The 54,694-nt window shown below is 69.1% G+C and carries 49 protein-coding genes; 26 read left to right on the top strand and 23 right to left on the bottom strand.

The window, feature by feature from the left end; translation table 11 throughout:
- From ACYVDG_RS27590 to ACYVDG_RS27605, 4 genes are all read left to right on the top strand, one after another.
- A partial coding sequence (locus ACYVDG_RS27590) for a zinc ribbon domain-containing protein (protein ID WP_460760481.1) occupies positions 1-158 on the top strand: 158 nt, incomplete at its 5' end.
- A gap of 267 nt (positions 159-425) precedes the next feature.
- A complete protein-coding gene (locus ACYVDG_RS27595) occupies positions 426-1,376 on the top strand; it encodes a ring-cleaving dioxygenase (protein ID WP_460760289.1) in 951 nt (316 codons plus the stop codon).
- Positions 1,373-2,005, top strand: a complete 633-nt coding sequence (locus ACYVDG_RS27600; RefSeq protein ID WP_460760293.1) for an alpha/beta hydrolase — start codon at positions 1,373-1,375, stop codon at positions 2,003-2,005. The genes ACYVDG_RS27595 and ACYVDG_RS27600 overlap by 4 nt, the downstream gene beginning before the upstream one ends.
- A 310-nt stretch (positions 2,006-2,315) precedes the next feature.
- The gene (locus ACYVDG_RS27605; protein WP_460760296.1) at positions 2,316-3,086 is read left to right on the top strand and encodes a TSUP family transporter; all 771 of its coding nucleotides are present in this window, start codon (positions 2,316-2,318) and stop codon (positions 3,084-3,086) included.
- 46 nt (positions 3,087-3,132) lie between these two features.
- Here ACYVDG_RS27605 and ACYVDG_RS27610 read toward each other — a convergent pair whose 3' ends face one another.
- Complete coding sequence (locus ACYVDG_RS27610) at positions 3,133-4,005, bottom strand: TetR/AcrR family transcriptional regulator (protein WP_460760299.1); 873 nt, start codon at positions 4,003-4,005, stop codon at positions 3,133-3,135.
- 191 nt (positions 4,006-4,196) lie between these two features.
- Between ACYVDG_RS27610 and ACYVDG_RS27615 the strand changes: the two genes are divergently transcribed.
- Positions 4,197-5,780, top strand: coding sequence for a right-handed parallel beta-helix repeat-containing protein (locus ACYVDG_RS27615; protein ID WP_460760304.1), 1,584 nt, complete (start codon positions 4,197-4,199; stop codon positions 5,778-5,780).
- Positions 5,781-5,823: 43 nt separating this feature from the next.
- Here the strand turns inward: ACYVDG_RS27615 and ACYVDG_RS27620 are convergent, their stop codons facing one another.
- Positions 5,824-6,633 carry a VOC family protein gene (locus ACYVDG_RS27620; protein ID WP_460760307.1) on the bottom strand — a complete coding sequence of 270 codons (810 nt, stop codon included), beginning with the start codon at positions 6,631-6,633 and terminating at the stop codon, positions 5,824-5,826.
- A 337-nt stretch (positions 6,634-6,970) separates the two neighbouring features.
- Here ACYVDG_RS27620 and ACYVDG_RS27625 point away from each other — a divergent pair, with 337 nt between their 5' ends.
- The 7 genes from ACYVDG_RS27625 (at position 6,971) to ACYVDG_RS27655 (ending at position 13,840) form a co-directional block, all read left to right on the top strand.
- Positions 6,971-8,236, top strand: coding sequence for an extracellular solute-binding protein (locus ACYVDG_RS27625; protein WP_460760310.1), 1,266 nt, complete (start codon positions 6,971-6,973; stop codon positions 8,234-8,236).
- Positions 8,237-8,241: 5 nt separating this feature from the next.
- Entirely contained in the window at positions 8,242-9,198 is a 957-nt protein-coding gene (locus tag ACYVDG_RS27630) for a carbohydrate ABC transporter permease (RefSeq protein WP_460760313.1), read from the top strand.
- A gap of 18 nt (positions 9,199-9,216) precedes the next feature.
- On the top strand, positions 9,217-10,164 hold the full coding sequence (locus ACYVDG_RS27635; protein ID WP_460760317.1) for a carbohydrate ABC transporter permease: 948 nt from the start codon (positions 9,217-9,219) through the stop codon (positions 10,162-10,164).
- Positions 10,165-10,266: 102 nt separating this feature from the next.
- Entirely contained in the window at positions 10,267-12,192 is a 1,926-nt protein-coding gene (locus ACYVDG_RS27640; RefSeq protein WP_460760321.1) for a GH39 family glycosyl hydrolase, read from the top strand.
- A gap of 176 nt (positions 12,193-12,368) precedes the next feature.
- Positions 12,369-12,710, top strand: coding sequence for an ArsR/SmtB family transcription factor (locus ACYVDG_RS27645; RefSeq protein WP_460760327.1), 342 nt, complete (start codon positions 12,369-12,371; stop codon positions 12,708-12,710).
- A gap of 3 nt (positions 12,711-12,713) precedes the next feature.
- Positions 12,714-13,220, top strand: coding sequence for an SRPBCC family protein (locus tag ACYVDG_RS27650; RefSeq protein ID WP_460760331.1), 507 nt, complete (start codon positions 12,714-12,716; stop codon positions 13,218-13,220).
- Positions 13,220-13,840, top strand: a complete 621-nt coding sequence (locus ACYVDG_RS27655) for a dihydrofolate reductase family protein (protein ID WP_460760337.1) — start codon at positions 13,220-13,222, stop codon at positions 13,838-13,840. The genes ACYVDG_RS27650 and ACYVDG_RS27655 overlap by 1 nt, the downstream gene beginning before the upstream one ends.
- Before the next feature lie 130 nt (positions 13,841-13,970).
- On the opposite strand, the gene ACYVDG_RS27660 is transcribed toward ACYVDG_RS27655, so the two are convergent.
- Positions 13,971-15,638 (bottom strand): glucoamylase family protein, encoded by a 1,668-nt coding sequence (locus ACYVDG_RS27660; RefSeq protein ID WP_460760340.1) that lies wholly within the window; start codon positions 15,636-15,638, stop codon positions 13,971-13,973.
- Between the two features lie 111 nt (positions 15,639-15,749).
- Entirely contained in the window at positions 15,750-16,784 is a 1,035-nt protein-coding gene (locus ACYVDG_RS27665; protein ID WP_460760343.1) for a LacI family DNA-binding transcriptional regulator, read from the bottom strand.
- Positions 16,785-17,097: 313 nt separating this feature from the next.
- Between ACYVDG_RS27665 and ACYVDG_RS27670 the strand changes: the two genes are divergently transcribed.
- Positions 17,098-19,395, top strand: coding sequence for a rhamnogalacturonan lyase (locus ACYVDG_RS27670; RefSeq protein WP_460760348.1), 2,298 nt, complete (start codon positions 17,098-17,100; stop codon positions 19,393-19,395).
- Positions 19,396-19,464: 69 nt separating this feature from the next.
- On the opposite strand, the gene ACYVDG_RS27675 is transcribed toward ACYVDG_RS27670, so the two are convergent.
- The gene (locus tag ACYVDG_RS27675) at positions 19,465-20,475 is read right to left on the bottom strand and encodes an ABC transporter substrate-binding protein (protein WP_460760352.1); all 1,011 of its coding nucleotides are present in this window, start codon (positions 20,473-20,475) and stop codon (positions 19,465-19,467) included.
- A 168-nt stretch (positions 20,476-20,643) separates the two neighbouring features.
- Here ACYVDG_RS27675 and ACYVDG_RS27680 point away from each other — a divergent pair, with 168 nt between their 5' ends.
- From ACYVDG_RS27680 to ACYVDG_RS27690, 3 genes are read left to right on the top strand one after another with little or no spacing between them, the layout of a single operon-like run.
- Positions 20,644-21,678, top strand: coding sequence for a FecCD family ABC transporter permease (locus ACYVDG_RS27680; protein WP_460760357.1), 1,035 nt, complete (start codon positions 20,644-20,646; stop codon positions 21,676-21,678).
- Positions 21,675-22,769 carry a FecCD family ABC transporter permease gene (locus ACYVDG_RS27685; protein ID WP_460760361.1) on the top strand — a complete coding sequence of 365 codons (1,095 nt, stop codon included), beginning with the start codon at positions 21,675-21,677 and terminating at the stop codon, positions 22,767-22,769. The genes ACYVDG_RS27680 and ACYVDG_RS27685 overlap by 4 nt, the downstream gene beginning before the upstream one ends.
- Positions 22,770-22,815: 46 nt before the next feature.
- The gene (locus ACYVDG_RS27690) at positions 22,816-23,634 is read left to right on the top strand and encodes an ABC transporter ATP-binding protein (protein WP_460760365.1); all 819 of its coding nucleotides are present in this window, start codon (positions 22,816-22,818) and stop codon (positions 23,632-23,634) included.
- Positions 23,635-23,686: 52 nt separating this feature from the next.
- On the opposite strand, the gene ACYVDG_RS27695 is transcribed toward ACYVDG_RS27690, so the two are convergent.
- Positions 23,687-24,565 carry an alpha/beta fold hydrolase gene (locus ACYVDG_RS27695; RefSeq protein WP_460760368.1) on the bottom strand — a complete coding sequence of 293 codons (879 nt, stop codon included), beginning with the start codon at positions 24,563-24,565 and terminating at the stop codon, positions 23,687-23,689.
- Between the two features lie 188 nt (positions 24,566-24,753).
- Here ACYVDG_RS27695 and ACYVDG_RS27700 point away from each other — a divergent pair, with 188 nt between their 5' ends.
- The gene (locus ACYVDG_RS27700; RefSeq protein ID WP_460760371.1) at positions 24,754-26,745 is read left to right on the top strand and encodes an AfsR/SARP family transcriptional regulator; all 1,992 of its coding nucleotides are present in this window, start codon (positions 24,754-24,756) and stop codon (positions 26,743-26,745) included.
- 117 nt (positions 26,746-26,862) lie between these two features.
- Here ACYVDG_RS27700 and ACYVDG_RS27705 read toward each other — a convergent pair whose 3' ends face one another.
- From ACYVDG_RS27705 to ACYVDG_RS27720, 4 genes are read right to left on the bottom strand one after another with little or no spacing between them, the layout of a single operon-like run.
- Complete coding sequence (locus ACYVDG_RS27705; RefSeq protein WP_460760484.1) at positions 26,863-27,450, bottom strand: GTP-binding protein; 588 nt, start codon at positions 27,448-27,450, stop codon at positions 26,863-26,865.
- Positions 27,451-27,460: 10 nt separating this feature from the next.
- Positions 27,461-27,829 carry a DUF742 domain-containing protein gene (locus ACYVDG_RS27710; RefSeq protein WP_460760376.1) on the bottom strand — a complete coding sequence of 123 codons (369 nt, stop codon included), beginning with the start codon at positions 27,827-27,829 and terminating at the stop codon, positions 27,461-27,463.
- Positions 27,826-28,287, bottom strand: coding sequence for a roadblock/LC7 domain-containing protein (locus tag ACYVDG_RS27715; RefSeq protein WP_460760381.1), 462 nt, complete (start codon positions 28,285-28,287; stop codon positions 27,826-27,828). Before ACYVDG_RS27715 ends, ACYVDG_RS27710 begins: the two co-directional genes overlap by 4 nt.
- Positions 28,287-30,620 (bottom strand): sensor histidine kinase, encoded by a 2,334-nt coding sequence (locus ACYVDG_RS27720; RefSeq protein ID WP_460760386.1) that lies wholly within the window; start codon positions 30,618-30,620, stop codon positions 28,287-28,289. The genes ACYVDG_RS27715 and ACYVDG_RS27720 overlap by 1 nt, the downstream gene beginning before the upstream one ends.
- A 378-nt stretch (positions 30,621-30,998) precedes the next feature.
- Here ACYVDG_RS27720 and ACYVDG_RS27725 point away from each other — a divergent pair, with 378 nt between their 5' ends.
- The gene (locus ACYVDG_RS27725; protein WP_460760389.1) at positions 30,999-31,307 is read left to right on the top strand and encodes a 4a-hydroxytetrahydrobiopterin dehydratase; all 309 of its coding nucleotides are present in this window, start codon (positions 30,999-31,001) and stop codon (positions 31,305-31,307) included.
- 323 nt (positions 31,308-31,630) lie between these two features.
- Here the strand turns inward: ACYVDG_RS27725 and ACYVDG_RS27730 are convergent, their stop codons facing one another.
- Positions 31,631-33,247: an AMP-binding protein gene (locus tag ACYVDG_RS27730; protein ID WP_460760392.1), complete on the bottom strand. Its 1,617-nt coding sequence runs from the start codon at positions 33,245-33,247 to the stop codon at positions 31,631-31,633.
- Positions 33,248-33,366: 119 nt separating this feature from the next.
- Between ACYVDG_RS27730 and ACYVDG_RS27735 the strand changes: the two genes are divergently transcribed.
- Complete coding sequence (locus tag ACYVDG_RS27735) at positions 33,367-34,392, top strand: acyltransferase domain-containing protein (protein WP_460760397.1); 1,026 nt, start codon at positions 33,367-33,369, stop codon at positions 34,390-34,392.
- Between the two features lie 63 nt (positions 34,393-34,455).
- Here the strand turns inward: ACYVDG_RS27735 and ACYVDG_RS27740 are convergent, their stop codons facing one another.
- The 5 genes from ACYVDG_RS27740 to urtA are packed head-to-tail and all read right to left on the bottom strand — an operon-like array spanning position 34,456 to position 39,189.
- Positions 34,456-35,160: an ABC transporter ATP-binding protein gene (locus ACYVDG_RS27740; RefSeq protein ID WP_460760402.1), complete on the bottom strand. Its 705-nt coding sequence runs from the start codon at positions 35,158-35,160 to the stop codon at positions 34,456-34,458.
- Positions 35,157-35,903, bottom strand: a complete 747-nt coding sequence (gene urtD / locus ACYVDG_RS27745) for an urea ABC transporter ATP-binding protein UrtD (RefSeq protein WP_460760408.1) — start codon at positions 35,901-35,903, stop codon at positions 35,157-35,159. Before urtD ends, ACYVDG_RS27740 begins: the two co-directional genes overlap by 4 nt.
- The gene (urtC, locus tag ACYVDG_RS27750) at positions 35,900-37,030 is read right to left on the bottom strand and encodes an urea ABC transporter permease subunit UrtC (RefSeq protein ID WP_460760413.1); all 1,131 of its coding nucleotides are present in this window, start codon (positions 37,028-37,030) and stop codon (positions 35,900-35,902) included. Before urtC ends, urtD begins: the two co-directional genes overlap by 4 nt.
- Positions 37,027-37,917: an urea ABC transporter permease subunit UrtB gene (urtB, locus tag ACYVDG_RS27755; RefSeq protein ID WP_460760418.1), complete on the bottom strand. Its 891-nt coding sequence runs from the start codon at positions 37,915-37,917 to the stop codon at positions 37,027-37,029. The genes urtC and urtB overlap by 4 nt, the downstream gene beginning before the upstream one ends.
- Before the next feature lie 48 nt (positions 37,918-37,965).
- On the bottom strand, positions 37,966-39,189 hold the full coding sequence (gene urtA / locus ACYVDG_RS27760) for an urea ABC transporter substrate-binding protein (protein ID WP_460760423.1): 1,224 nt from the start codon (positions 39,187-39,189) through the stop codon (positions 37,966-37,968).
- 408 nt (positions 39,190-39,597) lie between these two features.
- Here urtA and ACYVDG_RS27765 point away from each other — a divergent pair, with 408 nt between their 5' ends.
- The 3 genes from ACYVDG_RS27765 (at position 39,598) to ACYVDG_RS27775 (ending at position 43,355) form a co-directional block, all read left to right on the top strand.
- Positions 39,598-40,473 (top strand): DUF3626 domain-containing protein, encoded by an 876-nt coding sequence (locus ACYVDG_RS27765; protein ID WP_460760426.1) that lies wholly within the window; start codon positions 39,598-39,600, stop codon positions 40,471-40,473.
- A gap of 100 nt (positions 40,474-40,573) precedes the next feature.
- Positions 40,574-42,193, top strand: coding sequence for an FAD-binding oxidoreductase (locus ACYVDG_RS27770; RefSeq protein ID WP_460760431.1), 1,620 nt, complete (start codon positions 40,574-40,576; stop codon positions 42,191-42,193).
- Positions 42,194-42,425: 232 nt separating this feature from the next.
- The gene (locus tag ACYVDG_RS27775; RefSeq protein ID WP_460760436.1) at positions 42,426-43,355 is read left to right on the top strand and encodes a hypothetical protein; all 930 of its coding nucleotides are present in this window, start codon (positions 42,426-42,428) and stop codon (positions 43,353-43,355) included.
- Between the two features lie 525 nt (positions 43,356-43,880).
- Here ACYVDG_RS27775 and ACYVDG_RS27780 read toward each other — a convergent pair.
- On the bottom strand, positions 43,881-44,888 hold the full coding sequence (locus ACYVDG_RS27780) for an SDR family NAD(P)-dependent oxidoreductase (protein WP_460760441.1): 1,008 nt from the start codon (positions 44,886-44,888) through the stop codon (positions 43,881-43,883).
- Between the two features lie 73 nt (positions 44,889-44,961).
- Between ACYVDG_RS27780 and ACYVDG_RS27785 the strand changes: the two genes are divergently transcribed.
- On the top strand, positions 44,962-45,897 hold the full coding sequence (locus ACYVDG_RS27785; protein ID WP_460760444.1) for an AraC family transcriptional regulator: 936 nt from the start codon (positions 44,962-44,964) through the stop codon (positions 45,895-45,897).
- A gap of 565 nt (positions 45,898-46,462) precedes the next feature.
- Here the strand turns inward: ACYVDG_RS27785 and ACYVDG_RS27790 are convergent.
- Together ACYVDG_RS27790 and ACYVDG_RS27795 are read right to left on the bottom strand one after the other, a co-directional pair.
- The gene (locus ACYVDG_RS27790) at positions 46,463-47,425 is read right to left on the bottom strand and encodes an aminoglycoside phosphotransferase family protein (RefSeq protein WP_460760449.1); all 963 of its coding nucleotides are present in this window, start codon (positions 47,423-47,425) and stop codon (positions 46,463-46,465) included.
- Between the two features lie 181 nt (positions 47,426-47,606).
- Positions 47,607-48,830, bottom strand: coding sequence for an RNA-guided endonuclease InsQ/TnpB family protein (locus ACYVDG_RS27795; protein WP_460760452.1), 1,224 nt, complete (start codon positions 48,828-48,830; stop codon positions 47,607-47,609).
- Between the two features lie 98 nt (positions 48,831-48,928).
- On the opposite strand from ACYVDG_RS27795, the gene ACYVDG_RS27800 reads away from it, so the two are divergent.
- Genes ACYVDG_RS27800 through ACYVDG_RS27810 form a run of 3 tightly spaced genes read left to right on the top strand, consistent with a single transcriptional unit; the run spans position 48,929 to position 51,600 of the window.
- On the top strand, positions 48,929-49,915 hold the full coding sequence (locus ACYVDG_RS27800; RefSeq protein WP_460760456.1) for a tyrosine-type recombinase/integrase: 987 nt from the start codon (positions 48,929-48,931) through the stop codon (positions 49,913-49,915).
- A 46-nt stretch (positions 49,916-49,961) separates the two neighbouring features.
- Positions 49,962-50,783 (top strand): exodeoxyribonuclease III, encoded by an 822-nt coding sequence (locus ACYVDG_RS27805; RefSeq protein WP_460760460.1) that lies wholly within the window; start codon positions 49,962-49,964, stop codon positions 50,781-50,783.
- Positions 50,784-50,793: 10 nt separating this feature from the next.
- A complete protein-coding gene (locus tag ACYVDG_RS27810) occupies positions 50,794-51,600 on the top strand; it encodes an alpha/beta fold hydrolase (RefSeq protein ID WP_460760463.1) in 807 nt (268 codons plus the stop codon).
- 68 nt (positions 51,601-51,668) lie between these two features.
- Here ACYVDG_RS27810 and ACYVDG_RS27815 read toward each other — a convergent pair whose 3' ends face one another.
- The 4 genes from ACYVDG_RS27815 to ACYVDG_RS27830 form a co-directional block, all read right to left on the bottom strand.
- Positions 51,669-52,427 (bottom strand): class I SAM-dependent methyltransferase, encoded by a 759-nt coding sequence (locus ACYVDG_RS27815; RefSeq protein WP_460760467.1) that lies wholly within the window; start codon positions 52,425-52,427, stop codon positions 51,669-51,671.
- 94 nt (positions 52,428-52,521) lie between these two features.
- On the bottom strand, positions 52,522-53,175 hold the full coding sequence (locus ACYVDG_RS27820) for a response regulator (RefSeq protein WP_460760472.1): 654 nt from the start codon (positions 53,173-53,175) through the stop codon (positions 52,522-52,524).
- Complete coding sequence (locus ACYVDG_RS27825; protein ID WP_460760477.1) at positions 53,172-54,428, bottom strand: sensor histidine kinase; 1,257 nt, start codon at positions 54,426-54,428, stop codon at positions 53,172-53,174. Before ACYVDG_RS27825 ends, ACYVDG_RS27820 begins: the two co-directional genes overlap by 4 nt.
- A gap of 148 nt (positions 54,429-54,576) precedes the next feature.
- Positions 54,577-54,684, bottom strand: coding sequence for a hypothetical protein (locus tag ACYVDG_RS27830; RefSeq protein WP_460760489.1), 108 nt, complete (start codon positions 54,682-54,684; stop codon positions 54,577-54,579).
- Positions 54,685-54,694: the final 10 nt, after the last annotated feature.

Raw genomic sequence — 54,694 nt, forward strand, 5'->3', positions numbered from 1 at the left:
ACACGTCCCAGACCTGTTTTGAGTGCGACCATGTGGACCCGGCATCCCGTGAGAGCCAAGCGCGGTTCCGGTGTACTGCGTGTGCGCATACAGATCATGCGGATGTGAACGCGGCCAAGAACACCAAAAAGCGCGGATGGACTAACCCTTTAGGGTGAACCGTGTCAGCCTGCGGAGACCTCTGGGTTGCCATGTCTGCGAAGCAGGAACCTGCTGCCGCCGCGAGGCGCGTAGCGCCACCAGACCCTTCGGGTCTGGTCGGAATCCCTCTCGCTTCAGCAGAGGGAGGAAGTCAACCCGGCCAGACGACTTCTCGGGCACCGTGGGTGAGGAGACATCCGCATCGGAATTAGTTTAAGATTCAACTTGTTGCACCGGGTAACCCGCCAGCAGTCTGCCCCGCAGCTCGAGGAAAGGTGAAGGACATGGACGTGCGCCCCTCGGGGATCCACCACGTGACCGCGGTCGCGAGCGACCCCCAGGCCAACGCTGACTTCTACCTGAACGCTCTGGGCATGCGCCTGGTCAAGCGCACGGTCAACTTCGACTCCCCGGACACCTACCACCTCTACTACGGCGACCGCGCGGGCAACCCCGGCACGATCATGACCTTCTTCCCCTGGCCGGACGCGCCCCAGGGCCGCATCGGCGCCGGGCAGGCCACCACCACGACCTTCTCCGTCCCCGAAGGCTCCCTGGGCTGGTGGGCCGAGCACCTCTCCGCGCTGAACGTGCCCACTACCCGCCCGAGCGAGCGCGGCGAGGAGGACGTCCTCACCCTGCGCGACCCCGACGGCCTGGTCATCGAGCTGGCCGCCAGCAGCGACCACCACGACACCGATCCCTGGGACGGGGGAGTGGTCCCCACCGAGCACGCCATCCGCGGCATCCGCGCGGTCACCCTCACCGAGCAGGACGCGGACGGCACCGCACAGATGCTCGGCGACCAGCTGAACTTCCGCCTGGACAGCGAGCACGGCAACCGGATGCGCTTTCGCACCAACGACTCCGGTGACGGCGTAGGCACCATCGTCGACGTCCTGGCCGACCCCAAGGCCGAGCGCGGCATGGTCGCCGCCGGAACCGTCCACCACGTGGCCTACCGCGCCCCGGACACCCCCGTGCAGGACGCCTGGCGCCAGCGCCTGACCGAGGACGGGGTCGGGGTCACCGAGATCCGCGACCGCACCTACTTCACCTCGATCTACTTCCGCGAGCCCGGCGGCGTCCTGTTGGAGATCGCCACCGACGGCCCGGGTTTCGACTACGACGAACCGCTCCTCGAACTGGGCCGCGCGCTGCGCCTGCCGCCGTGGCTGCAGCCCGACCAGGAGCAGATCGCCGCCAGCCTGCCCCACCTGGAGGTGGGCCAGTGACCACCACCGAGGACTTCGTCCACGTCTTCGAACCGGCCACCCGGGCCGACGCCCCGACCCTGCTGCTGCTCCACGGGACCGGCGCCGACGAACACGACCTGCTTCCGCTGGGCCGTGCGCTGTCACCGGGGGCCGCCCTGCTCTCCCCGCGCGGCAAGGTCGACGAGCACGGCATGAACCGCTGGTTCCGCCGCGTGCGCGAGGGGGTCTTCGACGTCGAGGACCTGATCGTGCGCACCGCCGAGCTGGCCGACTTCGTCAAGGCCGCCACCGCCGCCTACGACCTGGACCCGGCGCGGATCGTGGTGAGCGGCTTCTCCAACGGCGCCAACACCGGCGCGGGGCTGCTGCTCCTGCACCCGGGCCTGGTCTCGGGTGCGGCGCTCTTCGCGGGCGGTGCCCCGCTCCAGGGGCGCGAGCCGGACCCGGTGGACCTCGCGGGCACGCGGGTGTTCCTGGGCAACGGTGTGGCCGACCCCATCACCACCGTCGACCAGGCGCGTCTGCTCGCCGCCCAGCTGGGGGAGCGGGGCGCGCGGGTGGAGGCGCGCGAGCACCCCGGGGGACACCAGCTCACCCAGGAGGTGTTGGTCCAGGCCAGGGACTGGTTCGACCGCTCCGGCTTCTGAGTCGACGCTGCGGGTTCGGTCCAGACTCCCCACCAGACGGCGGTGGCGCCCCGTGTACCCGGGCGTCACCGCTTCTTTTGCGCCAACTACGAATCTACTTCGTAAAGGTGCACCGCTTTAAGGGCACAAACCAACACCCCCACAACACAACGAACACGACCAATTCGTCCCGCACCGCGCCTGTCAAGGGGCCGGTGTCCCAGTCCCCGGCCAGAGCACACGAAACCGCTGGTTAGACTCGCCTTCGTTCCGTACCCCGTCCCTGAAGAGACCCCATGATCCCCTCAATCAGTGCAGGCGCCCGGTAGCCATGGACCCCGAAATCCTCGGCTTCCTCCTCGCCGTCGCCCTCGCCGCGGGCTGGATCGACGCCGTCGTGGGCGGGGGAGGGCTCCTGCTGCTCCCCGCCCTCATGGTCGCCGCACCCAACACACCCCTGGCCACTCTGCTGGGCACCAACAAGCTCGGCTCCGTGTTCGGAACCACCTCGGCGGCCATCGCCTACGCCCGCAAGGTCGAGATCGACCGACGCGTCGTCGTTCCCACCGCCGCGCTCGCCCTGCTGGGGTCCGGACTCGGCGCGGCCATGGCCACCGCCCTGACCTCCGACGTCCTCACCCCCGTCATCATGGTCGTTCTGGCCGGGGTCGCCCTCCTGGTGGTCTTCCGCCCCGCCATGGGCAGCACGAGCAACCCCGGGCTGCGCACCCGCAACCGGATCCTGGCGGTCTTGGCCCTGGCCGGGCTGGGCGTGAGCTTCTACGACGGCCTCATCGGCCCCGGCACCGGCGTCTTCCTCATCATCGCCTTCACCGCTGTCCTGGGCATGGACTTCGTCTCCGCCTCGGCCTCGGCCAAGATCGTCAACGTGTGCACCAACCTCGGCGCCCTGGCCGTCTTCGCCTTCGGCGGGCACGTGGACTGGCTCCTGGGGCTGGGTCTGGCGATGTGCACCATCATCGGCGCCCAGATCGGGGCCCGCATGGCCCTGCGGCGCGGCTCGGGCTTCGTGCGCGCGGTGCTCCTGGTCGTGGTCCTGGCGCTGCTGGCCCGCATGGGCTGGGACCTCTTCTTCGCCTGATGCCGTCCGTCCCGCTGCTCCGGGGGACCTCCTGAAGGGGCGGTCCTCACCCGCGCCTGCCGCGGTAGGCGCGTTGGCGGCAGGCCCGGGAGCAGTAGTCCTTGGGGCGCCCGGAACCCGTGTAGGCGACCGGGCGGCCGCATTCAGTGCACTCGGTGGCGTGTGCGAACCTCCTTATTTCGTCACGATTTACGTCACGAACACGGGTCTGGATCCCGTCCAGCACCCGCGCCAGGCCGTACTCGAACTGGTCTGGCGGGGACTCGTAGGCCCCTTGCGCATAGAGGCGGTTCAGCGTCGGATAGCGCTCGTCGAGCTCTTCGAACAAGGACTCGCGCCCACCCCACCACTCCTCGTGGCTGAGTCCGCTGGCCTGCTCGGCTCTCGCCCGTTCGTGCTCCTGTGCCGCGGCGCCCTCGACGTAGTCGCCGACCAGGGTCACGGCGGCCACGACCTCGGCCGGGGGGAGCCCGGTGCGGGCCATGGCGGTCAGCGCGTGCTCGAAACCCGCCACCGCGTTGGGGCCCGGCACCTGGCGGGCTCCGGATGCCTCGATTAGCCACGGGTGCCGCCGGTGCAGCTCCATTCCTCCGCGTGCCCAGGCTTCGACCGCGGCCCGCCACGGCAGGTCATCGTCTGCGGCCGTATTCGGCGGCCCGTCGACTTGGTCTTGCCCGCTCGGTGCCCACTCGCCGAGGACGTGCTCGCGCATCAGGCCGACCAGCTCGGCCTTTCCGGGCACGTGGCGGTACAGCGACATGGAAGTAAAGCCGAGCCGTTCGGCCACGCGGCGCATCGACACCGCGGCCAACCCCTTGGCGTCGGCCAGCGCGACCGCGTGGTCGACGATGCGTGCCAGGTTCAGGTCCCCTCTGCGGCCCGGGGCCCACAGCAGCTCGGTGCCGCGTTCGGGATCCATGCTCCTCCTTGGTCCACCTGTGTTGTATACCGGCATCTGTTAGTTTATGGCATATACAAGATCTGGGAGGATCACCCGTATACTTCGTCGACCCCGCCGGAGACGACTCCGGACCCGGAACGATCGACCACCCCTTCGCCACCCTTGAACGCGCCCGCGACGCCGCCCGGGCCGCGGCCACCCCCGGAACAGTGATCAGCCTCCGTGCGGGCACCCACCGTCTCACCCGCACCCTGCACCTGACCGGAGCCGACTCCGGGGTGGTCTACCAAGCCCACGGCTACGGCACCGCCGAGCAGGAGGAGGCCGTGATCAGCGGCGGCCGGGTCATCACCGGATGGACCGAGGCCGGGGCGGGCGTGCGCCGGGCCGAGGTCCCCGGCCTGGCCACCCGCCAGCTCTCTGTCGGTGGACGCCGGGTGCCACGGGCCAGCGTGCCCGTCGAGCACGAGCTCACCCGAACCGACTCCGGCTACCGCAGTACGCACCCTGACGCACTGGCCTGGAACGGTGAGGTCGAGCTGGTCTACCAGGCCGCCTACCCCTGGTCCGAGGCGCGCTGCCCGGTACAGCGGGTGGAACGGGACGGCGAAACCACAGTCCTGACCATGGTCCAGCCCGCCTTCGCGCGCGCCGGCCGGCTCTACCGCGCGGTCGTGCCCTGGCAGGAGGGCGAGGACGTGGCCGTGGACCGCCCCACCTACGTGGAGAACAGCCCCGACCTGCTCACCGACGGCACTTTCGCCCTTGACGACGGCGTTCTGTACCACCTCCCCGGACCCGAGGACCGCCTCGGCGAGGTTCCCGGCGGAGAGGCGGGCGAGGTGGTGGCCCCGGTCCTGGAACGCCTCGTGCACGCCACCGGCGCCAGGGGCCTGGTCTTTCGCGGCATCACCTTCGCCGACGCCACCTGGCTGCGCCCCAGTGCCCCTGAGGGATTTCTGCACTACCACGGCAACGGCCACCACGACGGCGGGGACGTGTTCACCGTGGAGTTCACCGAGGGCGGGCACGTCACCGTCCCCACCGACAGCGCCTCCATGCCGGGCAACGTGCTCTTCGACCACTGCTCGCGCACAGTCCTGGAAGAGTGCCGCCTGACCCGCATGGGAGCGGTCGCCCTGGAGTTCCAGGGCGGCACGGACAACGCGGTGCGCCGCAGCCGGGTCGATGACATCTCCGGCGGCGGCGTGGTCGTGACAGGGGAGACCCGGACCCGGATCGAGGACACCCACGTGCACGGCGTGGGCTGTGACTACCGGGGCTCGCCCGCGATCCTGCTCTCCGACACCCGCGAGGCCCTCGTGGCACACAACCGGGTCGGCCACGTGCCGCACGCGGGCATCGTGCTCTACAGCAGCAGGGGAGCCCGTCTGCTGAGCAACCTCGTCCACGACACGATGCTGGTCCTGGCCGACGGGGGCGGGATCTATGTCTCTGAGCCCCAGGGGGAGGGGGAGGAGGATGCCGCGGTGGTGGCCCGCAACGTGGTCCGCGACACCGTGACCTCCTATAATTTCGGCCTCTACACCGACTACGGGGCGGCGTGGCTGAGTGTGCGCGACAACGTGGTGCACCGGGCCGAGACCCCGGTGGTGCTCCAGGTGTGGCCGCCGCTGGAGCACGTGTCCTTTACCGGCAACCACTGGGACGCCGACCCCGGCCCTGCCCCCGAGGGCGTGACCCTGGAGGGCAACCGGGTGCTGGCGGAGGCGGACTTCGCCACCGACCCGCGGGTCGCCGCAGTCGTAGCCCAGGCCGGGCCGCGCACCTAGGCAACGTCGACAGCTTCGCGCTCACCTGGCCAGTCGGCCGCGGTCACGCCCGTGCGGTCACGCACCAGTGGAAGCCGTCGGGGTCGGTGAATCGTCCGGCGTACGCACCGTGCCCGCCCTCGCCCGCCGCGGCGGTGACGCGGCCGCCCGCCGACTCCACGGCGCCGAGCAGGGCGTCCACGTCGGCACGGGAAGCGGCGGTGCAGGTGAGCACGAGCGCGGAGAAGCCCTCACCGTGCTCGTCGACGCCGACGTCCTTGGCGAGGGATTTGCGCGGCAGGAGGCCCAGGCGACACTCGCCGTCGGCGATGGTGAAGTCGACGAACTTGTTGCCGTAGTCGTGGCGGGCGTTCATCCCCAGCGCCTCGTAGAAGGCCTTGGACACCTTCGGTGCGGCGACACCGAGGTAGACGGCGGTCTCGATCGGCTCCGGCGGCTCGGGCACGGGGCCGCTGTCCTTCTTGGTGTCGGCGGCCAGTTTCCAGACGGCCCCGTCCGGTGCCCGGTAGACGGCGGTGTACTCCCCGAAGAACTCCTTCTTCGCGGGCTTGACGACCGTCGCACCTTGGTCAGTGGCGGCCTCCAACAGGGCCCGGACCTCGGCGGGCTGCCGGACGATAACGGACAGGACGTGACCGCCGAAGCCCATGGTCACCGCTTCAGTACCGGTGTCCGCGGCCAGTTCCCCGAGGTTGCGCAGGTCGAGCCTTCCGGTACCGTGCAGGTCGAGGCTGGCGGTGTGACTGTAGCCACCGCCCTCGGCTGCCGTGGCCGCGAAGGCGCCCGTGTAGAAGGCGCGGGCCGCTTCCACCTTCGGCACGCCGACGGTGACGGTGTTCAGGGAGAGCGCCATCGGGTGACTCCTTCGCGCAGTTGCCAGCGGCTGGTTGGTGGTGGTGCGGCTCCGTCCAGCCAACCAGAGTCGCCGGGCGCGGGCTTCTCGATTCCTGACCGGTCCGCTCGCCCCGTTGTTGTAACAAGCACGATCCTTGCTCTTTACGAGCCTTGCCGCGGTGTGACACAGTGCACCATGAAACCGGTTTCAAGGTTTGTTGCACCACTCTGAGCAGCACACGAACACATCCGCGCACACCACCCGCACCTCCGTCGCCCCGCCGACGGGCGCCCAGAGCACACCCGAACCGTCCTCGCGTGACAACGACGGGCCACCCCCCCCGGGAGAAACAGCCATGACACGTCCGCCACACCTGCGCACCAGCGCCCTCCTCCTGGTCGGGGCCATGGCCCTGACCGCCTGCGGGCGCGCCGAACCCGAGGACGCGGCCAACGACGCCGAATCCTTCTCCGACGGGCCCGCCACCGGCACCATCACCGTCTGGGCCATGGGCGGCGAGGGTGAGAACCTGCCCGAACTCGCGGAGGGCTTCGAAGAGGCCAACCCCGACGCCGACGTCGAGGTCACCCCGGTGCCCTGGGACGCCGCGCACGACAAGATCTCCACCGCCATCGCCGGTGACTCCACCCCCGACGTGGCCATGGTCGGCACCACCTGGATGGCCGAGTTCGCCGCGACCGGTGCCCTGGAGGCCACACCCCCCGACTTCGACCCCGACGCCTACTTCCCCGCCCTGTGGGAGTCCACCGTCGTCGACGACACCTCCTACGCGGTGCCCTGGTACGGCGACACCCGCCTGATGTACTTCCGCTCCGACCTGGCTGAGGACGCGGGCGCCGAAGCGCCCACCACCTGGGAGGAGACCCGCGAGTTCGGCCAGGCCCTGCACGAGGAGGGCGCCGACCAGGGCGTCTCCGTCTTCCCCGGCGGTATCGGCTCCTGGCAGACGTTCCTGCCGTTCTACTGGCAGGCCGGGGGCGACATCCTCGACAGCGACGGTGAGTTCGACCTGGACAACGACGCCATGGTCGAGGCCCTGGAGTACTACCAGAGCCTCTTCGACGACGGCCTGTCCTCCGACACCCGTCAGGACGAGGTCCTCGAACCGCACTTCGTCGAGGGCCGCATCGGCTCCTTCTACTCCGGTGCCTTCCACGGCGGTCTGCTCAACGAGGTGGGCGGCGAGGACTTCGACGAGCAGTGGGACGTGGCCCTGATGCCCGAGGCCGCCACCACCGGTGCTTTCGCCGGCGGCGGCAACCTGGTCGTCTTCGACGGGGCCAGCGACCGCGACTCCGCCTGGAAGCTCGTCGACTACCTCAGCGACCCCGAGGTCCAGGCCGAGTGGTACGGCATCCAGTCCGCCCTGCCCTCGGTGCGCGAGGCCTGGGACCTGCCCGAGATGGCCGAGGACGAGCGTCTGGCGCTCTTCGGCGAGCAGCTGGAGACCGCCATCGCTCCGCCGGCCATCCCCAACTGGGAGCAGGTCGCCGCGGTCATGGAGAGCGAACTGGAGCTGGCCGTGCGCGGCGGCCAGAGCGCCGAGGAGACCGCCGCCAGCATCCAGTCCCAGGCCGAGTCCATCGGGACCGGGGAGTAGCGCACGTGAGCGCCCCGACCACGGCACCGGCCACCGCACCGCAGCGACCCCCAGGCCAGCGCCCCCGAGGCTGGCGCGGGCTCAGCCGACGCACCCGCGCGGGCGTGATCGGTTGGGGTTTCGCGCTCCCTTTCGTGCTGCTCTTCGCCGCCTTCACCGCGGGCCCGGTGCTGATGTCGCTGCTGATGAGCTTCACCGACATGCGCGCGGCCGACCTGCGCACGCCCTGGGCCGTGGAACTGGCGGGCCTGGACAACTTCGCCCAGCTCCTGGACGACGACAAGTTCCTGCGGTCGATGGCCAACACCCTCGCCTTCGTCCTGGTCGGGGTGCCCCTGACCATCGGCGTGGCGCTGGCCATCGCGCTCGCCCTCGACCGGGGCATCACCCGGTTCCGGACCTTCTTCCGGACCGGCTTCTACCTGCCGGTGGTGACCAGCATCGTGGCCGTGGCCGTGGTGTGGCGCTTCCTGCTCCACCCCGACACCGGCCTGGTCAACACCGTCCTGGCCGCGGTGGGCATCCCCGGTATCGACTGGCTCAGCAACACGGTCACTGCGCTGCCGGTGCTCATCGTCATGGCCGTCTGGCGCAATTTCGGCACCCTGATGGTCATCTTCCTGGCCGGGCTCCAGGGCATCCCCCGCAACCTCTACGAAGCTGCCGAGATCGACGGTGCCGGACCCTGGCAGCGGTTGCGCTCGATCACCCTGCCGATGATGCGGCCCATCATCCTGTTCGGGGCCGTCATCACCGGTATCGGTTTCCTCCAGGTCTTCGAGGAGCCCTTCGTCATGACCCAGGGCGGCCCCTTGGACGCCACCCGCACCGTCTCTTACCACATCTACACGCAGTTCGGCTTCGGCAACTACGCCTACGCGGCGGCGATGAGCTACGTGCTGTTCGTGTGCATCATCGCGCTCACCGTGCTGCAGTTCCGACTCCTGCGCTCGCGGACCTGAAGGAGGGGTTCTCCGCACATGGCAACGACACCCCGCCCGCCCGCGCCGCAGCAGGCTCGGGCCGACGACCGCACCACGGCTGGGCACGCCGGCGATCACACACCCGGTCGGCCCCGTACCCGAACCCGCCACCGGGCACGGGAGTGGCGCCGCCCCACGGGACGGGCCCTGGTCCTGGCCGCCTTGTCGGTCGGCCTGGTCCTGGTCGTGACCCCCTTCGTGTGGATGCTGCTCAGCTCCGTCAAGTCCGACGCCGAGATCCGCCAGGTCCCGCCCACCTGGTGGCCCGCCGAGCCCACGCTGGACAACTTCGTCGAGCTGTTCCAGCGCTTGGACATGGGCACCTACGCCTTCAACTCGCTGTTCGTGGCCGTGGCCATCACCCTGGGCAACGCCGTGTTCTGCTCGATGGTGGGCTACGCGCTGGCCAAGATCGACTTCCCCGGCCGCAAGGCGCTGTTCGTGGTCGTGCTCGGCACGCTCATGGTGCCCGGCATGGTCACCTTCGTGCCGCTGTTCGTCCTGGTCAGCAACATGGGACTGGTCAACACCTACGCCGGGATGATCCTGCCCTTCCTGGTCACGCCTCTGGGGGTGTTCCTGATGCGCCAGTTCATCGCCCAGCTGCCCGACGACCTCATCGAGGCCGCCCGCATCGACGGCGCCAGCGAGCTGCGCATCTTCTGCCAGGTCATCATGCCCCTGACCGGGCCGGCCGTGGCCACGCTGAGCCTGCTCACCTTCCTGGGCGCCTGGAACAACTTCCTGTGGCCGCTGGTCGTGGCCCAGACCGAGGACATGTACACCCTGCCGGTGGCCATCGCCTTGTACTCCATCGGACAGAACGCCACCCAGTACGGCCTGCTCATGGCCGGCGCCGTGGTGGTCGTGGTGCCCATCCTCGTGCTGTTCGTGTTCCTGCAGCGCTACTTCGTCCAGGGCATCGCCACCACCGGCATCAAGTGAGGCCGCTTCCCACACCCCCACCGACACCTGCCACGCACCACCACGACCGAGAGCCGCCACGGGCAACCGCCACCGCGGCCCACCCAGACAAGGGGAAGACACGTGACACAGGAGCACACCACCGGCACCGCCCGGAGCGACTGGGAGGCCCGCATCGGCATCGCCAGCGGCGCGGCGGTCTCGACCGCGCCGCTCCTTCCGCCGCCCACGGGGCTCAGCGCCCAGGACGGCCGGGGCCAGGTCACGCTGACCTGGAATCCGATACCGCACGCGGTGGGGTACCAGGTCTACCGGTCCGAGGACCCCCACGGCCCTTTCGCCCCCGTCGACCACCGGGGCCTGGACGTGCTCGCTGTGCCCCACCCGCCCTACACCGACACCACCGCCGAGCCCGGCCGCACCTACCACTACACGGTGGCCACCCTGAGCGACGTCAAGGTGCAGGGCGAACAGAGCCCGCCGGTCAAGGCCACCGCACAGGCCCAAGGGGCGGGCGTCGTCGAGGTAGCCGTGGACACCTCCGCCGGCCAGGGCACCCTGCCGCGTCCCTGGCGCCCCATGGTCGGCTCCGAACACCTGTCCTACCTGCTGGAGGAGGACACCAGCGGCGGGCGCCCCATCGGCGAGGAGCTGCGGGCGGCGCTGGCCGCGGCCAGCGAGCACTTCGGCCCCCGCACCGTGCGCGCCCACGGCATCCTCTGCGACGACCTGGGCGTGTACCGCGAGGTCGACGGCCAGCCTGTGCACGACTTCACCGGCATCGACCGCGTCTACGACACCGTCCGCGACCTGGGCTACCGCCCCGTGGTGGAGCTGTCGTTCATGCCGCGCGACCTGGCCGCCGACCCCGACAAGACCGTGTTCGAGTACGGCGCCGTCATCTCCCCGCCCAAGGACTACCGGCGCTGGTACGACCTCGTCCACGACCTGGTCACCCACCTCGTGGACCGGTACGGGCTGGCCGAGGTCCGCGACGAGTGGTCCTTCGAGGTGTGGAACGAGGCCAACCTGGAGGTGTTCTGGAGCGGCACACCCGAGGAGTTCTGGCACCTGCACGACGCCTCCGTGGCCGCCGTCAAGGACGTGCACCCGGACCTGCGGGTGGGCGGGCCCTCCTCGGCCGCCTCGGGGTGGGTGGAGGAGATGCTGGACCACCTGGACCGGGTCGGGCCCGAAGGCGTCAACACCGCCTTGGACTTCGCCTCCACCCACACCTACGGCTCCCCGCCTCTGGACGTGCGCCCCCAGCTGGCCCGCCACGGCCGCGCCGACACCCCCGTGTGGTGGACCGAGTGGGGCGTGACTCCCCAGCACTTCAACGCCGTCAACGACTCGGTCTTCTCCGCCGCCTTCCTGGCCCGCGGTATGCGCTCGGCCGCCGGACGCATCGAGGCCCTGTCCTACTGGGTGGTCTCCGACCACTTCGAGGAGCTGGGCCGCCCGCCCGCGCTCATGCACGGCGGTTTCGGCCTGCGCACCGTGGGGGACCTGGCCAAGCCCCGTTTCTGGGCGCTGTCGATGCTGGACCGCCTTGGTGAGGAGCAGCTCGCCGTCACCGCCACCGGCGACGGGGCAGACTCCCTGGTGGAGTCCTGGGCGGGGGCCGACCCCGACGGCCGGGTCGCGGTGGTGCTGTGGAACGGCACCCTGGACCAGACCAAGGCGGCCGGTGCGCCCCTGCTCGACCGCACGGTGCGCCTGCGCCTGGACCATCTGGCCGACGGTGACTACGTGCTGCGCCACCTGCGGGTCGACGACGGGCACTCCAACGTGGCCGAGCGCTGGCGCGCCCTGGGCGGTGCGGTGCGCGGGTCCGACGAGGGTATGCGGCCCTCGGCAGGGGAGGGCGCCCCCGAGGGGAGCCTGTGGCCCGACGAGGGGCAGTGGGAGCGCCTGCGGCGGCAGGACGTCCTGGAGCCGTTGCACCCCGAGCGCACCGTCACCGTCTCCGGTGGGAGCTTCGAGGTGGACTTCGACCTGCCCCAGCCCGCGCTCTCCCTGGTGGAGCTGGTCCCCGTGGCCGAGTGACCCCAGCACACGCGAAGAGCCGCCCGCCCCGGCGAACGGGGCGGGCGGCTCTTCGCGTGTGGGGTTCGGTTCCTCGTGGTGGCGGGCGCGCGAACCTCGGGGTATTGCCGGATCTGACAAGGCCTGCCTGGTTCCTCTTGCTTGACGCATGCCGATATCGGAATATATTGGAATCCATGGCACGAGCAGCGACAACGTCGGACGTCTTCAACGCGATCGCCGAGCCGCAGCGCCGGGAGATCCTGGCGCTGCTGCGGGCGGGTGAGCGGCCGGTGACCGAGTTGGCCCAGGAGTTGGGGATGAGCCAGCCGGGGGCGTCCAAACACCTGCGGGTGCTCCGGGAGGTCGGTCTGGTGCGGGACCGCAAGGCAGGCAAGCAGCGCCTGTACGGCCTTGACGCCCGCGGGCTGCGACCGGTCCACGAGTGGACCGGCGGGTTCGAGCGGTTCTGGAACGAGAGCTTCGACCGGCTGGACGAGTACGTGCAGGACCTCAAGCAGGCACAACAGGGGGAGTGAGCGATGGCAGAGCAAGGACGGGACACGGCGGGGCACTCAGCCGCGGCCGAGCGCGAGATCGTCGTCTCCCGCGTCATCAGTGCCCCACGGGAGCTGGTGTTCGAGGCGTTCACCGAAGTGCGGCACCTGTCGCGGTGGTGGGGACCGCACGGGTTCAGCACCACCACGAGGGCGTTCGAATTCCGCCTCGGCGGGGTGTGGGACTTCGAGATGCACGGACCGGACGGTACGGACTACCAGGAGTGGATCTCCTGGACCGAGATCACCCCGCCGGAGCGGATCGCGTTGCTCCACGGTGAGTTCCGCGACGACCCGAACGCCTTCGAGTCGGTCCTGACGTTCACGCCCGCCGGAGCCGCGACCCGGATCGAGATGCGCACGGTGTTCCCCACCAAAGAGCTGCGCGACGAGGCGGTCGAGAAGTACCACGCGGTCGAGGGCGGCACCCAGACCCTGAGCAACCTGGCTGCCTACGTCACCGAGATCGTTCGGAAGGGAGCTGAGGGCTGATGGCCGGGCTGGTGTTCTTCAGCGTGTCGATGTCGCTGGACGGGTTCATCGCGCCCGAGTCCCCCAAGGACTTGATGGGGCAGCAGTGGATGGAGCTGCAGCAGTGGATCTTCCCGCAGCGGTATTTACGGGAGCGCCTGAAGCTCGGCGAGGGCGGCGAGGAAGGGCGCGACAACGACATCGTGCGGGAGACGTTCGAGCGCACCGGCGCGAGCGTGATGGGAAAGCGCATGTTCGACGCCGGCGAGCGGGCGTGGCCGGAGGAGGCGCCGTTCCGCACGCCGGTCTTCGTGGTGACGCACGAAAGGCGTGACCCCTGGGAGCGGCCGGGTGGGACTACCTTCCACTTCGTCAACGACGGCACCGCGTCCGCGCTCGACCATGCGCGCGAGGCCGCCGGTGACCTGGACGTCCGCATCGCGGGCGGCGGCGCAACGATCGTGGATTACGTCAACGCCGGCCTGGTCGACGAGTTCTCGATCGCGCTCTCACCCGTGCTGTTCGGCTCCGGAATCCGCCTGTTCGAGGGTGTGGACGCGGGCCGCGTGGCCCTGGAACCGGTCCGTGCGGAGCCCTCCCCAAGGGTGACGCACCTGACCTACACCGTCCGGGAGCGGTAGCTGTCCCGAACTCCGCGCTCTCCCGCCGAGGTCAACTGCCCGCGGACGGCCCGGCCCGCCTCTAGGCGGCGATCCAGCCGCCCGCCCCGTTCGCCGGGACGGGCGGCTCACTCGTGCGGAGGTGCGGTTCTTAGCGGCCCACCTCCTGGTCGGCGGGGATGTTGAAGGTCTCCACGCCCATCACGGGGCGCAGCCGCTCGCCGATCTCGCCCTCGGTGAAGGCGTCCCGGAGCACGTCGTCGGCGAGTTCGTTGCCCAGCGCCGCCATGGCCATCCCCTGGTCCAGGGACAGGTGCAGCTCGGCCACGGTCCCGCTGCCCACGGCCACGGCGTCGGCGAAACCGCCCTGGCCGTAGACGTCGAAGTCGGCGCGCAGCCGCTCCAGGTTGTCCACTGCCTCCTCGGGCGCGTGCGGCAGCGCCATGAACGCGGCGTGCGGGGTCACCACCCCGTCGCCGAACTCCGGCTCCGGGCCGGGCTCACGGCAGTCCCCGAACCCGTAGTCGACCTCGGTGCCCTCACGGTCGGAGGGGTAGGCGTCCAGGCCCATACCCAGCGCCGGAGCGCCGTAGACGCCGTAGTCGGCGAAGGGGTCGCTGGAGGGCGAGAAACCCCAGTACCCGTACTCGGCCTCGTCGAGACCGTGCTCGATCTGGCCGTGCACGAACGCCGGGTTGGTGCGGCCCCAGCTGTCGGGCGCCCAGTCCTCCTCGGGGACGAACAGCGGCGGCATCATCGCCTCGAACATACCGCCGCCCCAGCTGGGCACGTACCGGGTGCCGCGGTACTCGAAGGAGCCCTGGAAGACCGGCACCCCCCAGTGTTCGGTCCACTCGCCCTCGGGCTTTTGGCTCTGCACGTCGGCGAACTCGCAGGTGTCGGGGAAGGTGCGGTAGGCGCCGAAGTAGTGCTCGTGCGGGATCTGTCCCAGGCCGATGCCCACGTAGGTGGCGATGCGGGTCTCGGAGTTGATGAGGTCGTAGTGGTTGCAGGTGAACCACACCTTGTCCTCGGCGGGCTTGCCGTCGGCGCGCTTGCCCGGCACGCTGCAGTCGTCGGCTGGCTCTTCGGCCCAGAACCCGCCGCGCAGCTGGCCGGCGCCCCCGTCCTCGCGCACGTGCGGGTCGTAGTAGTAGCCGAAGTCCATGCTCTGCAGCAGCTCGTCGGCCCGCTCGTGCAGGGCGGGTTCGGCGTTGCTGACCACCGCCAGAGCCGCGGCCAGCCACCCGTTGTCGACGCTGGAAGCGAAGTGGTCGACCTTCTCGCCGTCCTCGGGCCAGACCTCGACCAGGTCGCCGGTGGCCGGGTCGTACCAGTTGTAGAACTGGCCGGAGTCCTCGTGGCGTTCGAGGGACTCAAGGGTGGTGACCGTGCGCTCCAGGCGCTGGTGCGCCTCGTCGCCGTCGACCAGGTCGAGTTCGCGCGCCACCACCGTCGACCACAGGTAGGCGCCGATGTTGGTGGGAGAGGTGTAGGCGCGGCGGCTGTCCGGCTCCAGGGAGGTGTCCAGCTTGTCGGTGGGCAGCCCCGTTTCCGGGAACGCCATGGCGTCGAAGGAGGCCCAGGTGGTGGCGGCGTACTCCAGGAGCAGCGCCTCGTGGCCGTCGGCACTGCCCGAGGAGGCCGAGGGGCCGGTGTCGGCGACGGCGGCCGGTCCGGTCAGGACCAGGGCCCCGGCCAGGGCTGCGGCCCCGGCCGCGGCACGGCGGCGTCTGGCCGGCGGGACCGGGGTTGCGGAGACCGGTGGGTCAGGTGGGGCGGGAGAGGTCGGTTGTGCGCGGTGAGCGGGGGTGGCCATGCGGGCTCCGGTGAGGGGTCGGGGATGGAGCGGCCGGTTCCCAGGGGGTGCTCGATAGGGACGTCGCCCGCCCGTGGGCGGCTCGGCGAGCCCTGTGTGCGCGTGCGCGCGTCAGCCCCCGTGGGCGTGGGCCGTTTGGGCCGTGGCGCCGCAGCTGGTGCGGACCACGAGTTCGGTGGGCAGGTGGTGGCGGCGGGTGTCGGTGCGCCCGCCGCGGGTGCGCTCGTCCAGGGCGCGGGCCGCGGCGGCGCCCAGCTCGCGCATGGGCTGGCGCACGGTGGTCAGGGCCGGACGGGCGTGGCGGGCGGCCATGATGTCGTCCCAGCCGGTGATGGCGATGTCGGTGCCCACGGTGAGGCCGAGCTGTTCGGCGGCCTCCATGGCGCCCAGGGCCACCTCGTCGTTGACGCACACCAGGGCGTCGGGTGCCGAGGCGCCGCCCAGGACCTCTTTGGCCCTGGTGCGGCCGTCGGCGACCCCGAATCCGCAGGGCACGGGTGCGCGTACGGGCAGACCGCGGGTGGTCAGGACCTGTTCGAGTGCCGACCAGCGCTGGGCGGTGTCGCTGGAGTCCTCGGGTGAGCCCAGGTAGGCGATGTCGTGCTTGCCGAGTGCGACCAGGTGCTCGGCCAGGGCGCGGGCGGAGTCTTCGTTGTCGGCGGTGACGTTGTCGGCGCCCTCGATGGCGGGGCGGGCCATGAGGACCACGGGGACTCCCGAGGCCATGATGTCGGTCAGGGCCGGGTCGTCGACGGTGCGGCCGAAGACCAGGAGTCCGTCGACCCGGTCGGCGAGGTCGCGGACCGCGCGTTCGGGGTCGGTGCGCCCGCGGGTGGACAGGATCAGCACGGAGTGCCCCAGTTCGGCGGCGACCTCCTCGTAGCCCAGGATGACCTCGGCGAAATAGGGGCCGGACAGGTCGGGGAAGACGATGCCGTTGGCGGCGTGCCTGCGTTCGGCCAGGGCCACGCCGAGCCGGCTGGGGCGAAAACCCAGTTCCAGGATGGCCGCGCGGACCCTTTCCTCGGTGGCGGTGGAGACCTTGGCGGTGCCGCGGAGCACGCGGGAGACGGTGGCGGGGGAGACGCCCGCGTGTTGTGCCACGGTGCGGATGGTCACACCGGTGGCTGGGTCGTCCGAGGCCATCGCGTCATCCTCCTGTGTGAAACCGGTTTCACGTAGGAGGGTGGCACGCTCCCGCCCTTGTTGTAAAGACGGCTCGGGCGCGGGGGCGCCGAAGCTCGGGTGAGCCGACGCACGGCGGCCAGGAACAGCTCAGTCTCGTCGCACTCTTGACGGTGTGTGACTCGGGTCATACGGTAGCCTGCGGCGTCTGTAAATCGATTTATTGGTGACGGCTGGAACGCGGCAGTTCACGGCCCATGTGTAGGGCTCACCACTCGCGACCACTAGAAGGGCTCATCATGTCGGTCCGATCCAGAGTCTCCCGTTCGGCCCCGTGGCCGTTGCCGGAGTGTCTGCCATAACCCTCGTCGCTTGCGGAGCAGGCGGTGGCGGCCCTGCTGCGCAGAACGGAGGCGACCCCGCCGCGGACGCGGCGCCTGCGGTTCAGCTAGAGAACCTTGACCGTGGGCTCGTCGCTGTTGACACGGACGAGGGCGTCTTCCTCAGCTGGCGGCTGCTCGGGGACGAGGCAGAGGGCCATGCGGATGCCGGGCTCGAAGGGCCCGGCTTCGAGGTTCATCGTGACGGTGAGCACATCGCTACCGTCGAGGACAGCACCAACTATGTCGATGAAGACAGCTCGGGAGAGTCCGAGTACACGGTGGTCCCCGTCAAGGGTGACGGACCGGAGGGCCAGGCGAGTCCCTGGGGGGACGGCCACTACGACCTCCCGCTGGACAAGCCTGAGGGCGGCACCACGCCGGCCGGGGAGGACTACGAGTACACGGCGCATGATGTGAGTGTGGGCGACGTGACCGGTGACGGTCAGTACGAGTTCGTCGTCAAGTGGGATCCCACCAACTCCAAGGACAACTCCCACGTGGGTTACACGGGGAGCACGATCATCGACACCTACACGCTCGACGGCGAGCTGCTCAACCGGATCGACCTCGGCGTGAACATCCGCGCGGGGAACCACTACACCCAATTCCTGGTCTACGACTTCGACGGTGACGGACGCGCCGAGATCATGATGAAGACGGCGCCGGGGACCACGAGCACCTCCTACGAGGACGGTGAGCCGGGGAAGGAGGAGCTCATCACCATGCCGGAGGAGGACCTCGAGGTCGGCTACAGCCACGAGGACGACTACCGGCTGAGTGCCGAGGACTACTACGAGCACGTCGTCGAGATGTTCGAAACCTGGCACGAGCACCCCGAGGTGGAGGACGGCAACTGGCCCGAGACTCTCGAAGAGGCCTTCGGTGAGGAGCCTCAGCATGACTACCCGCTCTCCCGGGAGGATGCCGAGGAGCTCGCCGACCTCTTCTTCGACGAGTACGCGCTAGAGCGCGATGAGAACAACGCGCAGCTGCGGGAGTTCGAGGGATTCATCATCGACGGCCCGGAGTACCTCACGGTGTTCGACGGTGAGACCGGCGCCGAGCTGGACACGGTCCACTATGAGCCAGAACGCGGAGACGACGGCCTGCTCTGGGGCGACTACGCCTTGGAGCGTATCGAGCCCGGCAACCGTGTGGACCGGTTCCTGGCCGGGGTGGCCTACCTCGACGGCCAGGCGCCGTCGGCGGTGTTCAGCCGTGGGCAGTACACACGCTCTGTGGTCGCCACCTATGACTTCGACGGTGAGAGCATCCAGGAGCGGTGGACCGTTGACAGCGGACACGTGCCGATGGAGAACCCCTTCAATGCTCGGCCCCACCAGGGCCAGGGGAACGACCCGGACTTCGGTGAATTCGCCGGCCAGGGGTTCCACCAGCTGAGCGTGGCCGACGTCGACGGCGACGGCAAGCAGGAGATCGTCTACGGCGGAGCCACCCTGGACCATGACGGAAGCCTGCTCTACTCCTCCACCGGAATCGGTCATGAGGACAGTGACATCCCTGGCGAAGAGATGAAGCTCGGCCACGGTGATGCCTTGTTCGTCGGGTACTTCGACCCGAATCGCGAAGGCAAGGAAATCTTCACGATTCACGAGGACGGCCCGTTCGCTCCGTACGCCTATGTGATGCGCGACGCCGAGACCGGCGAAACCCTCTGGGGCGGCTACACCCCCGAGGACCCCGAGCGCGGCATGGTCGGCGACATCGACCCCGATACCCCCGGTTACCACGCCTGGACGTCGATCAGTGAAGAGGGACCCGATCCGACAGGTCTGTTCACCGTCGAAGGCGAGTATCTCGGCGAGGACACTCCCGGCACGAACATGAGCATCCGCTGGGCCGCGGACATGACCACCCAGCTGCTCGAAGGTGCGGGCACCGAGACCCCCGCCATCGAGGACTGGCAGAACGGCACCCTCCTGGAAGCCGAGGGCACGCTGACCAACAACGAAGGCGGCGACCCCTCACTGGTGGCCGACGTCTTCGGTGACTGGCGCGAAGAGCTCATCCTGCGCACGGAGGACTCCGAGGCGCTGCGGATCTACACCAGCACTGAGGTCACCGACCGCAACCTGTACACGCTGGTGCACGATCCCCAGTACCGGGTCGAAGTGGCCAGACAGCAGACCGGATACAAGATGCCGCCCCTTATGGACTTCTACTTCGGCTCGGACATCGACTGGTCGCAGGTGCCGCTGCGGGAGATGGAGTTTCCGGTGACGGACTAACGGACTAAAGGCACAGAGCTGTGTGGGCGCAGGTGCGCCCACACAGCGCAAGGGATGGCACGGCCCGCTCTACACCGCCGGGTCGGTCTGGCCGGTCAGCGCGGCGGTGACGTCCTCGATGATGCGGTGGGCGCCGTGGTAGTTGGCCGAGCCCCAGAAGTCGTAGTCCACCCGGTACAGCTCCTCGTCCTGGACGGCGTCCAGGTTGGCCCACACGCCCTCGGAGAAGGTGTCGGGGGCGTCGGGGTAGCCCGAACCGGCCAGGACGAAGACCGCGTCCCCGTCGGCCTGCTCCAGGTTCTCGTAGCTGTGCGGGATGAAGTCGGTGTCGTCCTCACCTTCCAACTGGGTGTCGGGGCGCTCGAAGCCCAGGTCCTCGACGATCTGGCCGGGGAAGGACTCGGGGGTCTCCAACCGGATCTCGGTCTCGTCCTGCAGCCGCACCAACGACAGCTCGGTCGAGGCGGGGTCGACACCGGCCTCGGCCAGTTCAGACCGGGCCTCCTCGATCGCCTCGTCGTAGGCGGCCACGGCCTCCTCGGCCTCGGCCCGGGCATCCAAGATCTCGCCGACCTCCTCCAGGTGGCCGCGCCAGGCCCCGGTGCCCTCCCACTCCAGCAGGACGGTGGGGGCGATCGCCTCCAGGTTGTCGAGCATCTCGGCCTGCGTACCCATCTCGGTGCTGACCCCGATGATGAGGTCGGGCTCGGTCGTAGCCAGCTCCTCGATATTGACGTCGTCCTCAACGGGGGAGTTGGTGACCAGGTCCAGGTCGGATCCGTCGACGCCCTCGGGTAGGAAGGGGGCCAGCTCGTGGTCGTCCGCGCCCGGGGTACCCATGGTGCCGACCACGTCATGGCCCAGCTCGGTGACCGCGGCCAGGGAGGGCCGCCACAGCACGGCGATCCGCTCGGGGGAGTCGGGGATCTCCACCTCCCCGTTGACCGCCTCCACGGTGCGGGTCGGTCCGTCCCCGCCGACGTCGTCGGAGGCGGTGTCGGTACCGCAACCGGCCAGGGCGAGCACCCCGACCAGGGCGGGCAGGCTCAGCAGGCGCAAACGGTGCGCGAGATCGGACATCTGTGGGACCCTTCCGTGCGAACAGGATATAGGTAAGGCTAACCTGTCCAGTGTGCGGTTCGGTGGAAGTCCGTCGATGCCCTACGATGCCTCGTCGGCCTCACTGTAGGCGAGCCTCACCTAACCCATCCCAGCACCCAGTCACCCAGACAGACGAACGGGGAAGCCGTGGCCCTGCGCGCGCCCACACCAACGCGCCCCACCCTCACCAGACGCGTCATCCGCCCCACCGGCCTGATCATCGCCCTGGGCGGCCTCGTCGTCTGCGCACTCCTCAGCGTCACCGTCGGCGCCAAACCCATCCCCGTCGCCGACGTCTGGGCCGCCCTGACCGACTACAACGGCTCCTACGACCACGACGTCATCCTCACCCTGCGCGTGCCCCGCACCATCATCGGCATCTTCGTCGGCGCCGCCCTCGGCCTGGCCGGAGCCCTCATGCAGGCCCTGACCCGCAACCCCCTCGCCGAACCCGGCATCCTGGGCATCAACTCCGGCGCCGCCGCGGCCGTCGTCATCGCCGCCTTCGTCCTCGGCGCCAGCGGCACCAACCTCGTCTGGCCCGCCTTCATCGGCGCCGCCTTCGCCGCCGTGGCCGTCTACGCCCTGGGCTCACGAGGCCGCGCCAGCGCCACCCCCGTACGCCTGGCCCTGGCCGGAACCGCCCTGGCCGCCGTCCTCCAAGGCCTCATCTACGGAGTCATCGTCTTCAACGACTTCGTCTTCGACCGCATCCGCTTCTGGCAGGTCGGCTCCCTGACCGGCCGCGACCTCGACATCTTCTGGCAGGTCGCCCCCTTCCTCGTCGTGGGGATCCTCGTCACCCTGGCCCTGGGCCCCTCACTCAACGCCATGGCCCTGGGCGACGACCTGGCCGCCACCCTCGGCGCCCGTATCCCCCTCATCCGCGCCGGAACCGCCGTCGGCGTCATCCTGCTGTGCGGCGCGGCCACCGCCGCGGCCGGCCCCATCTGGTTCGTCGGCCTGATCATCCCCCACGTCGCACGCGTGATCACCGGCCCCGACCAGCGCTGGCTCCTGCCCTACGCGGCCATCCTGGGCGCCATCCTCCTCACCGCGGCCGACACCGCCGGACGCGTCGTCCTGCCCAGTTCCGAACTGGAGGTCGGCATCATCACCGCACTCATCGGGGCACCCCTGTTCATCGCCCTGGTCCGCAGCAGAAAGATGGCCCAGCTGTGAGCGACACCCTGGCACGCAAGCGCCGTACCACCGAGCGCGGCCGCATCACACCGAGCGGCTCCCGCGTGTGGCGCTCCCCGGCCGAGCGGCTGTCCTTCCTGGTCCGCCCGCGCACACTCGTGGTCTGCCTGACCCTGGCAGCCGTCACCTTCGCCACCCTGGTGGTCTCGGTCTCGGTCGGCGACTACGAAGTCCCACTCTCCGCCGTGCCCGCCGCCCTCCTCGGCTTCGGCGAACACCTCGACGTGTTCTTCGTCCAGGACGTACGCCTGCCCCGCGCCCTGACCGCCATCGGCGTGGGAGCCGCACTGGGCATCGCCGGCGCGGTCTTCCAGAGCCTGTCGCGCAACGCCCTGGGCAGCCCCGACATCATCGGCTTCACCTCCGGAGCCGCCACAGGCGCCGTGGCCGCCATCCTCATCCTGGGCGCCGGCCGCCTCGTGATCTCCCTCGGCGCCATCGCGGGCGGGCTCATCACCGCCGCCGTCGTCTACCTGCTGGCCATGAAGAACGGCGTCCAGGGCTACCGGCTCGTCCTGGTCGGTATCGGCGTCAGCGCCATGCTCGCCGCGGTACGCGACTACCTCATGACCCGCGCCGAACTCACCGACGCCCTGGGCGCCCAGATCTGGATGATCGGCAGCCTCAACGGCCGCGGCTGGGGCGAGACCGCCGCCGTGTGGATCGGCGTGGCCGTCCTGGTCCCCATCATCCTGGCCGTGGGCCAACGCCTGCGCTTCATGGAACTGGGCGACGACACCGCACGCGGCCTGGGCGTGTCCACCACCTCCACCCAGATCATCGCCATGGCCGCCGCCAGCGCCCTGACCGGCGCCGCGATCGCCGTGGCCGGACCCATCGGCTTCGTGGCCCTGGCCGCGCCCCAACTCGCCCGCCGCCTGACGCGCACCGGCGGCACCACCCTGGTCGGCGCCGCTCTCATGGGCGCCACCCTGCTCGTACTGGCCGACCTGGTCGCCATGCGCATCCTCGCACCCACCCAGCTGCCCGTCGGAGTCGTCACCGCCGTCATCGGTGGCAGCTACCTCATCTGGCTGCTCTACTCAGAGTGGCGCGGCGGCCGCTCCTAACCCAGCCACACCCGCCCTTGGCCGAGCCACACCCGAAAGAGAGCGCATGACCGACGACGCCAGCACCCGCCTCAACGGCCAGGACCTCACCCTGGCCTACGACCAGCGCGTCATCTCCCGAGAGCTGGCCGTGCACATCCCCGACAACTCCTTCACGGTGATCGTCGGCCCCAACGCCTGCGGCAAGTCCACCCTGCTGCGCGCCCTGTCACGCACCCTCAAACCCGCCCAGGGCAACGTCCTGCTCGACGGCCAGGTCATCAGCTCCTACCCGGCCAAGGAGGTCGCCCGCCGCCTGGGCCTGCTCCCGCAGTCCTCCATCGCCCCCGACGGCATCGGCGTGGCCGACCTGGTCGCCCGCGGCCGCTTCCCCCACCAAAGCTTCCTGCGCCAGTGGTCCACCCACGACGAGGCGGTGGTGGCCGAAGCCATGGAGTCCACCGGCGTCACAGCCCTGGCCGACCGCTCCGTAGACGAACTCTCCGGCGGCCAGCGCCAGCGCGTGTGGCTGGCCATGGTCCTGGCCCAGCAGACACCCTTGCTGCTGCTGGACGAACCCACCACCTACCTCGACATCGCCCACCAGATGGACATGCTCGACCTGTGCGCCGACCTGCACGCCGAACGCGGCCACACCCTCGTGGCGGTCCTGCACGACCTCAACCACGCCTGCCGCTACGCCACCCACCTGATCGTCATGCAGGACGGCGCCATCGTCGCCGAGGGCGAACCGGCCACCGTGGTCACCGCCGACCTCGTCGAGAAGGTCTTCGGCCTGCCGGTGCGCATCATCGGCGACCCCGAGACCCACACCCCGATGATCGTCCCCGTGGACCGGCGCGGCACCCGCCGCGACCACGACTGAACCTCCACCGGGGGCCAGGGCAGCGAGGACCGGACCCCAACCCCCGGACAGGTCAGCGGGCCAACAGCGCCCGCAGCTCCTTGACCACACCCGTCGGGTCCTCCTCGGCCATGAAGTGCCCGCTGGAGACCGTGGAATGGCGCAGGTCCACCGCCCACCCCTCCCACAGCGCGGCCGCGTCGAAGCCCAGCGCCGCACCCCAGTCCTGCTGCAGCACCGTCACCGGCATCGACAGGCGCCGACCGGCGGCACGGTCGGCCTCATCGTGTTCGAGGTCGATCCCGGCCGAGGCCCGGTAGTCGGCCACGATCGAGGGCACCGCCCCACGACAGGCGTCCAGATAGGCCTGGCGCACCGGTGCGGGGATGGCCCCCGGGGCACTGGCCCAAACGTCCAGGAAGTGTCCGAAGAACGCGTCCGCGCTGGCCCCGATCATCTGCTCGGGCAACCCCGGGGCCTGCGCCATCAGGTACAGGTGGAAACCCACGGCGGCACCCACCCCCCGCATCGCCTCCCACATGTCCGGGGTCGGCAGAACGTCCAGACTGGCCAGATGTGTCACGGCCCCAGGGTGATCCAGCCCGGTCCGGATCGCCACCAGCGCACCGCGGTCGTGCCCGGCCAACGCGAAACGCTCATGCCCCAGAGCCCGGGCCAACTCCACCACGTCCGCGCCCATGGTCCTCTTGGAGTACACCTCGGGCCCGGACTCCGCCGGTTTGTCACTGGCCCCGTACCCGCGCAGGTCCGGACAGAGCACCGTGTGGTCCATCGCCAAGTCGGTGGCCACGTGCCGCCACATCAGGTGCGTCTGCGGGAACCCGTGCAACAGCACGACCGGCGGCCCCGACCCCCCGACCGCCACGTTCAACGACACGTCCCGGCCCACACGCACCCGCTCGTACGCGAAACCCTCGATCACCGGCGCCATGACACCTTCACTCCTTCTCTCGCTGGGAAGACCCCCAGCCTGGCGCGCCCGAATGAGCAACCGATGAGCACACGGCCCGCGCTGTACGGTGACCTGGGATCCCCGCCCGCGGCCATGGCCGGACCACACACGGGGGATCCCCAGCGGACCATCACACCGCCGGGACGACACGGATACAGGGGGCTCCGATGCGGGTGGAATTCGGGGTACTCGGCCCCGTCACGGCCTGGGACCGGAACGGAACACCCCTGGCCCTCAAAGGACCCCGCCACCGCGCCGTCCTGGCCTGCCTCATCCTCGCCCGCCGCCGCGTCGTCCCCCTCGAACTCCTCATCGACGACCTCTGGCAAGGCGCCCCACCCGCCGGCGCCACCAACGCCGTGCGCACCTTCGTCGCCGCCCTACGACGAGCCCTGGAACCCGACCGCCCACCCCGCACCCCCGCCCACGTGCTCACCACCCAAGGACCCGGCTACGCGCTGCACGCCGCACCCGACTCCGTCGACGCCTGGCGCTTCGAACAGCGCCTCACCCAAGCCCGCACCCTGCCTCCCCAGGACGCCCGCACCCGACTCCACCAGGCCCTGGACTCCTGGCGCGGCCCCGCCTATGCCGACTTCGCCGACGCCCCCTGGGCCCGTACCGAACGCGCCCGCCTGAGCGAACTGCGCCTGCACGCTCTAGAACACCTCGCCCAGACCCGCCTGGACCTGGGACAGGCCGCCCAAGCCATCCCCGACCTGGACGCACACGTAGCCGAACACCCCTGGCGCGAGGACGCCTGGCGCCTACTCGCCCTGGCCCTGTACCGCACCAGCCGCCAAGGCGAAGCCCTCGCCGTCCTACGCCGGGCCCGCACCCTGCTCATCGACCAACTCGGCGTGGACCCCGGTCCCGCTCTGCGCCGCCTGGAGGACGACATCCTCCACCAGGCCGACCACCTCACCCCCGCCCCACCCGAGACCCGCACACCGGACACCGCCCCCGGCCCCGAACAGCTCTGGGCACGGGCAGCCGACGCCTACCAACGCACCGTCACGCCCGGCGCCCACGCCCGGCTCCACTCCACCGTCGGCCTCCTGCGCGACCTCGCCGTCACTGGGGGAGAGGGCCTCCAAACCGCCAGAGCCCAACGCCTGGCCGCGATCACCGCCGCCGAAGAACTCAACGACCCCCACCTGACCGCCCGCGTCATCGGCGCCTACGACGTGCCCGCCAACTGGACCCGCGTGGACGACCCCGAACAGTCCGAACGCGTGGTCGCCGCCTCCGAACGCGTCCTGGCCGCCCTACCCGCCAGGGGCAGCGAAGCGGCCCGCACCCGCCTCCTGGCCACGATCGCCCTGGAATCCCGCGGCACACAGGACCCCCGCGCTACCCACGCCGCCACCGAAGCCGAACACCTCGCCCGCCAGTTGGGTGACCCCGTCCTGCTCGCCTTCGCCCTCAACGCCCGCTACATGCAGACCTTCCACCGCACCGGACTGGCACCCGAGCGCGACGCCGTGGCCACCGAACTGCTCACCCTGGCCACCCGACACGACCTGGTCAACTTCCAGATCCTGGGACACCTCATCGGGTTGCAGTCCCGCTCAGCCCTGGCCGACTGGCCCGCCGCCGACCACCATGCCCGAAGCGCCGACCGGTTGGCCACCCGCCACGAACGCCCGCTCGTGGAGGTGTTCACCGGCCTTTACGGGGCGCTGCGCACCGCTGCGGCCTCCCACACCCCGCTGCACGAGGCCGAGAACGGCTACCGCGAGGCCACCGCCCGACTGCACGGGGCGGGCATGCCGGGACTCGAACACGGGATCGAACCCCTGGCCCTGCTGTGCTTGCGCCTGTACCACCGCCAACCTGCCCCCGCTGCTCCGGGCGTCGACTACGGGCCCCACGAACCCTGGGTCCGCCCCCTCGTCCTGCTCGCCCAGAACCGGCGCTCGGAGGCGGCCGCCGCCCTGGCCCACACCCCCGATCCACCCCGCGACCTGCTCATGGAAACCCGATGGTGCCTCACCGCCCGCGCTGCCCTGGTCCTGGGCGACCACACGGTGATGCGCCGCGCCGAGCGCGCGCTCACCCACGCCGCCCAGGAACTGGCCGGAGCCCAGACCGGCATGCTCACCCTCGGCCCGGTCGCCGACCACCTCAGCTACCTGCGCCGCGCACGACACCCGTAGTAAAAACGTACATTTGAGACTTCTTGGCAGTGCCTCCGGGGCGAGACAACAAAACCCTCAACAAGAAGTCGAAGGATCGGATACATAAACCCGACCTGGACCCCTGAAGCCGCTCACCTACGCACCCGACAGCTCCAACCGCAGCACCAAAGACACCAACTCCACCACGACCTCCTTGACCGACTCCCGCTCCCGCGCATCACACAGCAACAGCGGCACCCCCTCGGCCACGTCCAACGCCACCCGCACGTCCTCCGCCCGATGCGTGCGCTGACCGTCGAAACAGTTCACCGCCACCACGAACGGCACCCGGCGCGACTCGAAGAAATCGATAGCGTCGAAGGAATCCGCCAACCGGCGCGTGTCAGCCAACACCACCGCGCCCAGAGCCCCCTGCGCCAACTCCTCCCACATGAACGAGAACCGCCGCTGCCCCGGCGTCCCGAACAGATACACCACCGTGTGCTCGTCCAACGTCACCCGGCCGAAATCCAACGCCACCGTCGTGGTCGCCTTGGACTCCACCCCCTCCAGGTCATCCACACCCACACTCTCCGACGTCATCACCTCCTCGGTGTGCAAGGCCTCCACCTCGCTCAACGCCGACACCAGCGTGGTCTTACCAGCCCCGAAACCCCCAGCGACCACGATCTTCAACGTGTCCGGGACCGCACTCCCCGCGCTCGAGGCCACCGAACCTCCCATCTCCACCACTTCACAGCTCCCGAATACGGTCCAGCACAGTACGCAGCGTCTGCGCATCCGGCCGTTGCCGCTCCCAATCCGAGGTATGCACCATCACACGCCCCTGATCCAACAGATCGGCCAACAGAACCCGTAACACCCCCAACGGAAAACCCGACCGCGACGCCACCTCCGCCACCGACACCGGCCGCACGCACACCGACAAGATCAACTCCAACTCCGCGTCCATCTCCGACGGCTCCACCGAAGGCACCGCCACCACCTGCGAGGTCATCGAGAAATCCGACCGCGAAGGCCGCGTACGACCCCCCGTCAACGAATACGGCCGAATCAGACTCGACTCCGCGGACCACCCCTGCTCCGGCGGCAACGCGCTCACGAACCACCACCCCCGGCCCGCGGCAGCGCCGACAAGTACGGTCCCACCTGACGCACCAACCGGTTCACCTCGAAAGCCGCCTGCCCCATGTCACAGGACGACTCAGCCACCAACGCCAACTGCGCACCCTGGCCCGCGGGCAACACGAAGAAGAACACACGGTCCATCTCCACCACCGTCTGACGCACCTCACTCGCACCCAGCTGCGACCGCGCCCCCCGCGCCAGACTCGCGAACCCCGACGCGATCGCCGCCAACCGCTCACCCTCGTCACGCCCCACCCCGGGCGAGGACGACAACAGCAACCCGTCCGCGGACAACAGCAACGCGTGCCGCGCCCCCGCCACCCGCTCCACCAGATCACCCATCAACCAGTCCAACCTCTGCGCCGGGGACCCGCCCTCGGCCTCCTGCCCCGCGACCCGGCCTTCCGCAGCAGCGCCCGCCGACATCGACATCACCCTTCCGCACTCTCGTCGTGGTGCGCCCCCCGCTCGGGGACACCCTCCTCGCCCTCCGCGTCGGCGGACTCAGCGCGACCGCGCTCCGTCCCGGCCTGGAAGGCACTCATCATCGACCGGATCTCCGACAGCGAACGCTGCCCACCGGTGGCCCTGTTCCGGTTGCTGTTCTGCGCGTCCTCCGAACCCCCAGAGGAATCGGCAGGCATCGAGGGCCCTCCCGGGCCCGAGGACGAACCGCCCGAAGGCTCGGCCCCGCCGCCGACCCCACTCCGGCGCCGACGCCGCGGCAGCCCCTTGTAGGTCCCACCCTCCGCTGCGGGGGAGGGGAGTGGTCCCCGCGGCGCCCGCTCCGGAACCTCCGGGTTCGGCCCCGTGCTGCCCACCAGCTCCGACCGCAGCAGCGGACCGGTGTCCCCGGTCCGCTCCGCCACGACCGACCCCGGGATCCGCACGGAAGCACGCGTGCCCAGGAAAGGGGAGGCACGCAGCCGCACCTCGAACCCGTGGCGCCCCGCGATCGTGGCGACCACGAACAGCCCCAGCTGCGAGTCCTCACGCATCCGGGCCAGATCGAATCGGGGCGGATCGGCCAGCAGCGCGTTGGCCGACTCCAACTGGCTCGACGTCATGCCCAACCCCCGGTCCTCCACCTCCACCAGGCACCAACCGCCCTCCACCGACCTGCCGCCCACCGTCACCTCGATACCCGGAGGGGAGAAGGACGCGGCGTTCTCCAACAACTCGGCGACCAGCCGCACCAGATCCGAGCCCGCCGTACCGTGCAGCGCCACCTGGGGCAGGGACAGCACCCGCACCCGCGCGTAGTCCTCGATCTCACTGGCCGCGGCCCGCACGGACTCGTGCAACCCGACCGTGGCCGCGCTGCGCCGGGCCGGCCGGTCGCCGCTGAGCAGCATCAGGTTCTCGGCGTTGCGCCGCATCTGGGTACTGAAATGGTCGATCCGGTACAGGGACTCCAACGCCTGGGGGTCGGTCTCACCGCGCTCCAACCGGTCCAGCAGCGCCAACTGCCGGTGCACCAGCGACTGGGTACGGCGACCGATATTGCGGAACATGTTGCGCACCCCGGCCCGCACCTGGGCCTCCTCCACGGCGGCCGTCACCGCGGCCCGCTGGGCGTCGTTGAAGGCCTCGGCGACCTGGCCGAGTTCGTCGCGTTCGGCCACCGCCAACCGGGGAGCTTCGGTGTCCACCTCCACACTGCCGCCCCCACGCAGCCGGGCGGTCACCTCGGGCAGCCGCACCCGCGCGTAGTGCAGGGTTTCGGTGCGCAACTCCTGGAGCCGCCGCCCCAACCGCTGCGAGCCGGCCACCGCCACCAGGGTGGAGGCCAGGGCCGCCAACAGCGCGGGGACACTGATCACCAGCGCGCCGCGCAGCAGGTCGGTGGCCTGGCTGCGGCCCAGCTCGACCACGCGTTCCATCCGCCCTTGTTCGACCTCGCGCATGCGCGCGTCCAGGGCCTCGGCGGCGCCGAGCCAAGTCTGTGCGTTGACGGGCACGCGTGCGCCGGTGCCGCTGGAGGGTGTGCCGATGACGGTCTCTTGGAGGAGGGTGACGTTCTCCAGCTGGAAAGAGCCGGCCAGCTCCTCGTAGTCCTCGCCGCGTTCCTCGCCGAGTTCGGCGTCCACGCGGGACCAGGTGTGCTGTTGGGCTCCGGCGGCGGAGGCGAACCGGGCGTGGGCCTGGGGGGTGAAGGTGTCGGTGGCCACGGCGTGCGCCAGGATCGTGTCCTGTTGGTTGAGGAGTTCGCGTGCGCGCATCAGGGAGGTCAGGGAGCGCAGATGGGGGACGAGTGCGGGGTCGGCGCGTTCGGCCGCGGAGTCCCACACTCGGATGCCGGATTCGATGAGTCGGTCATAGGGCAGGGCCGCTTCCTCGATGACGTCCGCTTCGTGGTCCAGGGTGGCCACGTCGTGGCGGTGCTGTCCGAGGCCGTTCAGGGCGACCTGGAAGTCCAGGGCCTGCTGGGGTAGGGCGGCGCCGTCGAACTCGCTCAGGGACCCACCAAGGGCTTGTACGGCCTGGTCGGTCTCCTGGCGGGCCTGGCTGAGGCGTTCGTTGTTGCTGCTGTTGGGCTGATCGGTGGCGGCGGTGGTGGCGTGCCGTTCCTGTTGGAGGTGGTCGATGACGTCGACGACGGGCTTGCCGACCTCTTCGGTGAGGTTGGCGGTGCCGCGCAGGTCGCGGATGTCGGTGGCCAGGACGGTGGTGAAGACCGCCCAGAGGGCGAGTAGCGCGGTGCTGGGGATGAGCACCAGGGTGATCATGCGGGTGCGTAGCGACCGGCGCTTGGCATGGGGCATGGGTTCGCTTCCGGGGGAGTGGCGGGCGTGAGTGGGGGCCGCCTGTGGGGGATGGGCCGGAGTTCCACAGAGCTAATCGTCCTGGGGAGGGGTTTGGCAAGACCCGGAGTGACTCGGAAAGGCGAGAGCGCGGGGTTCGGGGGCAGTTTGCTGCGGGGTCGCCGCGGTCTGATGTTGGTATATATAAATCTACGGTGTAAAGGTGACGTAGTTTTTAGTTAAAACCCACTGCTCAAAGGAGCGGCTAACGCCGCACCCGCCACACAGGTGCCATTCCTCCCGTGCCACTCGGATCAATCGCCCGGGCCGCGGGGTAGGTACGGGCCGGAACCGGCCAATCACGGATTGGCCCCGTAACCGGCACCGATGGGGGAGAGCATGCCTCAGCTCAACGAAGAGCAGATCAAGGACGGCCTGACCCGGCTCACCGACTGGGAATGGGATCCCGAGCAGGTCCACGTGCGCCGCACCGTACGGCTGCCCGGCTTCCTGGCCGCCGTGGCGCTGGTCAACGAGATCGCCCAGGCCGCCGAACAGGCCGACCATCATCCCGACATCGACATCCGCTACAACACGGTGCACCTGACCCTGAGCACCCACTCCGAGGGGGCGGTCACCGAAAAGGACATGGCTCTGGCCGCCCGGATCGACGAACTGGTCGCGGCCACCACCGAGACCCTGGACTGATCGCGCCCGCCGCGGGCGGCCGGGGTCGAACGGTCGGCGCACGCCACCCGCGGCGGACGGTCCGATCATGCGCGTCTGGCCCCGCCCGGCCACGCCAGACCCGACGGTGCGCCTCGGCCGCAGAGGACAGTAGTCGACTGCCCGTGGCTGAAGCCACGGGCTTGCAGGTAGGTGCCCACGTGGCTGGGAGGAGACCTCCCGCGTCCATCACCCCGTGAACGGCCCAGGACCGTGCGGCTCGGGGGTGGGATCTGTGTGGTCCCGGGGGGAGCGCGCCAGGGCCGGGGCAGGGGCTCTCGGGCTGCGTGGACGGGTGCGCTCGGTCAGCGCAGGCGGGTCCGGCGCATCTTTCCGGAGGCGGTGCGGGGGAGTTCCTCGACGAAGTCCACGGAGTGGGGTTCGGCGTGGGGTGCGAAGCCGGTGCGGACCCAGTCTCGGAGTTCTTCGGCCAGTTCGGGGGAGCCGGTGTGGTCTTCGGTCAGGACCACGCGGGCGCCGACGAGGTGTCCGGCGATGTCGTCGGGGATGGCGTAGACGCCGCACTCGTCGACCGCGGGGTGGTCGTTGAGGACGGCTTCGACCTCGGTGGGACCGATGCGGTAGCTGCGGGTGATGATGGCGCCGTCGTCGCGGGTGGAGAAGTGCAGGTTGCCTTGGCGGTCCATGATGCCGGTGTCCCCGGTGAGGTGGTAGGTCCGCTCGGGGGTGAACCGGATGTCGATGGTGTTCTCGTAGCCGAGGTAGCCCTCGAACCAGTCCAGGGGGCTGTGGTCGCGGTCGATGGCGATGCGGCCGTAGGCGCCCAGGGGTGCGGGTTCGTCGGTGATGGCTTCCAGGACCTGGATGTCCCAGCCGGGTAGGGCCGGGCCGATGGCTCCGGGGGGTGCGGTGGCGGTGGGGTCGCCGTGGTCGCCGTTGGGGAGTCCGGCGCACCAGCCGAGTTCGGTCTGGCCGTAGTGGTCGCGTACGGGGACGCCGAAGAGGTCGGTGGCCCAGTCGATGACGTCGGGGGCGAGGGGTTCGCCGGCGCTGGCCATGCGCTGGACGATGACTTCGGGCGGCAGTGTCTTGGTGGCTGCGCGCAGGGTGCGGTAGGTGGTGGGGTCGGAGGCGAAGTTGGTGACTTGGTGGAGGCCCAGGACGTCGAGGGTGAGTTCGGGGTCGAAGAAGCCTGCACGCAGGGCGAGGGAGTTGTGTCCGGCCAGGAGGGGTGAGATGAGGCCGTGGTAGAGGCCGTAGGCGGAGCCGGGGTCTGCTGTGTTCCAGTAGACGTCGTCGTCTTCTACGCCGAGGCCGAAGTGGTGGTAGGCGTGCATGGCCGACAGGGCGCGGGCGGGGACGCGGACGCCGCGGGGTGGGCCGATGAGGTTGGAGACGTAGACGGTGGCGATGTCGTTGTGGCCGCCGACTGCTGCGGGGGTGGTGTGTGGGGGGTGTTGGCTGAGGCTGGTGAGGGTGTGGTCGCCTTCGCGTAGGGGTTGGGTGCCTGTGGTGGCGATGTGCCAGGTGGGTGGGGTGGTGAGGTGGGGGCCGGGGTCGAGTTTGGTGCGGTATTCGTCTTCGCAGATGACCATCTTGGCGCCGGAGTCGGTGAGGCGTTGGGTGATGGCTGAGGGTGCGAAGGAGGAGAGGAGGGGGACGAGGACGGCTCCCAGGCGCCAGGTGGCCAGGGCGGTGACGGTGAGGTCGACGCCTTTGGGGATGAGGGTGGCGATGCGGTCGCCTTGGGTGATGCCTTGGGTGGCGAGTCCGGCGGCGAGGGTTTGGGAGCTTTCGCGGAGTTGGCCGAAGGTGAGGGTGGTGGGCTCGAGGGTGGGGCCGATTTCGGTGGTGGCGACGGTGCTGGGGTCGTGGCGGTCGCAGAGGAGGTGTGCCACCGACGTGGTGGGGGTGTTGTAGGTGGCGATCCAGTCGCGCAGGAGTTGCGCTGGGTCGGACATCGGTGGGGTTCCTCTTCGGTGTGCGCGTGTGTTGTTTGGTGGGTTAAGCCAAGACTATGCCCACGTGTGGATCAGGTCTCACCTGGCGTGTGTGTTGGGGGTTGGGCCATGATGTGCGGATGGATAGCGCTCGTGTAGTGGAACGGTTCGGGTTGGACGAGGGTGTGCGGTCGTGGTTGGCGGCTGCTGAGGAGTTGCCTGAGCCGGGTGTGGGGTTGAAGGTGCCGTCGGGGGCGGCGGCGGCTGAGGTGTTGGACATGTTCGCGCTGGCTGATCGGGACCGGGCTGAGGTGGAGGCTTTGTGGCCGGGTTCTGGGGGGCCTGGTGGGGAGTGGCCGGAGGAGTTGTGGCACCTGGTGGGGTGTATGTACCGGCGGTTGTGGGCTGATGTTGATCTGCCGGTGGGGGTGTTCAGACCGTGGCCGACGTTGGTGGAGGCTGAGGATCCGCGGGTGCGGGTGGCGTCGTTGTGGGCGTTCGCCGCGATGGTGCCTGAGCAGTTGGCGCGGCATGGGCGGTGGGGGATCGATCGTTCGGTGACGGTGGCGACGCTGGCTGACGTGGGTGTGCAGGTGGCGCGGTCGCGGTGGTTGTTCGGCCGGTTGAGTGTGGAGACGGCGGCGTGGGTGGCGGCGCAGTTGCGGGGCCGGTTGTTCTGGGTGGGGGGTTTGCAGCTGGAGCCGGCGGTGTTGGTGGATCAGGGGCCGGTGCGGTGGTTTTCGGAGGAGGAGGCCGCGGGGTTGGGCCCGGGGATGGGTGTGGGTGATCCGGTGCTGCGGTTGCACATCCCGTCGGGTGGGCTGGATCCGGTGGCGGTGGATGGTGCGTTGGGTCGGGCCCGGGGGTTCGCGCGGGATCATTTGGGGATCGATCCGGTGGTGGCTACGTGTACGTCGTGGTTGTTGGATCCGTGGTGGGGCGAGGTGTTGGGGGAGGGGTCCAACATTGTGCGGTTCCAGCGCCGGTTTGAGTTGGTGGGTGAGGGGTCGCCGGGAGAATCGGATGTGTTCCGGTTCGTGTTCGGGATGCCGTCGGTGGATGTGGCTCGGGCGCCGAGGCGGACGCGGTTGGAGCGTGCGGCTGTGGAGCGGTTGGAGTCGGGTGGGGGTTTGCGGGTGTTGACGGGGTGGTTGCGGTTGCCGTGAGCGTCTGTGTGTTTGGGGTGTGGGGTTCGTCCGGTGGGGCGGGCCCCTTTCTTGTGTGTGGGCTCAGATGGCCATGAGGGCGTGGGCGCTGTCGTGGGTGAGGTCGGTGCGGGGGCCGGTGTGGATGATGCGGCCGGCGTCGATGACGGTGACGGTGTCGGCCAGGCGTAGGGCTACGTCCAGGTACTGCTCGACGAGCAGGATGGTGGTGCCTTGGGCGGCGGTGTCGGTGATGGCGGTTTCGATTTCGGCGACGATGTTGGGCTGGATGCCTTCGGTGGGTTCGTCGAGGATGAGCAGGTCGGGGTTGGTGACCAGGGCGCGGGCGATGGCGAGTTGTTGGGCTTGTCCGCCGGAGAGGTGTCCGGCTTTGCGGTGCAGGAGGGGGTGGAGTCGGGGGAAGCGGGTGAGGGCGGTGTCGATGGGGTGGGTTGCGCTGCGGCCGGTGGCTTGGTGGGTGAGGTGGAGGTTTTCGGCGACGGTGAGGGGTGCGAAGGTGTCGTGGCCTTGGGGTGCGTAGGCGATGCCGCGGCGGGTGCGTTTGTGGGGTGGGTGGTGGGTGATGTCGGTGCCGTTGTGGGTGATGGTGCCGGTGGTGGGGGTGATGAGTCCGGCGATGGTGTTGAGCAGGGTGGTTTTGCCGACGCCGTTGCGGCCCATGATGCAGGCGATGGTGCCGGGGTTGATGGTGAGGTCGATGTCGAAGAGGACGTGGGCGCGGCCGTAGCCGGCGTTGAGGCCTTGGATGTGTAGGTGGGGTGTGGTCATGTGGTGGCTTTCTGGGGGGTGCGGCCGAGGTAGACCTCTTGGACGCGGGGGTCTTGTTGGACGGTGTGGACGTCGCCGTGGGTGAGGATGCGGCCTTCGTGGAGGACGGTGACTTCGCGGGCGTAGCGGCGGAGGAAGTCCATGTCGTGTTCGATGACGATGATGGTGTGGTCGGTGGCGATTTCGGTGAGGAGGTCGCCGGTGCGTGTGCGTTCGTCGGTGTTCATGCCGGCGACGGGTTCGTCGAGGAGGAGGAGTCGGGGTTGTTGGGCGAGGAGCATGGCGATTTCGAGCCATTGGCGTTGGCCGTGGGAGAGGGTGGCGGCTTTGGCGCGGGTGTGGGGGGTCAGGCCGACGCGGTCGAGGATGTGGGTGACGGTGTCGGGCAGGGTGCGGCGTCGGCGTAGGAGTTGCCAGGGGCGGAGGTGGTGGGAGGCGGCGAGGTCGACGTTGTCGGCGACGGTGAGGTCGGTGAAGACGACGCTGGTTTGGAAGGTGCGGCCGATGCCGGTGCGGACGATGTGGTGTTCGGCCATGCCGTTGAGGGGGGTGTTGTTGAAGGTGAGGGTGCCGGAGGTGGGTGGGGTGCGGCCGGTGATGGCGTCGATGAGGGTGGTTTTGCCGGCGCCGTTGGGGCCGATGAGGAAGCGTAGGTCGCCTTCGTTGAGGGTGAGGTTGATGTGGTCGAGGGCGGTGAAGTCGCCGAAGGTGACGGTGAGGTCGCGGATGTCGAGCAGGGTCATGGGGTGCTCCCGGTGGTCTCCTGCGGTGCGGGGGTGCGGTGTTGGTGGCGCCGGTGGTGGAGGGTGTCGGTGAGTTGTCGGGTGAGTCCGGCCAGGCCTTGGGGTGCGAGGGCGATGACGATGATGAAGAGGGCGCCTTGGAGGTAGGTCCAGCCGTCGGCGAAGTTCTCGGAGAAGGTGGTTTGGGCGGCGTTGATGAGGAGGGCGCCGAGGGCGGCTCCTGCGAGGGAGTAGCGGCCTCCGATGGCGACGGCGAGGACCATCATGATGGAGGGGATGACGCCGATGAGGGCGGGGGAGATGATGCCCATGACGGGGACGAAGAGGGCTCCTGCGGCGCCGGCGGCCATGGCGGAGAGGGCGTAGGCGAGGGTTTTGGCCCAGGTGGGGTTGTAGCCGAGGTAGCGGACGCGGTCTTCGCCGTCGCGGATGGCGGTGAGGAGTTGTCCGTAGCGGCTGAGGGTGATGTGGCGGAAGAGGAGGTAGGTGGCGGCCAGGGTGAGGACGGTGAGGATGTAGAGGGTGGTTTGGGCGGTGGGGGTGTAGAGGGAGTGTCCGGCGAAGACGGGGAAGTCGGTGAGTCCGTTGGTGCCGCCGGTGAGGTGTTGTTGGCCGATGAGGAGGATGACGAAGGCGGCGGCGAGGGCTTGGTTGAGGATGGCGAAGTAGGCGCCGCGGACGCGTTGGCGGAAGACGGACCAGCCGAGGAGGGCGGCGACGGCTCCGGGGACGGTGATGGCGGCGGTGATGGCGATGGTGGCGCTGGTGAAGGGTTGCCAGATCCAGGGGAGTTCGGTGAGTCCGGACCAGACCATGAATTGGGGGAGTCCGCTGGTGTTGAGGGGGTCTTGGGCGGCGTTGGCCAGGGTGAGGTGCATGGCTATGGCGTAGGCGCCGAGGCCGAAGTAGACGCCGTGGCCGAGGGTGAGCATGCCGCCGCGGCCCCAGGCCAGGGCGATGCCGAGGGCGACGATGGCGTAGCACAGGTATTGGGCGAGGAGGTTGAGGCGGAAGGGTTCCAGGATGAGGGGGAGGATGAGGAGGGCGGCGGCGAGCAGGGCGAGGAAGGTGGCGGGGCCGCGTAGGCGGGTGAGTGGGGTGGGTGTGGTGTCGGTGGTGTGGGTCATGTGAGTGCCCTGGTCTTGACGGTGAAGAGTCCTTGGGGTCGGGCTTGGAGGAAGGCGACGATGGCGGCGAAGACGATGAGTTTGGCCAGGGAGGCGTCGGCCCAGGCTTCGACGGTGGCGTTGAGGATTCCTAGGGTGAAGGCGGCCAGGATGGTGCCGCGGAGTTGTCCGAGGCCGCCGATGACGACGACGAGGAAGGCGTCGACGATGTAGTTGGTGCCGAGGGTGGGTCCGGTGGGGCCGATGAGGGTGAGGGCGACGCCGGCGATGCCGGCCAGGCCGGAGCCGATGAAGAAGGTGGTGGCGTCGACTTTGCGGGTGTTGATGCCGGAGACGGCGGCGAGTTGGCGGTTGTGGATGACGGCGCGCATCTGTCGGCCTTGGCGGGAGCGGTGCAGGTAGTAGGCGATGGCGATGACGCAGGTGAGGGCGAGGGCGAGGATGAATAGGCGGGAGTAGTGGACGCGGATGTCGCCGAAGAGGGTGATGCCTCCGGTGAGCCAGGGGGGTGTGGGGACGTCGACGTTGGGTGCGCCGAAGGTGTCGCGGGCGGCTTGTTGGAGGATCATGCCGATGCCGAAGGTGAGTAGGAGGGTGTCGAGTGGTCGTCCGTAGAAGTGGCGGATGACGCTGAGTTCGAGGAGCCAGCCCAGGGTTCCGGTGATGGTGAAGGCGACGGGTAGGGCGATCAGGAGTGCGTAGGCGGGGTTGAGGCCGATCCAGGCGTGCAGGACGTAGGCGGTGTAGGCGCCGATCATGATGAGTTCGCCGTGGGCCATGTTGATGACGCCCATTTGGCCGAAGGTGAAGTTGAGGCCGAGGGCGGCCAGGAGGAGGACGGCGCCGATGGCCAGGCCGACGGGGAGTTGGTTGAGGACGGCTTCCACCGCTGCTCCTTTCGGTGTCGGGGCGCGGGTGGTGTCGGGCGCGGTGGTTTAGCCGGTGAGGTCGGTGGCCCAGTCGTATTCGTTCAGGTAGGGGTCGGGGGTGATGGGGTCTTGGGAGGTCCAGATCTCGTCGATGAGTCCTTCGTCGTTGACCTGGCCGACGCGGGCGGTTTTGACGACGTGTTGGGTGTCGCCGTCGATGGTGATGGTGCCTTCGGGGGCGTCGATGGTGATGCCGTCGAGGGCGGCGCGGACGTCGTCGACGTCGAAGCTGTCGGCGGCTTCGACGGCTTCTTTCCAGAGGTAGACGCCGTTGTAGGCGGATTGCATGGGGTCGGAGGTGACGCGGTCTTGCCCGTAGGTGTCGGTGAAGGCTTCGACGAAGCCGGTGTTGGGTTCGGTGTCGAGGGTTTGGTAGTAGTTCCAGGCGGTGAGGTGGCCGGCGATGTTGGTGGTGCCGATGCCTTCGACTTCTTCTTCGGCGAGGCTGACGCTGAGGACGGGGGTGGTGTCGGCGTCGACTCCGGCTGATTGGAGTTGTTGGAAGAAGCTGACGTTGGAGTCGCCGTTGAGGGTGTTGAAGACGGCGTCGGGTTGGGTGCGGGCGATGTCGTTGGTGATGGTGGCGTATTCGGTGTGGCCGAGTGGGGTGTATTCCTCGTCGATGATCTCCATGTCGTGGTGGTCGGCGTAGGCGGTGATGATCTGGTTGGCGGTGCGGGGGAAGACGTAGTCGGAGCCGACCAGGTAGAGGCTGGTGTGGCCTTGTTCTCGTAGGTAGTCCAGGGCGGGGATGATCTGCTGGTTGGTGGTGGCGCCGGTGTAGACGATGTTGTCGCTGGCTTCGAGGCCTTCGTATTGGACGGGGTACCAGAGCAGGCCGTTGTCGCGTTCGAAGACGGGGAGCATGGCTTTGCGGGCGGCGGAGGTCCAGCCGCCGAAGACGGTGACGGCGTCGTCGGACTGCAGGAGTTTTTGGGCGCGTTCGGCGAAGGTGGCTTCGTCGGAGGCTCCGTCTTCGATGACGGGTTCGAGCTGGCGTCCGAGGACGCCGCCGTCGGCGTTGATCTCGTCGATGGCGAGTTGGACGGAGTCGCGGACGGTGACTTCGCTGATGGCCATGGTGCCGGAGAGGGAGTGGATCATGCCGACGGTGACGGTGTCGTCGTCGACTCCGGCGGGGTCGCTGTTGGCGCAGGCGGTGGCGGTCAGGGTGAGGGCGAGGGCTGCGGTGAGGGTGGTGGGCAGGGTGCGTGGGCGGGTGCGGGCCATGTCCGCCTCCTAGGTGTGGGGTGTGTGTGGGGGTGCACCTAGGAGGCTGCGGGTGGGGTGTTTCGTGGGGCGTGTTGGGCTGTTACGTATACATGTCGGTATCCGGTGGGTGGGTTAAATCCTTCTGGTGGCGGGGTGGTGGGTGGCGGTCAGGTGGTGGTGTCCGTCGCCGTGGCAGTGAGGGCAGGGTCGGGGGACGAGGGTGTGTGCGGGTGGTTGGTTGTGTGGGGTGTAGGGCAGTGCCTGGAGCTGGGTGCCGTGTCCGAGGCAGTTGCGGCACAGGACGCGGATGATCATGGGGGCAGGGTACGGGTGCGGGGCGTGTGGTGGGGGTGGTTGGGGTGAGGTGGGCGGTGCGCGAAAGAAAGGGGTGGGGGTGTGTGCGGGTGAGGGTGCATGATCGGTGCCATGCGTGGTTGTGGTGGCGGGTGCGACCGGGGTGTGGGGCAGGCGGCGGTGCGGGAGGCGTTGGCGTGGGTGCGTGAGCGGTCTTGGGGCGGGGGTTTCGCTCCGGGGTGGTCGGTGACGTTGAACTTCCACCCGGACCGGTTGGTGGGTGGGCGCACCGTGGTGGAGCGCATGGCCGCTGAGGGGGTATACCGGTCGCAGTTTGTGACCGGGATCAGTAACGGCGGGTTGACCGCGTTCGAGGGCGGGGACCGGTGGCGGTGGGAGAGCCGCATGTTCGGCGGGGCCTATGACCGGGTGCCGGGGTGTGCGCGGCCGGTGTATGGGGCGCTGGACTGGGCGGGTTCGCAGGTGGGTGCGGCGCCGAGGTTCGGGTCGTGTTTCTTCCGGTTGGGGGAGGCGGTGATGGGGCGGTCCACGTTCTGTTATCCGGACAGCACGTTCGAGCCTTCGGCGTTCGGGGTGGGGGAGCGGATGGGGTTGGTGGAGTTGGCGCGTGCGGCGGCGGCCGGTGGTGGGGGCCGGGATGTGTTGGACGAGTATGTGGAGGCGCAGGTGCACGGCCCGGTGCGGTGGGGCGCGGACGTGGCCGAGTTGGTGTTGGATCCGAGTTTTGGTGGCACCGAGGTGGAGGAGGTGGCGCGTGGGTTGGGGTGTGCGGTGTCGTGGCACGGGGGTTTCCGGTTGTCGGTGGGCGAGTTGCGGCGTCATCCCACCTATCGGGGGCGGGAGTTCGTGGAGTTGGGGGAGACGTTGGCGGTGGGTGGGTGGTTGACGCCGCGGGTTCTGGGTGAGGCGGCGCGGTCGGGGCGGTTTGAGGCGCAGGCGTTGAAGCGGGTGTGGCACTTGGTGGCGCGGTTCGGTGCACCGTTGTAGGTGGGTTCGTGTGGGTTGGGGGTCTGGCCCCGGGGGTTGACTGGTTGGTAACTTACCGGCCAGTCAAGTTGGTGGTGGATACCGGGAAGTGGGGTGGCCCGTGGCTGGTCGGCGGTCGTGGTGGGGTTGGGGGACCGACGAGGGTGCGGTGCGCGGGGCCGAGGCCCGGGCGCTGGAGGAGAACGTGGCGGGGCTGTTGCCGGGCGCGGATCTGGGTGTGCACCGGGCGCCCGACCCGGGGGAGTTGGGATTGTCGGCTCCGCGCATCGCCCCGCCGGAGGCGTTGGCGCACCTGTGCAGTGGTGTGGCGGCCGATCGGGCGGCCCATACTCACGGCAAGGCCTTCCGGGACGTGGTGCGCAACCTTCAGGGTGATGTGCGGACCCCGCCGGATCTGGTGGCCTACCCCACGTGCGAGGCCGAGGTCGTGGACCTGTTGGAGTGGTGTTCGGGCGCGAACGTGGCGGTGGTGGCCTACGGGGGCGGCAGCTCGGTGGTGGGCGGCATCGAGCCTCGGGTGGGTTCGGGGTTTGCGGGGGTGCTCTGTGTGGATCTGGGGCGGATGCGGCGGGTGCTGGAGGTGGACGGTACCGGTGGGGCGGCGCTCATCCAGGCCGGGGTCCTGGGCCCGGATCTGGAGGAGCAGCTACGCCCGCACGGGTTGACTCTGCGCCATTTTCCGCAGTCCTTTGAGTTCTCGACGTTGGGTGGATGGTTGGCCACGCGGGCCGGGGGCCACTTCGCCACCGGCGACACCCGTATCGACGACATGACCCAGGCCATGCGGGTGGTGACCCCGGTGGGGGTGAGCGAGTCGCTGCGGGTGCCCGCCTCGGGTGCTGGTCCGTCCCCGGACGCCTTGTTCTTGGGTTCGGAGGGTGCGTTGGGGGTGATCACGCAGGCGTGGATGCGGTTGCGTGCGCGGCCGCGGTGGCGTTCGCAGGTCTCGGTGCGTTTTGCGGAGTTCTCGGCGGGGGTGGCGGCGGTGCGGGCCCTGGCGCGGTCGGGGATCGAGCCGGCCAATTGCCGGTTGTTGGATGCCGCCGAGGCGCTGATCAACGCTGGGGCCGATGTGGGCGGTGGGTTGCTGGTGGTGGGGTTGGAGTCGGCCGACCACCCCCAGCATGCGGTGATGGAGCGGGTGGTGGAGCTGTGCGGCGATCACGGTGGTGAGGTGTCGGGGCGGGTGCGCCACAGTGACACCTGTGACGAAGGAGCGGGGTCGGGCCGGGGGGCCGGCGGGGATGCGGGCCAGTGGCGGTCGGCGTTCCTGCGCATGCCGTATCAGCGCGATGCCCTGGCGCAGCGGTCGGTGATTGCCGAGACGTTCGAGACGGCCTGTACGTGGGACCGGTTCGAGGGGTTGCACGCGGCGGTGATGGGCGCGGCCCGGAAGGCGGTCGACGAGGTGTGTGGGGGCCGTGGTGTGGTCACGTGCCGGTTCACGCACGTGTATCCCGATGGTGTGGCGCCGTACTTCGGGATTTACGCCGAGGGCCGGTGGGGGTCGATGGTGGCGCAGTGGGACGAGATGAAGGTGCGGGTGTCGGAGGCGTTGGCCGCGCACGGGGGCACGATCACCCACCACCACGCGGTGGGGCGTGATCATCGTCGGTGGTATGACCGGCAGCGCCCGGACGTGTTCGCTTCGGCGTTGGGTGCGGCCAAACGGGGCCTGGACCCGGCGGGGGTGCTCAATCCAGGTGTGCTGATCGGTTGAGCCCGGCTGTGCCAGATGTGTCGGGTGCGTCGGGTGGGGGTGTGGGGAATATTCGGGCGAACCCCGGGCGGGTGCGGGCCATCGCACGGGGGAGTGAACACGTCCGTGCAGAGGAGCAGCACTGTTGAGCAGCACCCCCGAATCCCCTGAACCCCGTGAGCGCACGGAGGCGGTCACCACGGCGAAGGTTCCCGGACCCACACCGTGGCTGGTGGGCTTGGTGTGGGTCGCTGTGCTCACCCCGGTGCTGGGTGTGGTGGTGACGGTCTCGGTGGCGCTGGTCAGGATCGAGGTCGAGCACGGTGGGGACGGGGGGATGCTGCTGTCGGCGCTGGTGGGTTTCGCTCTGGCCGCGGGGGCTCTGTTCTGGTTCCGGTGGTGGATGCGGCGGCAGGGTGCGTCGCGTCCGGAAGAGCTGCCTGTGGTGGTGGGCGTGGCGGCGGTGACCGGCACGGTGGTCGGGTTCCTGCGCCTTGAGTGGGGGGTGGTGGTGGACACGCTTGCCCCGGTGATGTTTCCGCTGGGGTATGCGGTGGTGGCGTTGGCGGGTGCGGCGGTGGTGTGGAGTATGCAGCCCCAGCGCAGGCGTGTGGTGTTCGCTTCGGGGTTGGTGTTGGTGCTGTGCGCGGCGGCGGTGGGCTTGTCGTGGCAGCAGAAGGTCGCCGATGAGCGGGAGAGCAAACGGGATAGCAAAGATGAGCTGTCTCAGGAGGTGGCCGCCGTGGGCCATCCGATCGGAGCCCTGAACGCCCCGGCGTGGGAGCCGACGCAGATGTGGGTGGCTGACCGAACTGGTGTGGTCATCACGTATATGCCTCAAGACCAGCAGGTGGCGGGGGATGGGTTCGCGCTGAGGTTGCGCACCGAACAGGTAGACCCCGATGACGACCGGTCGCGTCCTGAATGGTGGAACTGTTCCGTGGACGGTGGGCAGCTGCCGTGCGAGGAGCATGGCCAGGTGGTGTTGGTCGACAAGTCCGAGGAGCAGTCCTTCATGCAGGCGCGGGTGAAGGTGGAAGAGGGCGTCGTCGCGACCTTGTCGGCCGAGATGCGCGGCGATGCGGAGTTGGAGATGCCCGGCGTGGACATGGTGGAGTTGGCGGAGCAGATCCGCCCGGTGGAGGGGGCGGGTGCTCAGCGGGTCGTGGAGTCGGTGCGTTGAGGTCGTGATCCCTGACGGCGGGCCTGAGTTGGCGTTCGCGGGGCGTGGGTCGTCGGGGTGAGCCACATCCGGGCAGGGGCGTTGGGTTTCGCGGCTTCCTGGCGGTGGGTCGTCTTTCTGTGCTGGGTGCGTGTGTGGGGTGTGTCGGTGGTTGCGGGGAGGCCCTCCACCACTCAACTTGACATAATGTGCATTATCGGCGATATGGGAATGCCTGTGGGGAAGGGGTTGTGGGGCTCTGAAGGGCGCGTGGGCGGGCGTTGTTGGGAGCCTTGGGGCTTAAGTCATCGGGGTCGGCTGTGCCGGGGCTCCGGGTGTTGATGCTGTGCGGGCTGGTGGGTTGGCGCGCAGGTGTGGGCCCGGGTTACAGGCGGGTTGTGGGCTCTGGTGGTCGGGTTAGCGTGGATCCGGAGGTGCTCTGAGGGCGTGCTGGCGGAGCCCGAGGCTCGCAGGAAGACAACCACACTCTTACTGGGTGCCTTCCTCAGCGCGGCAGCGTGTGGGGCTTGCAGAAGGCGGTGACACTTAGCTCAATCTCATCGGGGAACTGAGGAGTTGTTCGCTCAGTTCCCAAAAGCGTTGCGCTGATCGTGGATCGATGGAGTGTGACATGACCTCGGAGGGGGGCTCGATGGCGGACATCGGTCGTGGCTCGTCGTCCAGAGGCGAGATGTCGTTGTCTTTGAGGTAGACGCCACCGATCTCGGTGAGCAGCGGGCTGGTCGCGGCGAACACGATGGTGCTGGCTCCTTGTTGCGGTGTCTTCTTTCCGTGTTCGGGGTCGATGACCGGTCGGCCGGATTCATCGATCAGGCCTTCGGCGCGATGGGCCTCCTCGCCCGCTGCGCTGTTCAGGCCGGTGCCGACGACGACACCCGGATGAGCGGCGTAACCGCGGATGCCATCGGCGGCCCATCGGCGGTCGAGTTCGACTGCGAACAGGACGTTGGCGGTCTTGGACTGGGCGTAGGCGAGACCGGGCGAGTACTCGGTGATCTGGAAGTTCGGGTCATCCCACAGGATGTCGGAGAACCGCTGTGCTCCAGAGGTCACATTGACCACCCGGGCGCCGTGAGCCGTGCGTAGCGATGGGAGCAGGGCCAGGGTGAGCTGGAAGTGACCGAGATGGTTGGTCGCGAACTGCGCCTCGTATCCGCGGGCGTCCCGGACCAGTTCCCGAGGTGGCATGCCGGCGTTGTTGATCAGAATGTGCAGTGGTCGTCCGGAATCGACGAAGCGAGTAGCGAAGGCGTCGATCGAGGCCGGATCGAGGAGATCCAGCCGACCGATCTCAACGCGCTCGATTCCCGCCAGCGCGGCTGCTGCGCGTTCCGGATTTCGTGAGCCGACGGTCACCGAGGCGCCAGCCAGGCTCAGCGTGCGCGTGGTCTCCAGACCGAGCCCGGCATGGCCGCCGGTGATGAGAACGTTCCTGCCTGAGAGGTCGATGCCGGCCAGGACGTCCTCCGCTGTCGAGGAGGCGGTGAAGCCCGAGCTGATGGGGTGTTGCTTGTGCGCGATGTTCTTTGTCATACCACCATCCTCGGCCGTCTAGTCCGTACTGTGAATGGTTGTGCGTCCCAATTTCTTGTGCGAGAGTGCGAATATGACTGTGGATCGTCTGTCCGAGGTGCTTGACATCGTGGAGGTCCGTGGCGTGCTCTCCGGCGGTTTTGCTGCGCGCGGCCGGTGGTTCACCCGCGGTGAGGTCCACATCCCGCTGAAGTTCATCGCTGTGGTGTGCGGTCAGGCCCGGCTCACCACAGACGGCGTTGCCGCCCCGATCCCGATGGGGTCTGGAGACGTTGCCATCCTGAACGACAGATCATGGCTGGAACTCGAAGGCGGCACCGGCGACGGACCGCGGCACGAGATCCTGCCCGAGGAGGATTTCTCCTCCGCCCGGCTCGCCGTGGCGGATCGTGAGACGGACGATGTCGTGGTGGGCGGTCGTATCGACCTCACCCCTGCTGGTAGAGCAATGCTGCTGAACGTCCTGCCACCAGTGGCGCACATTGAAGCATCGACGGTGGATGCGACGTCCCTGCTCGACAGCCTTCACAGCCTTCTCGATGAGGTGACTGGACGGAGGTTCGGTTCAGCGTTCGCGATCCGACAGCACGGTCAACTACTGCTGCTCGAGGTGCTGCGCGCCTACGCAGGCCGGGCCGACCTGCCCCCGGGATGGCTCAGCGTTCTCAAGGACGAGCGACTGCGGCCCGCCCTCGATCTCATGCATGACCACCCGGAGAAGCCATGGGGCCTGCACGACCTCGCCCGCGCCACGGCCATGTCGCGCACATCGTTCGCTCAGCGCTTCCGTCAGGCGGCGGGCATCCCACCGCTGACCTACCTCAACCACTGGCGCATGTTGCTCGCCCAGCGTGCACTGCGAGACGGTGACGCCCGGGTCGCTTCTCTTGCCGCAGATCTGGGCTATGCGTCTGAGAGCGCCTTCAGCACGGCGTTCAAGCGCGTGGTCGGACAATCTCCCCTTCGGTATCGGCGTCGTGTGCGTGCCGATCAGCTCGTTCCGGGTTGAGCTAAGAGGGCCGGTCGCTGCTGCGGCCGGATGGGATTCGTGAGCTCGGTCAATGCCTGTGCCGTCTGGTGAAACCGAGCTAGTCGTTGCTGGACAGGACGTTGAGCGGGCTGATCGATGGCGTACTATTCGTCAGTATCTCACCGAGTTGGTGAGTGCCAGGCGAAGTTCACCGGGTATCGCGTCGGGATGGTTCTCTGTGGCGGGTGACCTTGGCTGTTCTGGAGCCCCTTTCGGGTGCCGCTCTCGCCATGTTTCATGCATAAACGGTGTTATGCATCCTTTTGTAGTTATTTGGCAATACGTGACCGATTCTGCTTGCGGGTCGCCGACCGTTCACTCCGGTTCTGCGACGGGCACTCCCCTGTGCTGCGGTGCGCCAGCGCCTCAATCCTTTCGAGCGTACGTTCGTATTCGGCTCCGGCCAGAGCGTCGGTCGAACTACTGTTCGCCAGTGCGGCTGTTCCTTGTCGTTGCGGCGCCCGCTAAGCCAACCCCAGGGGCACTCCCCCGTCGGGCACCCCCTGGGGCGGCCATCCCCCCGCACAGGCATCACTCTCCGTAGTTAACGCATGTCCCCAGGTGTCCCCTGCTCCCCCAGCCCCAAGGCCCCACGCACGTCCGAGCGCCGCAGAGCCGCCACACACCAGGCAAAATGGCCATCATCGCCGCTCTCGGAGTAGGAGTTGGCGCCCGCGATCGCGTAGGCGGCCCGGTAGAGCAACAGGCGCTCGCGCTCGCAGCCCAACTCCCCCACCCAGCGCCCGACAAGGGCGTCATCGCACTCCCGGGCCCGGGGCCCGTACATGTCGAAGAAACCCGCCGCGGTGGCCGCGTCGAAGGCCGCATCGCCCGCACAGGTAAGAAAACCCCAGTCCAGAACAGCCGTGGGCTCCCCCTTGGCGTCGACCAGGATGTTGCCCGGGCACAGGTCGCCGTGCACGATGCCGACCGGGCTACCCGCCAGGCGCCCCAACAGCGACAGGACACGCTCGGTGACAGCATCCAGGTCGGGTACGGCGGCCGACAAGGGGCCATGGAAGCGCTGGGCGCGGCGCCTGACCAGCGCAGCCAGGGTCTGGGGCCAGTCGGTGTGCCCGGCCCAGAGCGGGGTGCTCTCGTCCAGGACGGGCAGGGCACGGGTGGCCTCCCCCGCCCGGGTGCCCTTTAGCGCCTTCAGGACGGTCGTGGTGGCCTCCTGGGCGGTTCGGGTGGTGGCGGCGCCGTGCTCGAGGACCTCCAGGCTGGTGCCGGGCAGTTCGTTCTCGACACTGATGGCGGTGTCCCGGTGGTGGCGGACCCGGGTGATGCGCGGCGTGTCAAAGGGCAGGCCCTGGGCGGCCAGCTCCTCGTAGAAGGCGCGCAGACGCTCCAGATCCTCCACGGTGCGGTGGTGCCAGGCCTTGGCGACCAGGCCCGGGCGTAGGCGGTGAACGGTGCCCTCCATGCCCTGCCCCAGGTGGTGGGCGTTGGGCCAGCCCCACTGGGCGTAGAGGTCTTCCCACGTGGTGTGGGCTTGGTGGGTCACAGAGTCCTCTCCTGCTCGGCTCCCCCGGTCGGTCGCCGGGTTCGAGGGTAGCGGGCAGCTCGGCGGTGCCCGGGGGCCCGACCGCATCGGTGGGGGTGTGGTGCGCGCGGGTGGGGCCGAGGGCAGGCAGGATTGGGGCTTGGCTCCTCGCCTCCCTGAAGGGAAGCGATTCCGGAACCACCTAACGGTGGTTCGAGGCTCTGGCCCCGTCACGGGTCGCCCCGTGGCCTTCCTGCTTCGACGCCGACTGCCCCGTCCGGGAGGACTCCCGTTGAGGTCTGACACCAGCTCCACAGGCAGAAACCGCCAGCCCGGCGGCCTTGATGTTGACCGCGGCGTTCACGTCGCGATCATGGGTCACGCCACACCCGCACGTCCACTCCCGAACGTTCAACGGCAGCTTGTCCTGGAGCTTCCCGCACGCCGAGCACAGCTTGGAGGACGGGAAGAACCGGTCGATGGCGACCAGCTCCCGCCCGTACCAGGCGGCCTTGTACTCCAGCATGGTGCGCAGTTCGGTCCAGGCCGCGTCCGAAATGGCGCGGGCGAGTTTCCTGTTCTTGACCAGGTTGCGGACGGTCAGGTCCTCGATCACGACCACTTGGTTTTCGCGGACGAGTCGAGTGGTGAGCTTGTGCAGGAAGTCCTTCCTGCGGTCAGTGATGCGGGCGTGCACCCGTGCCACCTTCTTGCGGGCCTTGTCCCGGTTCACCGAGCCCTTGGCCTTGCGGGCCAGCTCCCGTTGGGCCTTGGCCAGCTTCTTGCGGTCGCGGCGCTCGTGCCGGGGGTTGGCCACCTTCTCCCCCGTGGACAGGGTCACCAAGCTGGTGATGCCCGCGTCCACCCCCACCACATGTTCGGTGGGTGCGTGGTGGGTGACGGTGTCCTCGCACAGGATCGACACGTGCCACCGCCCCGCGCTGTCCTTGGACACCGTCACCGTCGAAGGCACCGCACCCTCTGGAAGCGGACGCGACCACACGATGTCCAACGGCGCGGACATCTTCGCCAACGTCAGCTGCCCGTTGCGGTACGTGAACCCCGATCGGGAGTACTCCGCCGACGCTTTGGACTTCTTGCGGGACTTGAACCGCGGGTACCGGGTGCGCTTATCGAAGAAGTTCCGGAACGCCGTTTGCAGGTGTCGCAGCCCTTGCTGGAGGGGAACGGAGGAGACTTCGTTCAGAAACGCGAGGTCGGGGTCCTTCTTCCATTCCGTGAGCGCGGCCGACGCCTCCTTGTAGTTGACCCGCCGCTGCTCGGTGAACCACGCCGTGGTGCGTTGGTCCAGAGCGCGGTTGTAGACCAGGCGCACGCATCCGAAGGTGCGCGACAGCTCCGCTGCCTGCGCATCTGTGGGGTAGAAGCGGTACTTGAACGCACGCTTCACCATGCTCCTGGTCATGCTCACATTCTACCGTAGCTAGTTGTAAGCTTGGACCGGGAAGGAGGCGGGCGTTTCCTCCCCCGCCTCAGCCGGGGGTCTCCACGCCCAACAAACTGATGAGTGGCGATGTGTTGTCGGCGGAGCAGGCGATCGAGCGGTATTTGGTGGCCCGGAGGGCGGCCAAGCCCTCGCCGCACACGGTGGCGGCCTACCGGCGGGACCTGGTGGGTGTGTTGGGGTGTGCGGGGCGTGCTGTGGGGTGTGAGCCCGCGGAGGTGGGGTTGGCGGACTTGGGTGCGGGGCTGTTGCGGGAGGCGTTCGCGGAGTTCGCTGAGGAGCGGGCGGCGTCGAGTGTGCTGCGGTCGTGGTCGACGTGGAACGGATTTTTCGCGTTCTGGGTGTCGGAGCAGGTGGTGGCCGGTAATCCGATGTCGGCGGTGCCCAGGCCCAAGGTGCGGCCTTCAGGTCCTAAGCCGTTGATGGGTGAGGAGACACCGGAGCGGTTGCTGGAGGCGTTGGCGCGGGGTGCGCGGCGGGCCCGTGACCCGTGGCCCGAGCGGGATCTGGCGGTGTTGGCGTTGGCGTTGTTGACGGGGATGCGGTCGGCGGAGATGTTGTCGCTTCGGGTGGAGTCGTTGGGTGGGCGGCCCGGTGAGCGGCGGATTCGGGTGGTGGGCAAGGGCGGTGGTGAGCGGGTCCTGCCGATCGAGGTGCCGTTGGAGGCGTTGCTGGAGACGTATTTGGAGTCGCGTCGGGTGCGGTTCGGTGTGGTGCGCGGCTCGGAGGCGTTGTTGGTGGACAACCGGGGTGCGGGGTTGCGGCGGGGTGGGCTGCAGTATCTGGTGAAGCAGTGTTACCGGCATGCGGGGGTGCATGACCGGGTGGCGCGGGGGACGTTGGTGCACGCGCTGCGGCATACGTTCGCTACGCGGTTGGCTGAGGACGGGGCGTCGGTCACCGAGATCATGCATTTGCTGGGTCATGCGTCGGTGACGTCGTCGCAGGCCTATATCGAGGTGACGGCGCGGGCTCAGCGGGAAGCGGCCGGGTCGAACCGTACCTATGGGGTGCTTCGGCGGTTGGCGGAGTCTGAGGAGGGGTGAGGGCGCAGAGGCTGGCGGGCCGGTGGAGGTGGTTACGCTGAGAGGCGTGAACCAGTCGACTTTTGTTGTGTCCAGCGTCAACGTCAATGGCCTGCGGGCGGCCGCGAAGAAGGATCCGGGGTTTGTGTCCTGGTTGGCGGACACGGACGCGGATGTGGTGTGTGTGCAGGAGTCGCGGGCGGAGGCTGAGCAGCTGCCCGCGAAGGTGATCTCGCCTGAGGGGTGGCATGTGCAGTTGTGCCCGGCGGCGGCGAAGGGCCGTGCGGGTGTGGCGCTGTATTCGCGGGTCGAGCCCGATGCGGTCCGTGTGGGGTTCGGTGCGGCCGAGTTCGATGATGCGGGCCGGTATGTGGAGGCCGATTTCGGGGATGTGACGGTGGCGAGCCTGTATCTGCCTTCGGGTGAGGTGGGTACGCCGCGTCAGGAGGAGAAGGAGCGCTTCATGGAGGCGTTCCTGCCGTACCTGGTCAAGCGCCGTGCGCAGGTCGAGGAACAGGGTCGTGCACTGGTGGTGTGCGGGGACTGGAACATCGCGCACACCGAGGCGGATCTGAAGAACTGGCGGGGCAACAAGAAGAACTCGGGTTTTCTGCCTGAGGAGCGTGCGTGGTTGTCGCGGGTCTTCGACGAGGCGGGGTATGTGGATGTGGTGCGTGCCCGGTTCCCTGACCAGGAGGGCCCGTATTCGTGGTGGTCCTACCGTGGTCGGGCTTTCGACAATGACACCGGGTGGCGCATTGATTATCAGGTGGTGACGCCGGGGTTGGCGGCGCGGGTGGAGTCGGCCCGGGTGGAGCGTTACCCCAGCCGTGAGGAGCGCTGGTCGGATCATGCGCCGGTGACGGTGGCGTATCGGGTTGCGGAGTAGGGGGCGGAACATGGGTGTGCCGATCGTGTTGGCACATGGGTTGCGGTCGTCGTCGAGTATGTGGCGGCCTCAGGTGGAGTTCTTGGAGGCGCAGGGGCGCACGGTGGTGGCGCCCGACCTTCCGGCCCACGGGTCGCGTCGGGGTGAGGACTTCTCGGTGGGGCGTGCGGTGGACACGCTGTTGGACGCCATCGACTCGGTGGGTGGCCGTGCCCTGCTGGTGGGGTTGAGCATGGGCGGGTTCGTGGCGATGGCGGCGGCGGGTGCGGCGCCGGGTCGGGTCGCGGGTCTGGTGGCGGCCAGTTGCACGGCTCAGCCGGCGCAGTCTTTGGCGCAGGTGTATCGCATTCCGTCGGTGTTGATGGACCGGTTGCCGGACAAAGGTGCGACCATCAACGAGCGGTTCCACCGGTTGACGTTGCGTGACGGTGCGGCTGACGCGGTGGTCGATGGCGGGTTGGCCGTGGAGGCGGCGACGGCGGTCATCGATGAGCTCTCGCGGATTGACGCGCTGTCGGCGCTGTCGGCCTATGCGGGGCCGGTGTGGTTGATCAACGGGGCGCGGGACCACTTCCGTATACATGAGAAGCAGTTCTTCGACGCGTGCGCTCAGGGGCGGTTGGTGAACGTGCCGCGGGCCGGGCACATGGTGAGTCTGGACCAGCCGGTGAATTTCGCTCGGATCGTCTCCGATGCCGCTGATGTGGTGTCGGTGGGTGCGCAGTGGCCGGTGGTGGATCCGGGTGGGTCGGGTCCGGATTCGGTGGAGGCTGGGGCCCCGGATGTGGAGCCGGAGGTGGGTTCGGGGCCTGAATGATGGGTGCTGTGCCCTGTGGGGGCGGTGGGTCGTGGTGGCCCGTCGCCCCCTCTTTGTGTGTGGGGGGGTTAGTGGTGGGTGCGCGGGGTGGGGATGGCTTGGCCGGGGCGGGGGCGTTCGGGCAGGTGGAAGAAGATCATGGGGTTGTGGGGTGAGTCGCGTACGGGTGTGTGGAGGCCGAGTTCGGTTTTGAGTTCGGTCAGGGCTTGGTGGTGGTGGGGTGCGCGGGCGGCGGAGGCGGTGAAGTAGTCGGTGGTGTTGTTGGTGAGCCAGGTGAGGACGGCGGCGCCTTCGGTGAAGGGCAGGGCGTAGCGGTGGTGGAAGACGTCGTGGACGCTGACGGGGATGTGGGCGGGCAGGGTGGGCAGTAGGTGGTGGATGTACCAGCGGGCGAACCAGCCGTTGTGGGCGGCGTCGATGAAGAGGTAGTCGGTGGTGGTGGGGATGTGGGTGATCTTGGCGCGGACGTCGCCTTTGGTGAAGGTCCAGCGGTCGGTGGTCAGGTCTGGGGGCAGGTGGGTGGCGGCGTGGTCGACGATGTCGAAGGAGTGCAGGTGGCCGGTGCCGTTGTCGCGGAGTGCGGACAGGATCCAGGCGGAGGACCAGCCGTAGTAGGTGCCGATTTCGACGACGTTGGTGGGTTGGTGGTGGCGTAGGAGCAGGTAGGTGATTTCTGCTTCGAGGTCGTCGAGTTGGGGGGTCATGGCGGGGTCGGCGTTGGTGAGGTGCTGGCGTTGTTGGTCGCGTACGCGGGCCAGGTCGTCTCGGTGGGTGCGGTAGAGGGTGGTGATGAGGTCGAGGTCGATGGTGGGTGTGGTGGTGGACATGGTCTTCCCCCGGGTCGAGCTGCGGCCACGTTGGTCACTGAACGTAACAGTGTGATTGTTGTGGGTTGGTGTGCTGGTGGGTGTGTCGTGGTTTTCAGGAGGGGGTGCCGGGGCGGATGAGGCCGGAGTCGTAGGCGGCGATGACGGCTTGGGTGCGGTCGCGTACGCCGAGTTTGGTGAGGATGTTGGACACGTGGGTTTTGACGGTTTGGACGCCCAGGTGCAGGTGGTGGGCGATTTCGTTGTTGGTGAGTCCTTGGGCCATCAGGGTGAGGGTTTGGGCTTCGCGTTCGGTGAGGGTGGCGACGGCTTGGGCGGCGGGTGTGGGGTGTGCGGGCTGGGTGGCGGCCAGGGCCCGTAGGGCGGTGGGGAACAGCAGGGTGTCGCCGCGGTGGACGAGGCGGATGGCGGCCAGGATGTCCTCGGGCGGGGTGCGTTTGAGGAGGAAGCCGTGGGCGCCGGCGCGCAGGGCGCCCCAGACGTAGTCGTCGTTGTCGAAGGTGGTGACGACGATGACGCGCGGTGGTTGGGGTGTGCGTTGGAGGGTGCGGGTGGCCTGGATTCCGTCCAGTCCGGGCATGCGCACGTCCATGAGGATGAGGTCGGGGCGGGTGCGGCGGATCAGGTCGGGCACGTCGGCGCCGTCGGCGGCTTGGCCGGTGACCTCCATGTCGGGTTCGGCGTCGATGAGGGCGGCCAGGCCGGCGCGGATGAGGGCTTCGTCATCGACGAGGTTGATGCCGATCATGTGTCTTTCCAGGTCAGGTGGAGTGTGAGGTGATAGTGGGTGGTGGTGGGTGTGGTGGTCAGGGTGCCACCGATGAGGTGGGCGCGTTCGCGCATGCCGGTGAGGCCGCGTCCGCCGGTGCGGGGGCGGGGTGTGCGTGGGGTGCGGGGTGGGAGGGGGTTGGTGACGGTGAGGGTGAGTTCGCCGGGTGTGGTGGTCAGGGTGAGGGTGAGGGGTTGGTGGGGTGCGTGGCGGAGGGCGTTGGTGAGGGCTTCTTGGGCGATGCGGTAGGTCTCGCGGGAGAGGAGGGCGGGTACGCGGGTGGGGTCGCCGTGGAGGTGGCAGGTGAGGTCGGTGCCGGTGTGTTGTGTGGCTTCTGCCAGGTGGGTGAGGTCTGTCAGGTCGGGTGGGGGTGTGCGGGGGGTGGTGGTGTCTTCGCGCAGGACGCCGAGGGCGTGGTCGAGGTCGGCGGTGGCGGTGCGTGCGGTGTCGGCGATGTGGGTGAGGGCTTGGCGGGCGAAGTCGGGGTTGGTGTTGATCAGGCGGGCGGCGGTGGCGGATTGGAGGGTGATGACGGAGAGGGCGTGGCCGATGGAGTCGTGGAGTTCGCGGGCCAGGCGGTTGCGTTCGGCGAGGGTGTGGGCGTGGGCGTGGGCGGCGGCTAGGCGGTCGGTTGGGGTGGGGCCGAGGAGGTGGGGTGCGGCTTTGGCGAGGAGGTGGCCGGTGAGGGCGATGGTGTAGATGAGGGCTAGGACCCAGGTCAGGGCGAGTGGGGGTCCCCAGAGGGGGTGGGTGAGGGTTCCGTAGCCGAAGAGGGTGAGGGGGCCTTGGGCGATGGGGTGGGGTTGTGTGGTCAGGGGGGCGATGGCCAGGAGTGCGGCTTCGGTGAGGGCGGTCATGGTGGCCAGGCAGGTGGCCATGCCGGTGGTGAGGTGGAGGTGGAGCCAGGCGATGGGGCGCCAGCGGCTGGTGGTGGGTGTGGTGTCGAGGTGGGTGAGCAGGGCGCGGGCGAGGTGGTGTTGGCCGGTGCGGGTGGCGGGGATGAGGGCGGTGGCGGTGATGAGGGTGGTGGTGATGAGTGCGGTGAGTAGGTAGAGGGTGGGTGTGGGGGTTGGGGTGTCGGTGGTGGGGTTGGTGCTGGTGAGCAGGGTGGCGAGGACGAGGGCGGCCATGAGGTAGGGCATCAGGAGTGCGCCGCCGATGATCAGGTAGGCCCAGCGTCGGTGGGTGTGGGTGCTGATCAGGGGGTGGAGTGGGGCGGTGAGCGGGCGCATGGGTGGATCGTGGCATGGGTGGGTGGGTGTGCGCCTCCCTCTGGGGTGGGAGGGCGTGGCGGGGTGATGGGTTGGTCACCCGATCTCCCGGAGGATGCCCCGGCCTTCAGGCCGGGGAGGAATCCGCTCTCCCGCGTAGCGGGTCAGGTCAAGCCGATGCGCCGCCAGGCGAACCGGCGCCTCCCAGCGCGGTCTCCAGCAGGTACACGATCTCTGAGTTGATGGACCGCCGGTCGTGCCTGGCCTGGTCGGCCAGACGCGCGTGC

It is taken from the genome of Nocardiopsis oceani (assembly GCF_054777395.1).

Excerpts from the sequence above, each read along its gene's own strand:
- ACYVDG_RS27655 (WP_460760337.1), top strand. The coding sequence starts at position 13,220 with ATGGCCGGGCTGGTGTTCTTCAGCGTGTCGATGTCGCTGGACGGGTTC.
- ACYVDG_RS27700 (WP_460760371.1), top strand. The coding sequence starts at position 24,754 with ATGCGGGTGGAATTCGGGGTACTCGGCCCCGTCACGGCCTGGGACCGG.
- ACYVDG_RS27795 (WP_460760452.1), bottom strand. The coding sequence starts at position 48,830 with ATGACCAGGAGCATGGTGAAGCGTGCGTTCAAGTACCGCTTCTACCCC.
- ACYVDG_RS27740 (WP_460760402.1), bottom strand. The coding sequence starts at position 35,160 with ATGACCACACCCCACCTACACATCCAAGGCCTCAACGCCGGCTACGGC.
- ACYVDG_RS27730 (WP_460760392.1), bottom strand. The coding sequence starts at position 33,247 with ATGTCCGACCCAGCGCAACTCCTGCGCGACTGGATCGCCACCTACAAC.
- ACYVDG_RS27635 (WP_460760317.1), top strand. The coding sequence starts at position 9,217 with ATGGCAACGACACCCCGCCCGCCCGCGCCGCAGCAGGCTCGGGCCGAC.
- ACYVDG_RS27735 (WP_460760397.1), top strand. The coding sequence starts at position 33,367 with ATGGATAGCGCTCGTGTAGTGGAACGGTTCGGGTTGGACGAGGGTGTG.
- ACYVDG_RS27690 (WP_460760365.1), top strand. The coding sequence starts at position 22,816 with ATGACCGACGACGCCAGCACCCGCCTCAACGGCCAGGACCTCACCCTG.
- urtC (WP_460760413.1), bottom strand. The coding sequence starts at position 37,030 with ATGACCCACACCACCGACACCACACCCACCCCACTCACCCGCCTACGC.
- ACYVDG_RS27820 (WP_460760472.1), bottom strand. The coding sequence starts at position 53,175 with ATGATCGGCATCAACCTCGTCGATGACGAAGCCCTCATCCGCGCCGGC.
- ACYVDG_RS27815 (WP_460760467.1), bottom strand. The coding sequence starts at position 52,427 with ATGTCCACCACCACACCCACCATCGACCTCGACCTCATCACCACCCTC.
- ACYVDG_RS27595 (WP_460760289.1), top strand. The coding sequence starts at position 426 with ATGGACGTGCGCCCCTCGGGGATCCACCACGTGACCGCGGTCGCGAGC.
- ACYVDG_RS27720 (WP_460760386.1), bottom strand. The coding sequence starts at position 30,620 with ATGCCCCATGCCAAGCGCCGGTCGCTACGCACCCGCATGATCACCCTG.
- ACYVDG_RS27780 (WP_460760441.1), bottom strand. The coding sequence starts at position 44,888 with ATGACAAAGAACATCGCGCACAAGCAACACCCCATCAGCTCGGGCTTC.
- ACYVDG_RS27785 (WP_460760444.1), top strand. The coding sequence starts at position 44,962 with ATGACTGTGGATCGTCTGTCCGAGGTGCTTGACATCGTGGAGGTCCGT.
- urtD (WP_460760408.1), bottom strand. The coding sequence starts at position 35,903 with ATGACCCTGCTCGACATCCGCGACCTCACCGTCACCTTCGGCGACTTC.
- ACYVDG_RS27765 (WP_460760426.1), top strand. The coding sequence starts at position 39,598 with ATGCGTGGTTGTGGTGGCGGGTGCGACCGGGGTGTGGGGCAGGCGGCG.
- ACYVDG_RS27605 (WP_460760296.1), top strand. The coding sequence starts at position 2,316 with ATGGACCCCGAAATCCTCGGCTTCCTCCTCGCCGTCGCCCTCGCCGCG.
- ACYVDG_RS27675 (WP_460760352.1), bottom strand. The coding sequence starts at position 20,475 with ATGTCCGATCTCGCGCACCGTTTGCGCCTGCTGAGCCTGCCCGCCCTG.
- ACYVDG_RS27715 (WP_460760381.1), bottom strand. The coding sequence starts at position 28,287 with ATGTCGATGTCGGCGGGCGCTGCTGCGGAAGGCCGGGTCGCGGGGCAG.
- ACYVDG_RS27800 (WP_460760456.1), top strand. The coding sequence starts at position 48,929 with ATGAGTGGCGATGTGTTGTCGGCGGAGCAGGCGATCGAGCGGTATTTG.
- ACYVDG_RS27695 (WP_460760368.1), bottom strand. The coding sequence starts at position 24,565 with ATGGCGCCGGTGATCGAGGGTTTCGCGTACGAGCGGGTGCGTGTGGGC.
- ACYVDG_RS27705 (WP_460760484.1), bottom strand. The coding sequence starts at position 27,450 with ATGGGAGGTTCGGTGGCCTCGAGCGCGGGGAGTGCGGTCCCGGACACG.
- ACYVDG_RS27825 (WP_460760477.1), bottom strand. The coding sequence starts at position 54,428 with ATGCGCCCGCTCACCGCCCCACTCCACCCCCTGATCAGCACCCACACC.
- ACYVDG_RS27810 (WP_460760463.1), top strand. The coding sequence starts at position 50,794 with ATGGGTGTGCCGATCGTGTTGGCACATGGGTTGCGGTCGTCGTCGAGT.
- ACYVDG_RS27665 (WP_460760343.1), bottom strand. The coding sequence starts at position 16,784 with ATGGCCTCGGACGACCCAGCCACCGGTGTGACCATCCGCACCGTGGCA.
- ACYVDG_RS27725 (WP_460760389.1), top strand. The coding sequence starts at position 30,999 with ATGCCTCAGCTCAACGAAGAGCAGATCAAGGACGGCCTGACCCGGCTC.
- ACYVDG_RS27645 (WP_460760327.1), top strand. The coding sequence starts at position 12,369 with ATGGCACGAGCAGCGACAACGTCGGACGTCTTCAACGCGATCGCCGAG.
- ACYVDG_RS27660 (WP_460760340.1), bottom strand. The coding sequence starts at position 15,638 with ATGGCCACCCCCGCTCACCGCGCACAACCGACCTCTCCCGCCCCACCT.
- ACYVDG_RS27650 (WP_460760331.1), top strand. The coding sequence starts at position 12,714 with ATGGCAGAGCAAGGACGGGACACGGCGGGGCACTCAGCCGCGGCCGAG.
- ACYVDG_RS27625 (WP_460760310.1), top strand. The coding sequence starts at position 6,971 with ATGACACGTCCGCCACACCTGCGCACCAGCGCCCTCCTCCTGGTCGGG.
- ACYVDG_RS27610 (WP_460760299.1), bottom strand. The coding sequence starts at position 4,005 with ATGGATCCCGAACGCGGCACCGAGCTGCTGTGGGCCCCGGGCCGCAGA.
- urtA (WP_460760423.1), bottom strand. The coding sequence starts at position 39,189 with ATGGCCCGCACCCGCCCACGCACCCTGCCCACCACCCTCACCGCAGCC.
- ACYVDG_RS27620 (WP_460760307.1), bottom strand. The coding sequence starts at position 6,633 with ATGGCGCTCTCCCTGAACACCGTCACCGTCGGCGTGCCGAAGGTGGAA.